Raw genomic sequence first — 56,452 nt, 5'->3', positions numbered from 1 at the left:
GCTTCAGAGCCTCGAGAGCGGGAGCTGCCTGCAGCAGGGCGACGCCACCACCGGCGACGATGCCCTCTTCGACAGCAGCCTTGGCGTTGCGCACGGCATCCTCGATGCGGTGCTTGCGCTCCTTGAGCTCCACCTCGGTGGCAGCTCCGGCCTTGATGACTGCGACGCCGCCGGCCAACTTGGCCAGGCGCTCCTGCAGCTTCTCACGGTCGTAGTCGGAGTCGCTGTTCTCGATCTCGGCGCGGATCTGGCTGACACGACCGGCGATGGCGTCGGAATCGCCCGAGCCCTCGACGATGGTGGTCTCGTCCTTGGTGATGACGATCTTGCGAGCCTGACCGAGCAGCTCGAGTCCGGCGGTCTCCAGGGAGAGGCCGACCTCTTCGCTGATGACCTCGCCACCGGTGAGGATGGCGATGTCGGCGAGCTGAGCCTTACGGCGGTCACCGAAGCCGGGAGCCTTGACGGCAACCGACTTGAAGGTGCCCTTGAGCTTGTTGACGACCAGGGTCGACAGAGCCTCACCCTCGACGTCCTCGGCGATGATGGCCAGCGGCTTGCCGGACTGGATGACCTTCTCCAGCAGCGGCAGCAGATCCTTGACCGTCGAGATCTTGGAGCTCACGAGGAGGATGTACGGATCCTCGAGAACTGTTTCCTGACGCTCGGCATCGGTGGCGAAGTACGCCGAGATGTAGCCCTTGTCGAAGCGCATGCCCTCGGTGAGCTCGAGGCTGAGTCCGAAGGTCTGTGCCTCCTCGACCGTGATGACGCCTTCCTTGCCGACCTTGTCCATGGCCTCGGCGATGAGCTCACCGATGGACGGGTCGCCGGCCGAGATACCAGCGGTAGCAGCGATCTGCTCCTTGGTGTCGATCTCCTTGGCGGTGTCGAGCAGGCTTGCGGTGACGGCCTCGACGGCCTTCTCGATGCCACGCTTGAGGCCGAGCGGGTTTGCGCCGGCCGCGACGTTGCGCAGACCTTCACGAACCAGAGCCTGAGCGAGGACGGTAGCGGTGGTGGTGCCGTCGCCAGCGACGTCGTCCGTCTTCTTGGCGACCTCCTTGACGAGCTCGGCACCGATCTTCTCGTAGGGGTCCTCGAGTTCGATCTCCTTGGCGATGGAAACACCATCGTTGGTGATCGTGGGGGCGCCCCACTTCTTCTCGAGCACGACGTTGCGACCCTTGGGGCCCAACGTCACCTTGACTGCGTCGGCGAGGCTGTTGAGGCCACGCTCGAGGCCACGGCGGGCCTCTTCGTCGAACGCGATGATCTTGGCCATTGCGAAGTGATCCTCCGGATTGGGGGTGACACACAAGGCGACCGCGTACCGGGTCGCCTCATTTACGCCTGTGGCCGAGCTCGGTGCCCGCGACGGACGACCAGGGGTGTCGATGAATCCCAGTCTCACCGTCCCGACCTGGCACTCACGGTTCGCGAGTGCCAACTGCATTTTTAGCACTCGCAGGTGCCGAGTGCAAGGTCGAGACACCCCCTCTGTGAGTGGTTGACGAGTCCCTGGACTCGTCAACCACTCACGGGCGCGTCAGCGCATGAAGCAGGCCTGTCCCGTGTTCACGTTGATCGCGAAGGAGAGAGCACCCATGCAGTCGACACCGTTGGCGTCGGCGGTCGCGCCGGAGCCGTAACCGGCGATCGCGACGTTGGTGCTGCCCTCACCGGCACCGGCACGCGCGATCCCGCCGCCGATGGTCACGGCGTACGCCTGTCCGTTGCCTTCGGTGGCGCCGAGGGAGGTGCCGAACCCGGTCGCGTAAGTGGTGGTCGACCCGGCACCGTTGGCCGTGCTGACGGCAGTTCCGCTGTCCATCGCCCCCGCGCGCGCGAGACCGGCCTCGGTGGCCTTCGCGCCGCAGCTGGCGGTGTCCGACACCTGGATGTCGTTGGCCGACGGTGGCGAGACGCACTGCACCGGCGCGGCGGACGCGACGCCGGACCCCGCGACCGAAAGACCTGCTGCGACACCGACACCCACAGCCACGGCCGCACCTGCACGAACCAATCGACGGCCGAATCCGGACATCGATCGCGAACGGGACGACAGGGACGAAGTCGCGGCGGAGGGGAAAACAGAGGGCATGGATGCTCCTTCTGGAACAGAGAAACTGACGGATTCCGCCGCGACAGTACCCGTAGTCGACGTGACCTGCCGCACTATCCCTGGGTGAGTCCGTCGAGCAGCACAGGTAGGTCGGCAATCGAGTCCAGAACGTGATCCGGACGGACCGGGGACAACTCGAGAACCTGCTGCCGGAACTTTCCGGTCCGCACCAGTACCCCGGTCAGCCCGACCCGCTGTGCTGCGATCACGTCACCGGCGAGGTCGTCGCCGACCATGACGGTTCGTTCGGGGTCGGTTCGCGTCAGTTCGGCTGCGGTGAGGAAGGCAGTCAGGGCCGGTTTACCGACCGACGCCACTCTCACACCGGTCACTTCCTCGATACCTGGGAGGTAACTGCCCACGTCTATTCGGAGTCCGTCCTCCGTCGCCCAGGTGGTACCCCGATGCATTGCGACAACCGGAACCCCGCCGAACATCAACTCGACGACACGACTGAGCGCGCGGTGCGTGAACTCCGGACCCGCTCCGCCCAGCACCACCACCTCGGGGTCGGCCTCGTCGAGTTCGATTCCGGCAAGGTCGGCGGCCATGTCACCGCTGTTGAGCAACCAGACTCGTCGGCCTGGGTACGTGGTGCGAACGTACTCGGCCGTGAGACGGCCGGCAGTGACGACCTCGTCCGAAGCAACCTCGATACCGACTGCCCGCAACGCTTCGGCAATTCCTTCGCACGTCCGGGACGTGGTGTTGGTCAAGAAGGCGCACGGCAGACCGCGCCGCCGGATGTCGGCGACCGCTTCTGCCGCGCCGGGTATCGGGTGCCACGACGTGACGAGCACCCCGTCGATGTCGAACAACACTCCGTCGACCGGGGTCCGAGATTGCTGCCCCATCGATCGATCCTATCGACCGGCCCCCAGCAAGTGCAGTTCCTCGGCGACCTACTCGGGCGATTTGATTCCGTCGAACATCAGACTGCGGATCGCGGCGGCGACGGAATCGACGTCTTCCTTGTCGTGTCCGCGCAAGCTGCGGACGACCGCCGCGAGGATCATTCCGTTGATCGCCTGGGCTGTTCCCTCGATATCGAGGTTCTCGCGCAGGTAGCCGCGATCCACCCCGTGCTTCAGGTATCCGCCGGTGAGCTCGGCAGCGGTGTCGAGGAGACCGAACAGGCGCTGGGTGAGGTCGGCATCGATGCCTGTCGCCTCGAACAGCAGCAGACGGGGGATGCGCGGATCGTCCAGCAATATCGCGGTCAGGGCGTCGGATATCCGTTCGACCTGCCGGCGGTATTCGTCGAGCGAGTCTGCGGCGTCCGGTGCGTTGTCGGTGACGAGGGATCCCACGATTCGGGCGACGAGATCGTCGAGCACATGGTCGATGATGTCGCGCTTGTTCTCGAAGTAGCGGTAGAAGGTGCCGTGCCCGATACCCAGTCGCGTCGCGATGTCCGCGATACCGGTGCCGTGATACCCCTGCTCGGCGAAACAGGAGAAGGAGGCATCGATGATGTCGCGCCGTAGCTCGGCGCGTTTGCGTTCGGCACGAGAGAGGGTATCCGTCACGGACATGATGATACGGTTCTCAGAAACGGAATGATGTGTCATTCTCTGATAAGTCATTCCGAAGTCGGACCGAGGAGGTCTTCACGTGTCACCGCAGTACGACGCCGTGATAGTCGGCGCAGGATTCGGTGGCATGGGTGCCGCCATCGCCCTCGACCGCCTGGGGCTGAGCAACCTCGTGATCCTCGAGCGTGAGGACGACCTGGGCGGGACGTGGCACGTCAACCGCTACCCCGGTCTGGCGGTGGACATCGCATCGGTGACGTACTCGTACTCTTTCGAGCCGAATCCGCACTGGTCGCGTCTCTTCGCGCCCGGCGAAGAACTGTTCCGATACGCCCATCACGTCGCCGACAAATACGACCTGAAGCGCCGGATGCGTTTCGACACCGTCGTGGAAGGCGCGCGCTGGGACGAGAACGCGCACCATTGGGTGGTCGCGATCGAGAACTCCGACCCGATCACCGCTCGCTGTCTACTGACGGCAACGGGGTTTCTCTCGCAACCGCACCGCCCGGACATTCCCGGAATCGACTCCTTCGCAGGAGACGTCGTCCACACCACCGCGTGGGATGCGGAATTCGAACCGGAAGGGCGCCGAGTCGGCATCATCGGCACCGGAGCCACCGCGGTGCAGTTGGTACCGGAACTTGCCAAGCGCGCTGAAGAACTCACCGTCTACCAGCGGACACCGATCTGGGTGGTACCCAAACTGGACGTCCCCATTCCGGCCGCTGTCCAGCGCCTGTTCGCCCGACTTCCGTTCACCCAATGGATTGCGCGTGCCGTCAGCACCAGCATTCTCGAGGCGATCATGGTCAGCGCCGTGTTGCATTACCGGCAGGCGAAGTTCCTCAACAGAGCCGCTGCCCTCGCGGCCAGAGCCCATCTGCGGGCACAGGTTCGCTCACGCGCCGTACGCAGCAAACTGACGCCCGATTACGATTTCGGGTGCAAACGGCCCACGTTCTCCAACCACTACTTTCGGGTGTTCAACCGCCCGAACGTGCACCTCGAAACCAACTCGATCGATCACATCGAACCGGACGGCATCGTCACCACCGACGGCCACAAGACCCAGATCGACTCCCTCGTCCTCGCCACCGGATTCAATCTGTGGGACGTGAACTTTCCGGCGATCGAGATCGTGGGACGCGAAGGGCGAAACCTGGGAAAGTGGTGGCGTGACAACCGCTTCCAGGCCTACGAGGGTGTTGCCGTCCCACACTTCCCCAATTTCCTGACGCTCTCGAGTCCGTACTCGTACAGCGGCCTTTCGTACTTCACGACCATCGAGTCGCAGATGAAGCACATGACGAGACTCCTACGGGAGGCACGACGCCGCGGCAGCGACACCTTCGAGGTCACCGAACGAGCGAACGCCGAGTTCCTCGATCGGATGACCGACAACCTGGACGACTCGGTGTTCTACCGCGGCAGCTGTCAGACCTCGCGCAGCTACTACTTCAACCAGCACGGCGAAGCAGCGATCCTGCGCCCGACCTCCACGATCAACGCGTTCCGCGAAGCGGGCAGATTCGCCCTCGACGATTACGAGTTCACCCCCGCTGATACCGGGCCCGGCGATTCCTGGACGCGTAGCTAGAAGCTGGCAGATGATGGACGGATGGGTACGCGAAAGCCGCCCGAACGAGTAGTTGTCATCGGCGCCGGAATGGTCGGGCTGTCCACTGCCTGGTTCCTGCAATCGCGGGCAGTCCAGGTCACTGTCGTGGACCGCACCGGTGTCGCGGCGGACGCTTCGTGGGGAAATGCGGGGTGGGTCGCTCCCGCGCTGACCCTGCCGCTGCCCGAGCCGGCCGTGTTGAAGTACGGCATCAAGGCCATGCTCGATCCGGCTTCGCCCGTGTACGTCCCGTTCACGACCGATCACACGCTGATCCGATTCCTCCTCGGGTTCGCTCGCCACTGCACCTCCTCGGCATGGCGCGCCGCGATGTCGGTCTTCGCCGAGGTCAACCGTGAGTCCATCGGCGCCTATGACGAACTGGCGGACGGCGGCGTACGCGAACCGACCCGCACCGCCGATCGGTTCATCGCAGCCTTCACCTCGGATCGCGATCGCGAAGCCCTGATCGACGAATTCCGGAACTCGGCGGCAGCGGGGTCGAAGGTCGAATTCGACCGACTGGACGATGACGCCGTTCGCTCGCTCGAACCCGCTCTGGGCGATGGCGTGCACTCGGGTCTGCGACTGCACGGCCAGCGTTTCATCGACCCGCCTCTTTTCGTGGAATCGCTGGCACAGTCGGTACGCGATCGCGGGGGCGACATCATTGCGGGCTTCGACGTCACTGCCATCGACGACCGTGATCCGGGCGCCGTTCGCGTCGACTCGGCCGATGGTCGAGCCGTCACAGCGGACGCAGTCGTGGTCGCCAGTGGCGCGCACCTGAACCGGCTCGCGCGGCCGTTCGGGGTCAAAGTGCTGGTCCAGGCCGGTCGCGGGTACAGCTTCAGTGTCGTCCCGCAGTACCTGCCCGAAAGCCCCGTGTACCTACCCGCGCAGCGCGTGGCGTGCACGCCTCTGCACAACCGGCTGCGGGTGGCAGGGATGATGGAGTTCCGCAGCCCGGATGCTCCGCTCGACCCGCGTCGCATCGATGCGATCGTCGCCGCCACCGCGCCGATGCTGCGGGGTGTGGACTGGGAAGCGCGTGAGGAGGAGTGGGTCGGGTCGCGACCGTGCACCACGGACGGGCTGCCGATCGTCGGTGGCACGAAATCGCCTCGCATCCATGTGGCAGGTGGTCACGGTATGTGGGGCATCGCTCTCGGACCACTGACCGGTCGACTGCTCGCCGAAGCGATGACCGGCGAGGTCTCGGCTGTGATGCGGCACTTCGATCCACTGCGCTGATCTCCGACATCTTTACTGTGACACCCGGTCACATATACAGTCCCCTAGACTTCGTCCGACTCGCCGCCAAACCCAACCGGAGGAACACCGTGGCCCGCACTCTCGAAGCAACAATCGACATCGACGCCACGCCCAACGACGTGTGGGCGATCGTCTCCGACCTGAAGCGCATGGGCGAGTGGAGCCCGCAATGCCGGAAGATGAAGGTTCTCGGGGACACCGTGAGCGAGGGAACGAAGACGGTGAACCTCAACCGCAAGGGCATGCTCGTCTGGCCGACCACCTCCAAGGTCGTGCGTTACGTCCCGGAGAAGACCATCGCGTTCCGCATCGTGGAGAACCGCACGATCTGGTCGTACGAGATCGAGCCAACCGCTACGGGCAGCCGCGTCGTCGAACGCCGCGAAGCCCCCACCGGCATCTCCAAGGTTTCACAAGTCCTCGTCAAGGCAGTCCTCGGCGGAAACGAAGACTTCGAGAAGGACCTCGTGGAAGGCATGAACGCAACACTTCGCCGCATCAAGTCCGAGGCCGAGAAGGCCGGGTGACACTCGGCGGGGTTCCAGGGATGGGTGTCTGACACCGGGTAACGGGCGTCGCTCACGTAATCTGTGAAAGCCCGAAACGGGCACGTACGCCCCAACCGTGACAGTTAGAGGAGCCCGTGGCACGCAAGCCCACACCCCCAGGAACCCCGCAGACCACCGGTGTCGGGCACGTTGTCGACCTCGTTCGTGCTGCGATCCCGCCCCTGCATCCTGCCGGTATCCCCTTCGTTCTCGCGCCGCTGGGCGTCGCTGCCATCGGACGAAAGAGCAAGCTGATCCGGCGGACAGCTCTCGTCTCCGCCGCGGCCTGCGCCACGTTCTTCCGCCATCCGCACCGCGTTCCGCCGAACCGGCTGGGTGTGGCAGTCGCTCCGGCCGACGGTGAGGTCGCACTCGTCGACTCGGCCGTACCTCCCGCCGAGTTGAACATGGGCGACGCGCCCGTACCGCGGGTGAGCATCTTCCTGTCGGTGCTGGACGTGCACGTCCAGCGCAGCCCTGTCGGTGGCACAGTGCGGCAGGTCGAACACCGCGCCGGCCAGTTCCTGTCCGCCGACCTTCCCGACGCGAGCGAGAAGAACGAGCGCAACAGCATGTTGCTCGAGACCACCGACGGCCACGAGGTCGCGGTCGTCCAGATCGCCGGTCTGCTCGCCCGCCGCATCGTGTGCGACGCCAAAGCCGGCGACATGCTCCCCATCGGCGACACCTACGGTCTGATTCGATTCGGCTCGCGCGTGGACACCTACTTCCCCGCAGGCACGAAACTTCTGGTCGAGCGTGGTCAGCGCACCATCGGCGCCGAAACCGTGATCGCCCAGCTGCCGTGAGTCCGACAGTGAAACCGCGCAAGCAACGCCCACAAGCCGTGCGACTGCTGCCGAGCGTCATCACCATTCTGGCGCTGTGCAGTGGGCTGTCGGCGGTGAAGTTCGCGCTCGACGATGAGTACGGCCTGGCCCTCGGCATGATCGGGGCCGCTGCCGTCCTGGACTCGCTCGACGGCCGAATCGCCCGCATGTTGGACGCGACGAGCAAGATCGGCGCCGAACTCGACTCCCTCGCCGACGCCATCTCGTTCGGTGTCGCGCCGGCACTGGTGCTGTACGTTGCCCTCCTCGACGGCCAGAGCATCGGGTGGATCGTAGCCCTCGTCTATGCCGTCAGCATCGTTCTGCGACTTGCTCGCTTCAACACCCTGTTGGACGACGACGATGTGCCCGGTTACGCGCGTGAATACTTCGTCGGAGTTCCCGCGCCCGCAGGCGCACTGATCGCTCTCGTGCCGCTCGCAGCCACTGCGCAGTGGGGCGACGGATGGTGGCAGAATTACGTCCTCGTCGTCGCGTGGATGATCTTCTCCGCCGTTCTCATCGTCAGCCGAATCCCCACGTTGGCGATGAAATCCGTGTCGGTTCCGCCGCGAATGGCGGCTGGGCTGCTGGTATTGGTTGCGCTGGTCGCCGCCGCCCTGGTGACGTACCCGTACATCCTGTTGATCGTGCTCGTGGCCGTGTACCTTGTCCACATCCCGTTCGCGGTCCGCTCGCAGCGCTGGGTGGCCGCTCGCCCCGAAACATGGGACATCAAGCCGGCCGAGCGCCGAGCTATTCGTCGGCGACCGAACGCCGGCGGACAGGCGGGACGCCGTTCCGCCGCGCGCCTGGGTCTGAGGAGGCCGAGGCCCTGATCCGGCCCTCACTACTGACCGGTAACCACGGGAGCTGGCTTTTTGGGGGTTCCGTCGCGATGTGTACTAACGTCTCCGCACATTCGCCAAGGCCAGCACGCATCCCCGGTGTGCGGCCGGGAAGGTCCGATGTCGGTGCGCGAAGAGCAGGTTGCGACGACCCGTCGCGCCGGGCAGGCTCGCCCCTCGAGTGAGTCGGTCGGCGAACCCACGGCATCCGGCAAACGGAAGCGCAACTACGGCATCGACTTCATGCGGGTTTCGCTGTTCACCTGTGTCGTCATGGTGCACACGGTCGGCACGATCAATCTCGAGGACGTCGCCCGCCGGATGTCGCTGCTCTCGATGCTCATCCACTTCACGCGCTACGGGTTCGTGTTCGTCACCCTGTTCGTGCTGTGCCTGGCGTATTCGAAGCGCAGCCTGAGGCCGCTGACCTTCTGGCGTACCCGGTTCAGCACCATCGTGTTGCCGTATGTCGTGTGGTCGGCCGTGTACGTGGTGACGGACGCATGGATGCTCTCGCCCGACGACCTTCCCGGTATCGGTGAACTGGCCCGAAACGCGGGCTTGGGCATCCTGCGTGGCGATGCCAAGTATCAGATGTACTTCCTGCTCATCTCGATGCAGATCTACCTTTTCTTCCCACTGATCAGGATGTTGATTCGCAAGACCGCGGGGCATCACGGACTGTTGCTCGCCGGGGCATTCGTGATGCAGATGGGGGTGTGGTGCGCGATCACGTTCACGCATCCGCAAGGTGGCGTTCTGGCGGTCGTCCACGAACATGCCTGGAAGACCCTCCCCACCTACGCGTTCTTCGCTGCCGTCGGTGCCCTGTCGGCATACCACTTCGATCGCGTCGACAGCTGGTTCCGGTCGCACATCCCGCAGGTGCTCGCACTTTCGGTCATCGGCGCCTCTTTCAGCATCGGCGCTTACATGTATCTCACCGAACCGGGGAACGTACCGAAGGTCGCCGCCTCCGCGGTCAACCCGGCTTCGTTGCCGTGGTTCCTGGCAGCAGTCGCGGTTCTCTACCTGATCGCGGCGGCCTGGAACGATCATCGCGGCGACGGAACCGGCGTGATCGGCCGGATCGTCGACTTCGGCTCACACCGCGCCTTCGGCGTTTTCGCGGTGCACCCGCTCGTGATCGACCTTCTGCACAAGGCAGGCTTCGCCCGCTGGTTGTTCTCCGCTTTCCCCGAGTCCAGCACGACCCGGAGCCTCATCCTCGCACTGGCGGTGCTCGCCGTCTCCCTCGTGTTCGTCGAGGTGCTGTTGCGCAGCCCGATCGCGAAGGTGACCGTCGCCCGCTCACGGATGAGCCTCGGGTGGGCTCGCGGCAACCGCTCTGCGACCGCCGAGGTCTCGACGGATAAGTAGTCTCGGCGGCGTGACCACACCGGAACTGGCGCTCACCGTCCGTCTCAACACGTCGGCCTCCGACACCCGACGCGGTGTCACCCGCTTGCATCCAGAAGCTCTCGCGGCACTCGGACTGCGTGAATGGGACGCGATAGCCCTCGTCGGGGCCCGGCGCACCGCGGCGGTCGCGGGACTCGCACCTTCGGGGACACCGACCGGGACGATCCTGCTCGACGACGTCACCCTGTCCAATGCCGGTCTCACCGAGAACGCCACGATCGTCGCCACGCCCGTCACGGTGTACGGGGCACGATCGGTCACCCTCAGTGGTTCCACGATGGCCGTGCAGTCGATTTCCGAGACCACCCTTCGGCAGGCACTGCTGGGGAAGGTCGTGTCCGTCGGTGACACGGTGTCGCTGCTGCCGCGCGACCTCGGCCCCGGGACGAGTACGGCACCCGCATCGCAAGCTCTGTCGCGCACGTTCGGTGTCGCCTGGACCACCGAACTGCTCACCGTCACCGCGGTCGATCCCGGCGACGGCCCGGTGAGCATTCAGCCCAACTCAGCCGTCGGCTGGCGGGACGGACACGCGCACTCCGAACGGATCACCGGCACGGCGTCCGCTACCGAGGTCCGCCCGCAGGCCCACGTGACCGAAGAGGAGGCTGCCCCGGTCGTTCCGGTGGACGATCTGCTGGGGGCTCGCAGCCAGGCCGCGAAACTCACCGAGTGGCTCGGACTCGCACTCGACGAACCCGAACTGTTGTCCAAACTGGGGGCGTCCGCGCACCTGGGCGTCTTGGTGACCGGACCGGCAGGCGTCGGTAAAGCCACGTTCGCCCGATCCGTCCTCGCCGGACGCAACGTCGTCGAGATCGACGGACCCGGCGCCGGCGCGATAGAAGCCGACTCCCGGTTGAAACGCGTGACCGAAGCTGTCGAACGGGTTCGCAGTGGTGGGGTCCTCCTGATCACCGACGTCGATGCGTTGTTACCCGAGACCACCGAACCCGTGTCCGCGCTGATCGTCGAGCAGCTCCGCAAGGCCGTCGACACCACCGGGGTCGCGTTCGTCGCCACCAGCGCCCACCCAGAAGCCCTGGACACACGAGTACGGGGGCAGGATCTCTGCGATCGTGAGCTCGCCCTGCCCCTTCCGGACGGCGCCACCCGCAAGGCGCTCCTCGAACTGCTCCTGAAGAAGGTTCCGACCACCGACCTCACGCTCGAGGACATCGCCTCCAGAACCCCCGGGTTCGTCGTCGCCGACCTCGCTGCGCTGTGCCGCGAAGCTGCCCTCAGGGCTGCGTCGCGGGCAAGCAAGTCCAGCGCGGAGCCGAGCCTCGAACAAGCCGATCTCGTCGGCGCACTCGAAGTGATCCGGCCGCTCTCGCGCTCCGGCACCGAGGAACTCGCGATCGGCACCGTCACCCTCGACGATGTGGGTGACATGGCCGAAGTGAAGCAAGCGCTCACCGAGGCCGTGCTGTGGCCGTTGCAGCACCCCGATTCGTTCGCCCGGCTCGGGGTCGACCCTCCGCGGGGCGTCCTGCTGTACGGGCCTCCGGGGTGCGGCAAGACGTACCTCGTGCGGGCCCTGGCCAGCTCGGGTCACCTCAGCGTCCACGCCGTGAAGGGCGCGGAACTGATGGACAAGTGGGTGGGGGCGTCCGAGAAGGCGGTCCGTGAACTGTTTCAACGGGCCCGAGACTCCGCACCCTCGCTGATCTTCCTGGACGAGGTGGACGCGCTGGCGCCACGCCGCGGCCAGAGCTCCGATTCGGGGGTCGGCGACCGGGTCGTGGCGGCGTTGCTGACCGAACTCGACGGTGTGGAGCCCCTGCGCGACGTGGTCGTCCTCGGAGCCACCAACCGTCCCGACCTCATCGACCCTGCGCTGCTGCGTCCCGGACGACTCGAACGCCTCGTGTTCGTACCGCCACCGGACGCCGAGGCGCGCACCGAGGTGCTGCGCACGTCCGGAAAATCGGTACCTCTGGCCGACGACGTCGACCTGGTCGACCTCGGGGCAGAACTCGACGGATACTCGGCGGCCGACTGCTCGGCGCTGCTGCGCGAGGCCGCCCTCGCCGCCATGCGCCGCAGCATCGACGCCGCGGACGTGACCGCCGAGGACGTGGCCGCCGCACGCGAGAAGGTGCGCCCCTCCCTCGATCCCGAGCAGGTTGCGCACCTTCAGGCGTACGCGGACGGGCGTTGACGCCAGCGGCCGAGCAGTTCCTGTGCCTGCGCGGACAGGGCTGCCTGGAAGAACGGGCCGAAGCTGATGCGACCGACACCGAGCGGGCCGAACGCCGACAGATCGTCCTGGTCCGGTAACGCGATGGCGTTGACGGGGAGCGGCAGCTCGGATGTCAGACGTTTCATCGTGTCGTCGTCGTGGCGACCGACCGGGTACAGCACGTCCGCTCCGGCGTCGGCAGCCAGCTTCAGCCGGGCTATGGCACGGTCCACTCGGTCCGAGTCCTCCCCCACCTGCTTGACGAACAGATCGGTGCGAGCGTTGACGACCACGTGCACGCCGGCGGCGTCCGCAGCACTGCGCAGGCCGCCGACGAAGTCGGCGTGCTCCTGGGCTTCACGCAGGCGCCCGCTCTCGCTGTGCACGGTGTCCTCGATGTTCAGTCCCACGGCTCCCGCACCCACCAGCCCTTCGACGAGGCGAGCCGGCTCGAGTCCGTAGCCACTCTCGATGTCCACCGACACAGGCAGGTCGACGGCAGCGGTGATCTGCGAAACCCGATGCAGCAGCTCGTCGAACGTGATGCCCTCGTTGTCCGGCTTACCGATCGAATCGGACACCGGGTGACTGCCCACGGTGAGCCCCTCGAATCCGACACCGGCCGCGAGAGTTGCCGACCATCCGTCCCACACGGTCGGCAACACCACCGGATTTCCCGGCTGGTGCAATGCGAGTAGTGCGGTTGCCTTCTGCTCGATCTCGGTCATTCGCAATCTCCTGGCGTCGGTGAGGTCAACTAGCCTCGGTGGTGTGAACGCATTCGGCACCGACCATTCCTTCGGCACCGACCATTGTCGACCCCTTCGGATCCGGCGCACAGCCCATCTCGATTCCGAGGCTGTCGCCTGATGCGCTCCGACGTGCGAACTGCACTGCCCACGGCGCGTGAGGCGTTGGCGGCGGGCGCAGCCCTCACCGCGGGGGCGCTGGCCGCCTTCGTGTTGACCAATCCCCGTAGCAGATCGTGGGCGGTCTACGCATCCGACCGTGAACTCGACCGGTGGTTGTCGAGCCAACCGACCGGCGTCGTCGTCGGCGTCGTGTTGGCCGTGATTGCGGTTGCAGGCCTGCAGCGTTCGGGTTCACGGCGAACGGCTTGGGTGCTGTCCGCCCTGTGCGTGATCGTGCTCGCCGCAGCTCACTGGACGGTCCCCGACGTCGGTGACATCGACACCCTCATCGCGTTGCACTTCGGGAAGACCGCGGCCGCGGGCGTACTGCTCGGCTCGAGTGTGGCCGGTTCCTGGGGCGCGCGAATCCCCCAGGTCGCGGTGGTCCTCGGGGTGTCCGCCACCTATGTCCTCGCCGGCGTCCAACCCCCAGCCCGCGGCGACTCGGAGTATCTGGAACCGGCGTCACTCAGCACATCCGCGATCGGCGAGCCCTCGTGGATCCTGCTGGGAGCAGCATTCGCCCTCACCCTCGCCGCTGCAGTGGTCGCGAGTAAGCAATTCCGGGTGCAACGACTCGACCACCCCACCCTGCTGGTGGCTCTCGGCGGCGCGTTGACACTCGCTGTCGCGAACCGGCTCCTCGGCGCCTGGATCGAAGACCAGGAGTTCGGCAGTCAGTTCCGGGTCTGGACGGTGGTCGTGGTGTCGCTGGCCGTCGTGCTCGCACTCACCGTGACCGTCGCGCGGATGCTGCCCGGCCTCGACGGCAGGTTCGTCCTCGCCACCACGGCGGTCGCCGCCGGCGCTATCACCGTGATCAACGACCTCCGGGCACCGTCCGTCTCGGTGCACCCGTGGCTCGCATTGGTGGTCGGAGTGGTCGCCGTCGCGTGCGGAATGGGCCTGCCCGCCCGGTCCGAGCGTTTGCGAATCCGACAGAGCGTTCTGGGCATCACCGTGGTGGCGGTCGTGCCACTCGTCTCCGTCGTCGCTCCGGAATTCGGCAGCAACGGTGCACTGTTGGTCGTTCGGCTCGCCGTACTGGGTATCGGCGTGGGCCTTGCAGTCGGCGGTTCGATCCCGGGCGCGGTTTCTGTCGCCGCACTGGCGCTGGCTCTGCCCTTCGGATCGCTCGTGTTCGCGGCCGCCACCACCATTCCACTCAGCCGGGTCGTATCGCTCGAAGACCTCGGCTCGGCAGGATCGAATCTGCCCCACCGCCTCGCGGGTGCCGCAATGTTCGCCACCGTGCTCGCGTGCGGGGCCGCGCTCGCACGACATCGATCGGCGGTCAGAGCAACTTCAGAAGTGCCACGCCACGAGGACTCAGGCGATAACCCACCTCCAGAGACTCCGTGAGTCCCAGTTCCTTGAGCTTGCGAACTCGCTGCTTGAACGGCGCACGATTCGCGCCGAGCGTCCGTGCGAGTTCGGTGGAAACCACACCCGGGTTGTCGCCGATGAGCCTGAGCGTCGGCTCCGTCCAGGCACCGCGCGCATCCATCCTGGCAAATCTGCGTCGCAGGTCGTCCACGTCGTCGGGTGTCAGATCGTCGGCCTCGCGCAGGGCCACCCGCGGATCGGCTCCCTCGTAGCGCAGCGCTATCCGGTACAGCGACGGACCGTGGGCGGTGCGATCGACGACGCCGTACAGTTCCTCGGCCGAGGAGAACCCCGCATCCTTGGCGTCGGCCTCGGTGATGGCGGTGACTTCCTCGACGGAATCGAACGCGATGACCCCGACGCGAGTTCTTTGCGTCGACCCCGCCTTCACTCGCGGAGTACTCCACCGCCGGAACGCTAGGGTGACGGCACCGGATTTGATCCCGTCGAGAGTGCCGGCGGAGAAGATCACGATCAGTCCACCAGTCCGAGCGAGTGAAGCCTCCGGAAGACCATCATCGATCCGGGTGCGACGTCCGGCATTCGGGAGTATTCCCCGACCGTGAAATACCGAAGTTCCGCGATTTCGCTCGTCGGCCGTGGCTCCGTGACGAGATCGGCCGTGAAGCAAGTCATGTGCAATCCGGTGCCTGTGGGATGTCCGTAGGCCGGCGCCTCGAAGACGCCGAGCTCCGCGACGCTGTCCGGAACGATCCGAGAGTCCAGCTCCTCGCGAATCTCCCGGTGCAAGGCCTCCTCCGGAGTTTCGCCGGGATCGATCTTGCCGCCCGCCATGTAGAAGGCCGACTTTCCGGCCGACCGCGCCTGGAGCAGTCGTCTGTCGCGGATGTACGCCAACGCGGCCGTGCGGATCTCGGTGCTCACGCACTTCAACATAAAGCGTCACGCAGGGTGATGACGAGGTATCGCCGTGCACACGCGGGAAACAACAGCCCATCTATCACAGTCCGGTCTCGTTCGCCCGAATTGCCGCGATTCACGGTAGCGAATAGTTACCCAGTACTATGGGTTCGTAGCCCAGGTCGCTAGCTGCGCGAACGGTCTACGTACGTTTCGGCTCGTACCGTGCCGACACCCCGCCCACCGACGGAGTGCCTTTTGCTCGCGATCTTGATTGCCCATGCCGTTGCAGCAGTTTCGGCTCCGCTGTTCGTGCGCAATTTCGGTCGCAACGCGTTCTACCCGTTGGCACTCGTTCCACTCGTGAGCCTCGGCTGGGTCATCGCACACTGGGGTCAGGAAGTCCGGCTCCACATCACCTGGGCGCCCGGCATGTCGATGGACATCGATCTGTGGTTCGACTCACTGGCCGCCATCATGTCGGTACTCGTACTCGGCATCGGTTCGCTCATCCTGATCTACTGCGGCCGGTACTTCACCGACGAAGAACCCCGCCTCGGCATCTTCGCCGCCGAGATGGTCGCGTTCGCCGGAGCCATGTTCGGACTGGTCGTCAGCGACAACCTCCTGATTCTCTACACGTTCTGGGAACTGACCACCGTGCTGTCGTTCCTGCTCGTGGGCCATTACGCCGAGCGCGCATCGAGTCGACGTGCCGCCACCCAGGCGCTCCTCGTCACGACGGCGGGCGGGCTCGCCATGCTCGTCGGCATCATCATTCTGGGCCAGGTCGGCGGTAGCTACCAGCTGTCCGAGTTGATCGACGCACCGCCGAGCGGCTGGCTGGTCGGTGTCGCGATCGTCCTGATTCTCGTCGGCGCACTGTCGAAGTCGGCGATCGTGCCCCTGCACTTCTGGCTGCCCGGCGCGATGGCCGCTCCCACCCCGGTGAGCGCGTACCTGCATGCCGCGGCGATGGTGAAGGCCGGTGTGTATCTGGTGGCCCGCCTCGCCCCCGGCTACGCGGATCAGACCACGTGGCGATTCACGATCATCGTGCTCGGACTCGTCACGATGGTCCTGTCGGGTTGGCGTGCGATGCGCGCATTCGACCTCAAGCTCGTCCTCGCCTTCGGCACCGTGAGCCAGCTCGGTTTCATCATGGTGCTCGTCGGAATCGGCACCCGTGACGCTGCACTCGCCGGCATGGCGATGGTCGTCGCCCACGCCATGTTCAAGGCGACGTTGTTCATGGTGGTCGGCGTAATCGACAAGACCACGGGCACACGTGATATCCGTAAACTCGCCCACCTGCGTCACAAGGCTCCGCTACTGGCAATCGTCGCGGCGATGGCCGCAGCCAGCATGGCGGGTATTCCGCCCTTCCTCGGCTTCGTCGGCAAAGAAGCCGCACTCGAATCGATCCTGCACGCACAGCCACTCGACACCTGGGCTTCTGTCACCACCGTCGCTGTCGTCGTGATCGGCTCGATCCTCACGCTCGCGTACAGCGTCCGATTCATGTGGGGCGCTTTCGGACGCAAGCAGCTCCAGCGGCCCAGTCCCGCAGTGGAGAAGATGAAGACTCCGAGTTCGCTGTTCCTCGCCGCACCCACCTTCCTGGCAGCGCTCGGGCTCCTCGCGGGCCTCGCTGCACCCCAGTTCGAGAAGCTCCTCACCCCGTACTCGACAACCCTGCCTGCCGGCGAGGGCACGGACTACCACCTCGGACTCTGGCACGGCATCAACACTCCGCTGATCCTCACGCTCGTCGTGTTCGCGGCCGGTACCGGACTCTTCGTGGCGCAACGCACCGTTGCCCGCCTGAAGTTCGAGCACCCTCCCCTCGGCAACGCCGATCGCATGTACGACGCCACGCTACGAACGATGGACACCGTGTCCATGCGCCTGACCGGTGCCACCCAGCGTGGTTCGCTGCCGCTGACGTTGACCACGATTCTCGTGACGCTCGTGGTCGTTCCGCTCACGTTGCTCGTGGTCGGCACGAACACCCATGCCGACCTACGCATCTGGGACTCCTCACTGCAGATGACCATCGGCGGGATCATGGTGTGCACGGCTGTGGCCGCCACGGTGATGCGCAACAGACTGGCCGCTGTGCTTCTCGTCGGACTCACCGGCTACGGGTGCGGCGTCCTGTTCGCACTGCACGGCGCACCCGACCTCGCACTCACGCAATTCCTGGTCGAGACACTGACCCTCGTCGTGTTCGTTCTGGTGCTGCGGAAGCTCCCTGCGGAGGTCGACGAGTCGAAGGCCATCGGATTCAAGTTCCCGCGCGCACTCCTCGCCATCGCCGTCGGCGTGACCATCACGACGATCGCCGCCTACGCGATCAACGCCCGCAACTCGGTTCCCATCCATCTACGGCTTCCCGACGCGGCGTACTACCTGGGCAACGGCAAGAACGTCGTCAACGTTCTGCTCGTCGACATCCGCGCCTGGGACACCATGGGCGAGATCTCGGTGCTGCTCGTCGCCGCGACCGGCGTTGCCAGCCTGGTTTTCCGGAACCGACGGTTCGGCACGGCGCCCCGCGTCTCGGATGCCCCGTCGACGACCTCCGAGGGATCGAGTTCGGACACCACCACCTGGTTGCTCGGCGGTGACCTGATCGATCCTCAGCATCGCTCGCTGGTTCTCGAGGTGACCACCCGGTTCCTGTTCCCGGTGATCATGGTGCTGTCCGTGTACTTCTTCTTCTCCGGTCACAATGCACCCGGCGGCGGCTTCGCAGGCGGTCTCACCGCCGGACTGGCGCTGGTGCTGCGCTACCTGGCAGGCGGACGGTACGAACTCGGCGAGACGGTTCCGATCGATGCAGGCAAGATCCTCGGCCTCGGCCTCACCCTCGCGGCGGGTACCGCCCTGTTCTCGCTGTTCCTCGGTGCACCCGCACTGTCCTCGGCGGTGTTCGAGGTGACGTTGCCGCTGCTCGGTGACATCAAACTGGTCACCTCGCTGTTCTTCGATCTCGGTGTCTATCTGATCGTCGTCGGCCTGGTACTCGACGTACTCCGCAGTCTGGGCGCCAGACTCGACGCACAAATCGAGGTGGAGCAGCGATGAGCGCGAACATCGGAATTCTGATCGTGGTCGGCGTGCTGATCTCGGCCGGCGTCTACCTGCTCATCGAGCGCAGCATCACCCGAATGTTGCTCGGACTGCTGCTGTTCGGCAACGGCGTCAACATCCTGATCCTGACGTCGGGCGGACAGGACGGTAATCCCCCGATCGTCGGCAGAGAATCGGTCCACGAATCGATGGCGGACCCGCTGGCCCAGGCGATGATCCTGACCGCCATCGTCATCACGATGGGTATCGCCAGCTTCGTACTGGCCCTCGCCTACCGCTCCTTCAAGATCACCACCGCGGACGTCGTCCAGAACGACCCCGAGGACGTGAAGGTCCTGCGTCGCCGTTCGGCGGCGGAGGCGCCCGACCGTGACCGCTCCGACGACCCCGTCACCGGTGAGCCGAGCTTCAGCGGCGACGCCTTCGACAAGGACGGAAACCCGATCCCCATCGACGAGCTCGAGAACCTCGAAGACCTCGAAAGCTACGAAGACCTTCACGAAGGCGACTTCGACGACGATGACGACGACTCCACCGACCGGAAGGGGGACAAGTGACACTGACCAGTGGACTCATCACAGCACTGGCTCCCCTACCGGTCCTGGTGCCGATGCTCGCCGCTGCCGCAACGCTGATTCTCGGCCGTCAGCCCCGGATTCAGCGTTTCATCACCCTGACCGCATTGATCGTCGTGGTGGCGGTGTCGGGCATGCTCCTCCTGCTCGCCGACCGCTACGGCGCCACGGCCATCCAGGTGGGCGGCTGGGACTCACCGATCGGCATCACCCTGGTCGTCGACCGACTGTCCGCGATCATGCTGGTGGTCTCGTCGATCGTGCTGCTGGCGGTCATGGCGTACGCCGTCGGTCAGGGTATTCACGACGGGAGCGAGGCTCAGCCCGTCTCGATCTTCCTGCCCACGTACCTGGCACTGACCGCCGGCATCTCCAACGCCTTCCTGGCAGGTGACCTCTTCAACCTGTACGTCGGGTTCGAGGTCCTCCTCGCAGCGAGCTTCGTGCTTCTCACCCTGGGCGCCAGCGCCGACCGCGTGCGCGCCGGCGTGTCGTACGTGATGGTGTCGATGGTCTCCTCGCTCATCTTCCTGGCCGGAATCGCGTTCGCGTACGCCTCGACGGGAACACTGAATCTCGCCGACATGGCACTGCGACTCGACTCGATTCCGTCGGGTACCCGCACCGCGATCTTCGGGGTGCTTCTCGTCGCCTTCGGAATCAAGGCCGCGGTGTTCCCGCTCTCGACGTGGCTGCCCGACTCGTATCCCACCGCGCCTGCACCGGTCACGGCCGTGTTCGCCGGTTTGCTCACCAAGGTGGGTATCTACGCGATCATCCGTGCCCACACCCTCCTCTTCCCGGAGGGCGAGCTCGACACCGTCCTCATGGTGTGCGGTCTGCTGACGATGGTGATGGGTATCTTCGGTGCGATCGCACAGACCGACATAAAACGACTGCTGTCGTTCACCCTGGTGAGCCACATCGGGTACATGGTGTTCGGTGTCGCACTGTCGACGCAGGCAGGCCTGGCGGGAGCGATCTACTACGTCGCCCACCACATCCTCGTGCAGACCACACTGTTCCTCGTCGTGGGCCTCATCGAGCGGCAGGCAGGATCCGCCTCGCTGCGACGCCTGGGTGGTCTCGCAGCTGCCAGCCCCGTGCTGGCGATCGTGTTCCTCGTGCCCGCCCTCAACCTCGGCGGTATCCCACCCTTCTCCGGATTCATCGGCAAGGTCGCACTCGTGCAGGCCGGTGTCTCGGAAGCCAGCGTCCTCGCCTGGGTTCTCGTGGCGGGTGGAATCGTCACCAGCCTGCTGACGCTGTACGCCGTCGCCCGCGTCTGGACCAAGGCCTTCTGGCGAGCACGCGCGGACGCCCCCGAAGGCGACCTCGCGGACGTCGGCCCCTCCGCCCTGCTCGACGAATCGGAGGAGGACATCGCCTTCGTCGACCGCGAGGACGTGGGCAAGGTACCGACGCTCATGTTGGTGCCCACGGTCGCCCTGGTGCTCGTGGGATTGGCTCTGACCGTGTTCGCCGGGCCGTTCATCGACATCAGCGATCGCGCGTCCCAGGATCTACGTGATCGGTCGAACTACATCGAAGCGGTTCTCGGTGAGAACGCCGTGCCCGGTGGACAGGCGGAGGCCCCACGATGAATCGCGGACTACTTCGCAAGCTCGGCATCCTGCTGTGGCTGACCACCGTGTGGGTTCTCCTGTGGGGGAACGTGAGCATCGCCAACATCCTCGGCGGCATGGCCGTGGCCACGCTGATAATGGTGCTGTTGCCCCTTCCCCGGGTTCCCGTCGAGGGGCGAATCCATCTGTGGTCGCTACTGAAACTGATCTGTCTGGCTGTCTGGTACGCGGCCCAGTCCAGCATTCAGGTGGCCTGGTTGGCGATTCGCCCGAGCGCTCCCCCGGTCACCGGGGTTCTGCGCTATCACTTGAACTTCAAGTCGGATCTGGTTCTCACGCTGTGTGTCGACGTCATCAATCTGATCCCGGGCACGATGGTTCTCGAGATCGACCAGCCACGCCGCATCGCCTACATACACGTCCTCGATGTCGGTTCGGAGAAGGCCGTCAACCAGTTCTACAGCACGATCTCGCAGCTCGAACGCCTCTTCGTCGCCTCGTTCGAGCGTGACAGCGACTGGCAGCCGAGTCCCTGGCACGCGCAGGACGAACCCGACGAGGGTGCCCCACTGCCGGAGGAGGAAAAGTGATCTCGATCGTCGCGGTGGTGGCCGGGGTGGCCCTAGCCATCGCCTCCCTTCTGACCACGTTCCGCCTTCTCGACGGCCCAGGGTCGTTGGATCGCCTGGTCGCGCTGGACACTCTGATCGCGGTCGCGATGTGTGGTCTGGCCGTATGGGCCGCCTACAGCGGCGACACCACGATCGTTCCGTCCATCGTGGCGCTGTCGCTGGTGAGCTTCATCGGCTCGATTGCCGTCGCACGATTCCGGGTGCGTGACTGATGAAAACCGCACTCGACACCGTCGGCGCAGTTCTCATGCTGGCCGGATCGTTCTTCGCTCTCACCGCCGCAGTGGGCATCGTCCGGTTCCCGGACACCTTGCGACGTATGCACGCGGCCACCAAACCACAGGTGATCGGACTGTTGCTCGTCCTGATCGGCGCCGTGGTGATTCTGCGGGGCAACGTCGACATCTGGATGTTGATTCTCGCCTGCATCTTCACCCTGTTCACCGCGTCGGTCATCGCGCACCGGGTCGGTCGCGTGGTCTACCGGGAGCAGCGCAGCCAGGACGGCCTCGACATGATCAACGACTGGGAGAACCCAGAGCGTCGTCCATGACAGGTGCGGCCGGCAGGGCGCTGCGACCGCCCCACGAGCCCAGGAGCGTGCCCTGCCTGGCGAAGAACGTCGCGTAGAACGCCAGGCTCATCGCTAGGAGCGCGCCGAGAACCAACGGTCCGGCCACACCCGGGGCGGTCGCCATCGGGACCGCCAGGTAGCGGTAGCTCAGCAGCAGTGCCACGACGGTGAGCGCACCGCCTGCCACCAGTCGGATCCGGAACCATCCCCACCCGCGTTCGGGATCACGCAACGCCGATTCGAGGGTGAGGGTGAGGACCGCTCCCACTACGAGGTCGACCCCGTAGTGGTAGCCGAATCCCAACGTGGCGATGAGCGTGCAGACCAGCCAGAACGTGCCGCCTGCTCGCACCGCCCAGTGACCGTGCCGGGAGTGGATGAACAGGGCCAGCGCCCAGGCAGTGTGCAGGCTCGGCATGCAGTTGCGCGGCGTCACCTGGTCGAACGGGATCGGGTGCGGGGACAGGTCCGGAGTGGGCACGAGGTTCGGCCAGTAGTCGCTGACCTGGAATCCCTGACCGTCCGGGCCGAACGCGAAGATCGGGCCGACCACGGGGAACAACACGTAGAACAGCGGCCCCACCAGGCCGATCAGCAGGAAGGTCCGCACCAGGTGATGTGATGGCCAGCCGTTGCGCAGCTGATAGAACGCAACGGCGATGGCTGCGACCGGAAGTTCGATGTACACCCAGTGCAGGACCCCGTACCCGATCGGGCCGATCGCATCCACGAACTGGCCGAGGTACCACGACGGACTGCCGAGTGCGTGATCCGCCAGCTGTACGTACTCGTCGAGCACCATCGGGCCGACCATGATCGTGACGCTGAGCCAGGCGTCACCGAACTTGGTGGCGATGATCAGCAGGGCACCGAGCCCGACACCCTTCAGTGCATTCCGTCGGCTCTCGCCCGTCAGTTTCCACAGCGCGTACACACCGACCGCGGTGAGGACCCAGGTGGCGCCGTTGCCGACGGTCAGTGGTCCGCCGGCCAGGTACCGGACCGCCGCGACCGCGACGTCGATTCCGGCGGCGGCAGAGAGTGCAATCGCCCGGTGGCGAACGGTGAGGCCAACCATCGCGAGCGCGAGGCCAGCCCACGACACCGATGCCGACTTGGGCGTGCCGATGTAGTCGCGGGCCAGGCTTTCGATCGGACCCTGGAATCCGCGCATCGCCGCAAGCGCTTGCACCGCAATCAACACGAGCAGCACGCCGCCGAGGCCTGCGAGCAGGACCGTCCGTCCCGTGCGTCCCCCACTCGGCCGCGACTCGGCCGCCCTGTCCATCAGCACCGATGAATAGTAAACGCCAGGTGAACGAGTTATGGACCAGGCCCGGCCGATCGGTGTCGCACCTCACCCGCACTCGTCGGGTGCGAGGACGCCGCGCAGGCGCTGGTCGATCCAGTCCCACGTCTCCGGCAGCCCGCTCAGTGCGGCGATCAGGTGCTCCCCGGCCGGCAGCCGCAAGACCGCAGGCGTGCCGAGCGAACACTGTTCCGCGTAGAGATCGGTCGCCATTTCCGAGGGGACCCAAAATTCTTGGGCCCCGTTGTAGACGTACATCGGGGTTCCGTATGCAATTCCTTTCATCCCGGTCTTCGAATACATTTCGTGAGCGAACTCCGAATTGAACGGGTCACCCATGTTGGACAGCAATTCGATGGGAACGGGTAGGCCACCGAGCATTGCCATCGGAATCACACAGAGATCCCGGAATGCCGGTGCAATGCGGAGCGCGGGATTGTTCACCTTCGTGAATATGTCCGGGTTCTCGCGCGCCACACCCAGTCCCGCGGCAACGAACAATCCCTTGCCCAGATTCAGCAGGCCGCCCGTCATACTCCGAACCAGAACCTCGTAATCGATGGGTGTGCCACCGAGTGCAGCTCCCCTGATCGCCCCCTTCAAATCGGGAGCATAGGAATCGATGAGTTTCGCCGCGCCGTTGGTCGCGATGGCACCGCCGGAGTATCCGGTCATCACGATGGGACTGTCGTCGAATCCTTCGTCCATGGAACGGATGGCCCGCAGCGAATCGAGAACGACGTGCCCTGCCGTCGTGGGTTCGGCATACGCCATCCGTGGCCCCTCGTGGTCGGGTACGAGAACGGCGTATCCGCGCTGGGCGGCGAGCAGGGTGATCGGCGGTATGTAGTCGGTCGGATTCGTGGTGATCGAGACCCCGTGCGCCATCGTGTAACCGGGCGTGCACACCCGCCCCAACGAGTCGATGGGGACGTTGTTGACGACGACCGGGCGGTCGCCTTCACCAGTCCATTCGGTGGCCGGGACGATGAGGGAGGCAGTCCCGAAAGATGGATTTCCGGCGGCGTCCTCGGAGCGGAATTTGACCTGTTCCACCCGCTCGACCGGAGCCCCGACGAACGGGGCTGACGTTGCCGTGACGTCGCGTCGATCGAGGACCGCACCGGGCGCCTGCTCCGCGAGGCCCGGCGGATAGAGATCGAAGAACGGATCACCGACGTCCGAGGGGACGACCGAGGCGTACAGGTCGCCCAGTCCGGCGTCGCGGGCGCGCCCTGGTGGCAGTTGGGCTACAGGCGCTCTGACCACCCCTGCCGGCGAGGATTCCGGCGGCGGCACCATACCGTCGATCACGGCTTGTGGAGAATCCGGAAACGGAGGAAAACCTGGCAATGCGGGTTGTGCCGTCGCCACGGCGGATGTGAACAGACCGCAGGCGACGAACAATGCGAAAGGAACACACAATCTTTTCATTGGCTCGGCTCCGTCCGAAGTTTCACGGTGCTCGGCATACTTATGTGATTGTCTCTACCCTCGGCGTTCTGTGGCACCCGTTGTTTTCACGTGGATTTCGGCGCCACAAGCACGATAATGACACCGTTCGGTACGGTTACGGCGCATTTGTTCGAGCGCCGACGGTCACATTTGTGCGGCAATGGACGATTCGTTGTCTCGATCGGATAACCGATCGGCACTCAGTTTCCGAGTTCTCCGACCAGTGAATCCACGACCGCAACGAGGTCGCCGTCGAATTTCCGAGCCGCTTCCCGCTGCCGTTGATAGGAGGCCCCACGGCGCGGAATGTCCGCAACGGACGCGAGTTCTTCGGCACATCCGAGTCGCACGGCCACGGGGTGAAGTTTCTCGAGGAGGTCGTTCAGGTCATCGGTCACGAGACGCTCGTTGGCGTCCTCGTCCAGAATGATCTCTGCATCGAGCCCGTACCGGGCGGCCCGCCACTTGTTTTCCTTGACGTGCCAGGGCTGCATGTTGGGAAGGTTCTCCCCGGCCTCGAACCGCCGGTCGAGGTCTACGACGAGGCAGTGCACGAGGGCTACCAGCGCGCTCAGTTCGCTCCGTGAGGAGATGCCGTCGAAGACACGGACCTCGATCGTTCCCCACTGTGGCGCCGGTCGAATGTCCCAGTGCATGCCGCCGATCTTGGTGATCACCCCGGTCTTCAGCTGATCTGCGATGAAACGCTCGTACTCCGTCCAGTTGGGAAATTGGTACGGCAGACCGGCAGTGGGCAGCTGCTGGAACATCAGCGCCCTGTTGCTCGCGTATCCGGTGTCGACTCCAGCCCACATGGGCGAGGACGCCGAAAGCGCGAGTAGATGCGGGTAGCGCTGCAACAGCGCATTGAGGATTGGAAACACCTTCTGCGGGGAGGAAACCCCCACATGAACGTGTACACCCCAGATGAGCATCTGTCGGCCCCACCATTGGGTGCGCTCGATCAGCTCGTCGTAGTCCGGTGTGCGGGTGACGAGCTGGCTCGACCACTGGGCGAACGGATGAGTGCCTGCGGAGATCAGATCGACTCCGAGCGGCTCGGCGGCCCGCCGCAGCAAACCGAGGGATTCGTCCAGGTCCCCCATCGCCTCACCGACAGTGGTGTGGATGCCGGTGACCAGTTCGACGGTGTTTCGGAGGAGTTCCTTGGTGATGCGCGGGGTACGGTCACCCGCGAGCTCGGCCACCGAGTCGAACACCTCGGCAGCCGTATTCGACAGATCGCGGGTGACTCGGTCCACCAGGGCGATCTCCCACTCCACACCCAGAGTTGGACGCGGAGATCCGGGAAAATGAACTACCACTCGCCGATCAAACCACACCCGATCCGCGGACGCGGAACAGAACGCGCGAGCGCTCGGTCACGTCGGTGGACCGGGTGTGATCGGGTATGAAGTGCTTGTCCGTCAGCTGCCGGCGATGACGCCGCAGGCGACACGGCCGCCGGCATCACCGGTGCTCAGGGTGTCCTGATCGGGGGCAGGCGCGTAACGAGTGGGGATGTTGCCGAAGTTGTCCGCGTTCGCGTGGATCATCACGGACGTGCCTTCGCCGTCGTTGCGCAGGTCGTCGATCGTGAACGTGTCCGTGACGGTGGTCAGGTGTGCGCTGCCGTCCTGCAGGGCCTCGATCGAGGTGAGATCGCCACTCGCGGGATGCCCCTCGTGCCCCTCTGCCTGGAAGTGACCGCCCGCGGACAGGAAGTTGCCGGGCGCGCCACCCGACGGCGCGACCGAGTTGGCCTCGCACTTGGCAACGGAGTGGATGTGGAACCCGTGGAATCCGGGGGTGAGTCCCTCGGCGGTCGCCTCGACCTTCACGCCGCCGTCTGCGTCGGAGAAGGTGACGGTTCCGACCTCGGCGCCACTGGGGTCCTTCAAGGTCGCAGTCAGAGCGCCGCTGCCGGATTCGCTCGCGGACGAGCCCTCGCTACCGTGCTCTGCGCCGTGGCCCTCGCCGCCGTGCGCTTCGGGATCTGCGGCACCCGTCCACACCGGCGGTGTGGTGCCCGGGATATCGCTGGGCTCCTCGTTGTTGCTGCACGCGGTCATACCCAGGGCTGCCAGCGCAACTATGGGGGTGACGACGCGCCAGGACATGCGACGGGTGGAACTCGACATCGAACCGCTCCTTTGAGGTGGCGAGGAAGTGCACATGATCATAACCGCGCACTGTTGGAACCGACCGGTCCGGTCTAGCCGTCCTCGGTGACGATCACGATGACACCGGGTGTCGAGTCGGCGATTCCCGGAAAACGTGGTTCCGCGGTGACGCCGAGTTCCGATGCGATCTCCGTTGCAGCCTGCTTCTCTGCAGCACCGGTGCCGTAGTACACGGTGGTCTTGGAAATCGTGCCTTCGCTGTAGTTTCCGGTCTCTGCCACGGTCCATCCCGAACCGGTGAGTTCGTTTGCCGTGTTGCCGGCAAGACCCTGAACGTTGCTGTTGTTGAGCACCCGAACCGAGATTGCGTCCTTGTCGGCCTGCGTGATCGACGTGGACGCACCCGATGTGGTCGTGGTGGTGGCGTCGAGGCCACCGGCCGCCGCGCGATCCGAACCGGACGCTCGCGGTGTGGTGGTGGCGCGCGCAGAATTGGCACCTGCACCTGCCGCAGCCGACGTGGTGGTCGTGGCCGGCAGAGACGGCGAAGCTTCCTGCGTATCCGAGCTGCCGAGCGACGCGAAACCGATGCCGGCGAACAGAATCGCAAGCGCAATCAGCACCATGGCGAGTGCGCGCAGAGGCGGACCGGAGGAGTCGGGTTTCTGAGTGCTCACCTGGTCGACCTTAACCGTCGTGTGTGAGCGAGCCGGTCATCCGGGCGGAACACCTACGTGACTTCGAATCCGAGACGCCGGGCAGCGCGCGCCTTCTGACGGCTCGCACGCAACCTGCGCAGTCGTTTGACCAGCATCGGGTCGGCAGCCAACGACTCGGGGCGGTCGACCAGGGCGTTGAGAACCTGGTAGTAGCGCGTTGCCGACATGTCGAAGAGTTCTTTGATCGCCTCTTCCTTGGCGCCCGCGTACTTCCACCACTGACGTTCGAAGGAGAGAATGTCGTGTTCACGACGGGTGAGGCCGTCCTCGCCTACCTCGTGCACTCCTGCAGCGTCACCGCTGCCACCGGCGATGTCGTTGTTGTCCGACTGGTTCTGAGTCCGCGCTGTTGCGCCGTCCATGTCACTCCTCGCCTGCTAGCTATCGCTCGAATTCAGCGAAACCACGTTTCCCCCGACTTCTCGGTCTCGTGGCCGACCGAGAAACGAATTACACCGATGTGCTTCGCGGACCATTCAACCACGACGAACGGCCGGTGTGGCGGCAACTCGGTGGGCGCGCCGCTGTCAGCAGCAAAAATGGATGCTCGTCACATCGCGCCCACACCGGGACGATTGCGCCCTCGACCGGCCGCCCGATTATCCTCGACGGTCATGGCCATTCTTCCCATTCGGATCGTCGGCGACCCGGTCCTGCACGAGCCGACCCAACCGGTAACCGAGTCGCCCGCAGAGCTCGCCGAACTGATCGGTGACATGTACGAAACCATGGACGCGGCCAACGGGGTGGGTCTTGCCGCCAACCAGGTGGGACTGGCGAAACGCCTGTTCGTGTACGACTGCCCCGACGCGGACGAGAACGGTGAGCCGTACCGGCGGCGTGGCGCCGTCGTCAATCCGGTCCTCGAGACCTCGGCGCGCCCGGAGACCATGCCGGACCCGGACGACGACGTCGAGGGGTGCCTTTCCGTTCCCGGCGAGCAGTTTCCCACCGGCCGTGCCGACTGGGCCAAGGTCACCGGCACGGATGCGGACGGCAACGACATCACGATCGAGGGCCACGGGTTCTTCGCCCGAATGCTTCAGCACGAGGTGGGCCACCTCGACGGATTCCTCTACGTGGACATGTTGATCGGCCGGAATGCCCGCGCCGCGAAGAAGACGATCAAGCGCGCCGGATGGGGAGTGCCCGGTCTCAGCTGGGTTCCGGGCACCGTGGAAGACCCGTTCGGCCACGACGATGCCGACGAGGAAGACTGACGCGAACATGAACTCCGAGGTTCCGCTCGGTAGCCGGGTGGTGGTCCGATATTCCCTGCCCGCGGGTTCGAGCCACCCGATGACCGACGTCATCGGGATTCTGGACAGCCTCGAGCCGTCCGTCGTCGTACTCGGCGCCGATGGCTCTCCGACCGAGATCGAACCGGATCGGGTGATCACGCTGAAGCCGCTCGCGCCGCGCCCGATCCGCACAAGTGAGATCCGAAATCTGGAACTCGCCGCGGCCGACGCGTGGCCGGGAGTCGAGTTCGAGTGGGTCGACGGCTGGCTGTGCCGTTACGGCCACGGATTCACCGGCAGGGCCAATTCGGCTGCACCGCTGGGTGATCCCGGCACGGTGGCACCGTTGGATGCGACCACGGTGGAACGACTCCGAACCTGGTACGCCGACCGGGATCGCCCGCTCAGACTGTTGATTCCCGATCGACTCGCCCCGATCCCCGAGGGGTGGAACATCAGCGACGAGGTGGTCGTGATGGCTGCCGACATCGACAATCTGGTGCTTCCATCCGGCGACCCGGTTGCCTCCATCGACCCGTGGCCGGATTCCGACTGGCTCGCGCTCTACCGCTATCGAGGTAGTCCGCTACCCGATTTCGCGGTGGACGTACTCACCTCGGTGCGCGGCGGCAAGCTGGCTTTCGCGCGTATCGGGACCGAGGACTCCGTGTTGATGGCAGTCGCTCGCGGTTCCGTCACGCCCGCCTACGACGGGCGCATCTGGGTCGGCCTCACAGCCGTCGAGGTGGCGCAAGAGCACCGCCGAAACGGCCTCGGCACGCTCATCTGCGGCGACGTGGTGAAGTGGGGTCGGGAGCGCGGCGCGACACACGCGTGCCTACAGGTGGCCGCGGAGAACGAGGGTGCACGCGAGATGTACCGGTCCATCGGATTCGTCGATCACCACCGGTACCGCTACGCGACCGAGCGTGACTGACACCCCACAGGCGATGCGCTTCGCCGATCGTGTCGGGGTCGGCGGCTAGTCTGGCGGCGTGCGTATAGCTACCTGGAACGTCAACTCCGTCCGCGCCCGTACCGATCGAATCGTCGACTGGTTGCAGCGAACGGATACCGACGTGCTCGCGATGCAGGAAACCAAGTGCAAGGACGAGCAGTTTCCGTTCGAACGCTTCAGCGAGTTGGGCTACGAGGTCGCGCACGTCGGCCACAGCCAGTGGAACGGCGTCGCGATCGCGTCCCGCGTAGGACTCGAGGACGTGCAGATCGGATTCGAGGATCAGCCCGGTTTCCACAAGGACCCCGATGCGGACCAGGTCCGCGAAGCTCGGGCGATCGGCGCCACCTGCAACGGGGTGCGCATCTGGAGCCTCTACGTCCCTAACGGTCGTGAGCTCTCCGACCCGCACTACACCTACAAGTTGGACTGGCTGGCCAAGTTGCGGGCCGACGCCGAAGGCTGGTTGGCGGCAGACCCGAACAGCCAGATCGCACTCGTCGGTGACTGGAACGTGGCACCCACCGACGAGGACGTCTGGGATCCTGCCTTCTTCGAGGGCAAGACCCACACGTCGCAGCCGGAGCGCGATGCGTTCGAGGCGTTTCTGCAGACCGGGTTCACCGACGTCGTGCGGCCACACACTCCCGGCCCCGGCGTCTACACGTACTGGGATTACACACAGCTCCGCTTCCCCAAGCGGCAAGGTATGCGCATCGATTACGCCTTGGCGTCGCCGGCACTGGCCACCCGAGTCGACAAGGCCGCAATCGACCGCGAAGAGCGCAAGGGCAAGGGCGCGAGCGACCACGCTCCCGTGATAGTCGACCTCGGAGAGTGACGTCGCGGGTCCGTCCCCGACCCGAACGTCAATCCGAGACCAGAAGGTCCGCTTCCTCGGGATGCCGGTCGAGATATCGCTGCACGTAGGTACAGATGGGGCGCACTCGCCAGCCGTTGATTCGGGCGGCTGCGAAGGCCTTGCGAACGAGGATCGTTGCCATACCCTGGCCGCCGTATTCCTCTTTGACCACGGTGTGCATGAAGGCCACGACCTCCCCCGGCTTCGCCGTGAAACCGGGAATGTCGTCTTCGTCGCGGTAACCGAGGATCCCGACGAGATCGTCTCCGAGCCACATGTCGAAGCGCTCGTGCGCGGGGTTGTCGAGAACCAACAGCTCTGATGCTGCCGGGCCTCCCGACAGTCCTACGATCTCCGAAATGTGATCCATGCCACCATGAAACCAGTGCGCGGGAGGCTTCGCCACCACAATCTGCCGGCTCGACGCCGAATCGTCACTTTCCCTTTGCCGGACGAGCCGGACGAGCCGGACTCGCCAGCGGCACCACCACGTCGCGGTACTCCCGATGATCCGCCAGGAAACGCTGAACGTACGTGCACACCGGCTTGACGCCCCATCCGTACTCACGCGCAAGATCGAGCGACCGTCCGACGAGTACCGCAGCCAGGCCGCGGTGACCGAAGTCCTCGACGATCACCGTGTGCATGAACGAGATCACCGGCCTCCCCTGTGCGGGCGAGTCACCCATGTCGAAGTAGCCGAGGATGCCGACCAGATCCCCACTGAGCCGAAGTTCGAATCGATTCTGGTCACGATTGTTCGTGACGTCGGCATACGCCGAGTCGAGCATCAGACCTCCTCGGGACGCCGTCGTGACCGAATTGTGATACACGCCACTCTTTATACAGAGGTGCACCAACGATGTCAGCGGTTCCGCAATAACCCCCTGTGAGTGGTTGACGAGTCTCTGCACTCGCTAACCACTCACAGGGGGTGGGTAGGGTTCTGACTGTGAATGAGCTGCCGCTGACACCGGACGGCCGGACCCCGGTCCGTGCCCTCACCATTGCCGGCACGGATTCCGGCGGTGGCGCCGGTATTCAAGCGGACTCTCGCACCATGGCGATGTGCGGAGTACACGCCTGCGTAGCGGTCGCCGCGGTGACGGTGCAGAACTCCGTCGGCGTGAGCGACTTCCACGAGATCCCACCGGGCGTGGTTGCGGCCCAGATTCACAGTGTCGTGGGCGATATCGGGGTGAGCGCGGCCAAGACCGGCATGCTGGCCTCGACGGCGATCATCGAGGCTGTGGCGGCCGCGTGCACCGAGGTCGGCATCGGCAAGGGTCGAGCGGTCCCCCTCGTGGTCGACCCGGTGTGCGCATCGATGCACGGCGATCCCCTCCTTCACCAGGAAGCCTTGGACGCCGTTCGCAACACCCTGATCCCCATCGCAACAGTGGTCACGCCCAATCTCGACGAGGTGCGCCTCATCACCGGCATCGAGGTCGTCGACGACACGACCGCCCGAAAGGCCGCCGAAGCTCTCCACGTCCTTGGCGCGCAGTGGTCGATCGTGAAGGGCGGACACCTACGGACTTCCTCGACGAGCACCGATCTGCTCTTCGACGGCAACGAGTTTCTCGAATTCAGCAGCCCCCGCATCGACACCGGAAACGATCACGGCGGCGGCGACACCCTGGCCGCCGCGATCACATGTGCGCTGGCCAACGGGCGATCCGTCCCGGACGCTGTGGCCTTCGGCAAGGAGTGGGTGACGAAGTGCCTGGAGGCCTCGTACGATCTCGGCGCCGGACACGGCCCGGTGTCGCCCCTCTGGAGACTCCACCAGTAGAAGCGGTGGCGGATTTCAGTCCCGCATCCGCCAGACTCCGAGGTCCTCGGGCACCCCGTTGGGCTGCGCCGCGAAGAACGCCCGCCGCCACGGTTTCGTCGTGACACCCAGTCGCTCGAGGGTTCCCGGCTGAAGTGCGCTCAGTGCGGTGGACGAGGCCATCACCTTGCCGTCGCCGCCGAGTTCCATGATGCGGGCAGCCACGTTCACGTCGACGCCCAACCAGTCGGCACCGACCTTGCGGGGCGTACCGGTGTGAATGCCCACGCGCATCCGCGGGCGATAGCCGTCGACCTCGACGTCGGCGAGGGCGGTACGTGCCACGAAGACCGACTCCACTGCCCGGTCCGCGCTGGGAAAGACCGCCATGATGCCGTCGCCCATACGCTTCACGATCTGGCCGCCGCGGTCGAGCATCGGCGTCTCCACCACTCGGGCGACCTCACGCAGAAGCTCCAGTGTGGCTGAATCACCTGCGGGCAGCGACCAACTCGAGAATCCGACGAGATCGGTGAAGACGATGGTGACGTCCGCGGTACCACGCCCGCGTCCCGTCCGTTCGAGCAGCGCCTGCCACAACTGCAGCGCGCCCAGACCGACTTCCCGTGACGCTCCCGGCTGGTCGTCGAGCACTCGATCGGCGATCCGGGCGATCGCCCGCGCGCTCCCGGGGCCGGAGGTCGACAACGGGTCACCGAAAGCCGGGTCGCCGGGCAACGCCCTGCGTACTCGACGGAGACCGTCCACCAACGGTCGATGGCCGTTCACTGCGGACGCCCACGCGGAGATCGACCGCCGCTGGGGCGCAGGAGAACCACCGCCGTCGGGGTCGACCGGATCCTCGCTCACGAGCGTGAGCGTAACGCAAGGAGGTGCCGTTTCACTCCCCGGCGCGAGCCTTCTCACGTTCGCCGCCGACCGGAACCCCGTTCGGCCCGCCCAGGTCCTGGGCGTACACACCGACTGCGTACGCAACGGCCGCCGAGTTCTGAGCCAAGGCATCACGGTCGACGTTCGCCAGGGTGTCGTCCGGGCTGTGGTAGTTCTTGTCGTACGCCGCGTCCGCTGCGCCGCCCCATTTCTCGGCCTGTTCCGGGGTCTTGCGGTCGTCGGCGCCGCTGAACACGCCACCCGCCGGGATCTTCGCCTCGATGAACGGGCCGTAGTCGGATCGACCGTCGAAGTCCGTGCCGTCGACTGCTACGCCCTTGGTCTGGAGGTAGTCGACGAACGTCCGCTCGATACCGGCCGAGCCCTCGGGTCCCGGTCCCTCGCCCATGACATCGGAGTCGTCACCGTCGTACGCGAGGTAGCCGGCGTTCTCCGACCCCAGCATGTCGAAATTCAGGTAGAGGGCGATGTCCGACTTCTGCTCGGGGCTCAGGCTTTCGACGTATGCCTCGGATCCGAGCAGGCCCAGTTCTTCGGCACCCCAGAAGGCGAAGCGCACTGCGTTCTGCACGTTGGGGCTGCCACCGAGTTGCACTGCTGTTTCCAAGGTGGCTGCGACGCCGGTGCCGTTGTCGTTGATTCCAGGACCCTCGGGAACGCTGTCGAGATGCGCCCCGACCATGACGACGTCGTCGGTGGCGCCCGTGGTGGTCTGCGCGATCACGTTCCGGGCCTTCGCCGACTCGGTCTCGGTTTCGAGAGTGAGGGTGATCTCGCCGGCGCCGGCGAGTGTCGCGCCGTCTGCCATGCTCACCCCACCGGTGGGCACCTTGCCGGCATCGGGGTCACCGAGGGTGCCGCCTGTCATGGGGCCTTCTTCGTTGTTGACGACCACGACGGCGGCTGCCCCTCGCTCGGAGGCGACCTGTTGCTTGTCCGCGAACGGGCACACGCCGCGATCGACGAGCACCACTGCACCGGCGATATCGAGTCCGTCGTAGTCCGTTGCCTCGCAACCCGGTGTGTCGTCCTTGGGTGCCGGCACGACGCGAGCGGTGAGCCCGTCCGGTCCGGTGGACGGGGAGTACGCGAGTGCCTTCACCTCGATGTCGCGGTCGGCTGCTCGCAGCGCCTCGTTCTTCACATCGAATCGGTGGAAATCGAACTCGGGGGTCTCGACGTCGAAACCCTTGTCTCGCAGCGTCTGAGCAACGAAGTCCACGCTTGCGTCGTAGCCGGACGTGCCCGCAGCGCGATTGTCGTCGTTGTCCGCTGCGATCTCTTCCAGCTGCTCGAGGTGACTCACCACGGGGTCGATCCTGACCGAATCCGCAAGTGCCGTGGCGTTCACCGGCTCCGCCGGCTCGTCCTCCCCCGACGAGCATCCCGCGAGCACGAGTGCTCCGGCCATACCAACAGTCAAGACTCCCCGTAGTCGCATCGGCCGATGCTAACGCACAGAGACCGGTGGGCCGGTGCGAATGGTTTTCGCACCGGCCCACCGGCTCTCGTCTTCCCGAACTGCCTGTGCAGGCCTCCCGACGAAACGACCAGCACAGGCAGGGATGACGAAGAACTGTAACTCAGGCGTCGCGCTTGTTCACCGAGACGACGGCTGCGCCGAACACGATGACCACGAATGCCGCGAAGTACACGAGGCCACCCCACGGACCCCAATGGAAGTCGATTCCCTGCGGCACACCCAGGAAGTGGTTGATGTTGGTGAAGGGCAGGAACGGCTGGATCTCGGAACCGAACTTGCCGAAGAGCCCGAACAGACTCTCGATCAGCAGCGGCCACAACAGGAGCAGCGCGATGGCGCCGGCGGACTGCCGCACGAGGGCTCCGACACCGACCGCGAGGATCACTGCGAGCAGCGCGTAGATCGGCACACCGTAGATCGCGCGCCACGCATCGCTACCGGACAGCGTGAGTGCGGCCCCGGCTTCCTCGCCTGCGGTCGCCTTGGCGATCACGTAGGCACCGAACGTGAGCACAAGCGTCAGCAGGGCACCGAATACGCCGATCAGACCCGCCTTCGCCGCGAGGACGGAACCGCGGTTCGGGATCGCCTGGAACGTGGTCCGGATGACGCCGAACCTGTACTCGCTGGTGACGGCGAGCGCCGCGAGGATCATAAGAACCAGTACGCCGAAGCCCGACACACCGCCCACCGCATCGGCGAGCGTCGGGAGGAACGGATCGAAGTCCGGCTTGTCTCCCGCAGCCACCTGATCGTTGAACGAGTTGAGGCTGGCCTTCGCACTCAGTCCGATGACCGCGGCGAGGCCGAGGCCCAGCACGATGATGATGCCGGTGCACCACCATGGCGAACGAGTGGTCGTGAGTTTGATTCTTTCCGCTTCGAGAACAGCCATCAGAGCGCACCCCTCATCACGTCTTCGACGCCTTCAGCGTGGTACTGCACGTCGTCTCCTGTCAGCTTCATGAACGCGTCCTCGAGCGAGCCGCGCTGCGATGCGAGCTCGTGCAGGACGACGCCCTGCGATCCGGCGATGTCGCCGATCGCGTCGGTGCTCGAATTGAGCACGAGGAGGGCGGGAACGTCTCCCGATCCCTCGTCGCGGACGGTGAGGCCCTGCGACGTCAGAGCGCTGCGCAGCACGTCGAGCTGCGGGCTGCGCACGCGGACCGTCGATTCGGAGGCCATGTCGACGAACTCTTGCACCGAGGTGTCCGCCTTCAGCCGACCGCGGCCGATGACGACGAGATGTTCCGCAGTCAACGCCATCTCGGACAGCAGGTGGCTCGACACCAGGACGGTGCGACCCTCGGCGGCGAGACGCTGCATGAACTTGCGGATCCAGACGATGCCCTCGGGGTCCAGACCGTTGACCGGCTCGTCGAACAGCAGGACCTTGGGGTCGCCGAGCAGCGCACCGGCCAGGCCGAGTCGCTGCGACATGCCGAGCGAGAATCCACCGGCCTTCTTACCGGCGACCTCGGTGAGTCCGACGAGGTGAAGCACCTCGTCGACTCGGCTCTTGGGAATGGAGTTGGCGGCGGCCATCCACTGCAGATGAGCGCGCGCGGAGCGGTTGGGGTGAACCCACTTGGCGTCCAGAAGGGCACCGACGGTGCGAAGGGGCTGTGTCAGCTCGCCGTAGGGTTTGCCGTCGATCAGCGCGGTTCCCGAAGTCGGCTTGTCCAACCCCAGGATCATGCGCATCGTCGTCGACTTACCTGCACCGTTGGGACCGAGGAAGCCGGTGACGATGCCCGGCTTCACGGTGAACGTCAGGTCTTCCACGGCCTTCGTCTGCCCGAAGGTCTTGGTCAATCCGTTGACTTCGATCATGCGGACAAGAATGCCGGACCCGGGCAATCCGCACATCGGCCGTCGGGATGTTTCGCAGTAGTACTCCGGTACCACGCGCACCCCGAGCCGTACCCCGGAACGCGTCCCCGAGTACCCCCTAGGACGACGCCTGCGCCCAGAACCTCTTGGGGATCCGACCCGCATGACGTGCCTGATGACCTGCAACGACGGCATTACGCATTGCCGAAGCCATCAACGACGGATCGTTCGCACGGGTTACGGCGGTGGCGAGGAGAACCGCGTCGCAGCCGAGTTCCATCGCCACGGTGGCATCGCTGGCCGTTCCGATGCCGGCGTCGAGGATCACGGGTACCTCTGCGGCCTCGACGATCATCTCGATGTTGTGCGGATTGGCGATTCCGAGGCCGGTGCCGATGGGCGAACCGAGCGGCATGACGGCGGCGCACCCGACGTCCTCGAGCCGCTTGGCGAGGACCGGATCATCGGTGGTGTACGGCAGCACGACGAAGCCGTCGTCGACGAGTTGCTCGGCGGCCCGCACGAGTTCGATGGCATCGGGCAGGAGAGTGCGTTCGTCGGCGATGACCTCGAGTTTCACCCAGTCGGTTTCGAGAGCCTCGCGAGCCAGCTGCGCGGTGAGGACCGCCTCTGCGGCGCCCCGGCATCCCGCGGTGTTGGGCAGAAGAGCGATGTCGAGTCGACGAAGCAGGTCGAGCACACCGGTGCGGCCCGTGGCGTCGACGCGTCGCATCGCAACGGTGGTCAGCTCCGTCCCCGAGGCGATCAGTGCCTCCTCGAGCACGGCGAGGTTGGCCGCCCCGCCGGTTCCCATGACGAGGCGGGAGTCGAAAACCCGATCCGAGATGGTGAATTTGCCGGTGTCACCCGCAGGGGAACGTCCCGCGGTGGAATGGTCAGCCACCCTGCACCGCCGTCAGAACCTCGATCTCCCAACCACGGCCGACCCTTTCCGACCAGCGGGCTCGCGAGAAGACCTCACCGTTGACCGCGACGGCGACGCCCTTGGTAGGCAGGTCCAGTCGCTCCAGCAGTTCCTGGAGGGTGGTCGGCTCGGCCAGCTCGTGGTCCGTGCCATTGACGCTGATCCCGATCGGAATCGTCATCTCACCGACGCGCCCCACACCCTGCTGTTCACTCATCGCCACACCTCACTACGTTCGCCGAATCGTTCGGGATTCGCACTCTGCGCCTCCACGAGCGCGTCCCCGTTCAACAGTGCCACCACGGCATCTGCGGTGACCGGTGTCAGCAGGATGCCGTTTCGTCCGTGTCCTGCCGCCACCACAACACGATCGGACACACGACCGATCAGTGGCAAGTTGTCCGGCGTCATCGGTCGTAGACCTGCCGCCGCTTCCTTCAACTCGTACTCGCCTATCGCAGGCATCAGCGCCTCCGCATCGGCGATCAAGTTGCGAACCCCACTCACCGTGACCTGTGTGTCCTCACCGCTCTCGTACTGAGTCGCCCCCAGTACGATGCCGTCCGCCCGTGGGACCAGGTAAGCCGGGCGCCCGTGGACGGTGCCACGAATGGTACGTCCGGGAGCCGGGGTGACGCCGGGACGCGTTCCCAATCGGAGAATCTCGCCCTTCACCGCCCGCACCGGCAGCGAGGGCCAGAGTGAAGGCGCCGCCCGTCCGGACGCGAGAACGATCTGATCGGCCTCGACGCTGTCCAGGTCGCGCACGTTCTCGGTCACGAATTCGACGCCGGCCGCCAGCGCGTTCTCGCGAAGAGCACGCAGCAGGAGGCGATTGTCGACGGCGAGCTCCGAGTGGGCGAGAAGGCCGAGCCGCACTTTGGGGCCGAGCGCGGGTTCGAGCTCACGGACCTGCTGTCGATCGAGAATCTCCATGTCGTATCCCTGCGCACCGACCCAATCGGCGATGGTGCGGAGGTCACCGACGTCGGCGCCGTCGAGCGCCACCGTCAGCGAACTGGTCGAGGTGAACAGCGAGAGGTCGGCGCCCACCTCGAGTTCCTTGCCGAAGTCGGGCCACCGCTCGAGCGACGCCGCACCGAGCGCGAGAACCGCATCCTCACCGGGCCAGCCTTCGGACAGCGGCGCAAGCATCCCGCCTGCCACCCGGGAGGCACCGGAGCCGCTCGCGCTGTCATGGACTCGCACCGACCAACCACACTGCGCGGCCCGCCATGCGACGGAGAGGCCGATGACACCGCCACCCACCACGGCCAACGATCGGGCCATCGATTCACCTCACTTCCTGCGCCGGCATGATCCGGTTCAGGTCTGACGGTCGGGCCGGCGTGGCCCCTCTCAGCCCCGCGATCCAGGGACTCCCGTGGTTACTGTTCCTACTGGAAAGGTTACCGTCATGGCTGTGACGCGCCCACACCGCAGCAACGACACGAATCGCCGCTCCCGACTCGCCGCCTCCCGGTTGTACCTGTGCACCGACGCGCGACGCGAGAAGGGCGACCTGGCCCAGTTCGCCGAGGCCGCTCTCGCAGGTGGTGTCGACATCATCCAGCTTCGCGACAAGGGTTCGGCCGGCGAACGCGAATTCGGTCCGCTGGACGCGAAGGACGAGCTCATCGCCCTGTCCGTGATCGCGAGCGCGGCCCGTAGACACGGCGCACTCGTCGCGGTGAACGATCGAGCAGACCTGGCGCGCGCCGCCGACGCCGACATCCTTCATCTCGGTCAGGGCGACCTGCCGGTCCCGTACGCGCGCGACGTCGTCGGATCGGACGTTCTGATCGGCCGTTCCACGCACAACAGGGCCCAGGCCGGCCTCGCTGCCATCGAAGAAGGTGTCGACTACTTCTGCACCGGGCCACTGTGGGCGACCCCCACCAAGCCGGGGCGCACCGCTGCGGGCCTCGATCTGGTTCGCTCGACCGCGGACGCGCAGCCGAACCGTCCCTGGTTCGCGATCGGCGGCATCGACGAGGAGCGCCTGCCCGAGGTTCTGGCCGCGGGCGCCGACCGGATCGTCGTGGTCCGCGCCATCACGGCAGCCGACGACCCGCAGGAAGCGGCTCGGTCGTTGAGCGAAAGACTGCGGAGCAACGCCGGGGCCTGAGCACCCCGCCCGGACGAACGGGTCGCCCGGACCGACCGGTCGGTCAGCGATCGACGCCGGACGCTGGCGGAATGCGCAGCATCATCTCGCGCAGTTGCGGCCAAGCGGCCTCGAACCCGGGGTGAAGCGGCAGCATGCCGACCTCGTCTTCACGAACCCAGCGCAACTCCGTGCTCTCCCGGTTGGGGACGGTCTCGAGCTGGTGCTCCACATCGGCGATGACGGTGGTGTAGCTCCACCCGCTGTCGACACGCATGGTGACGATCTCTTCGCGCACCGTGATGACGGCTACTTCTATGCCGGTTTCTTCTTCTGCCTCACGGACTGCAGCGTGCGTGGTGGTCTCGTGACTGTCGCGGGCACCGCCGGGCAGTGCCCACGTTCCACCCTGATGACTCCATTCGGCGCGGTGCTGCAGGAGTACCGTCGGAGAACCGTCGGCGGCGGGTGCGCGCAGTAGAAGTCCCGCAGCACCGTGCTTTCCCCAGTGACGACTTCCGTCCGGGCCCGTCGCCCAACCGTCACCGTCACCACGCATCGACTACCCCTGTCCGACTTCGCGCATCTCTCAGCTGTGACCACACCCTAGCCGACCTCGCCGATCGTGCCCGGGACACGACGATCACGGTGCGCGGTCGCCTGCTGCTTATATGCTCCCTGTGAGGCGGACGAACGAGAGGGGGTGCGCCGTGATTCTGCGTGAGGCACCGTCGATCGAACCGCACGGCAACGAAGCCGTGTCCACGGGAGAGGAGGTCGACGACCCCACTGCGCTCCGACGACGCGAACTCCGCGCCTTCCTGTTCTCCACGCCCGCACGGTTGACTGCTCTCGGAGCGGTGCTCGCGATGCTGACCCTCTCCGCCGGCGTGGTCACGGCGAACTCGGTCGAGAGTAGGCAGTCCACCCTCGAAACCTCGCTCGCCGAGACGGAACCGTTGGCCAATTCGGCGCAGGATCTCTACGGCGCACTTTCCGTCGCCGATGCCGCCGCAACGACAGGTTTCATCTCGGGCGGGATCGAGCCTGAAGACGTTCGGAACAGGTATACCCAGACGGTGGGCGTCGCCTCGGCCGAACTCGTGTATGCAGCCGCAGGTCTGGCAGACGACGATGCGGACAGCCGGCGTCTGCTCGCCTCGATTTCGAGCGATTTCACCGTTTACACCGGTCTTGTCGAGACAGCGCGTGCGAACAACCGCGCCGGGCATCCTGTCGGGGCCGCCTATCTGACAGAGGCATCGACACTGATGCAGACCGGTCTCCTACCGATGGCCCAGGATCTGCATGCCAGGCAGGAAACGAACGTCTCGGACACGCAGCGGGACTTCTCGCTACCGCCGTGGCCCGCCATCGTCCTTCTCGTGGTGGCCCTGATCGGTCTCGTGATCGGTCAGGTTCTCGTGGCACGTCGGACCCGCCGAACCTTCAACCTCGGACTGATCTCGGCTTCGGCGGCGCTCGGACTGCTGCTCCTGTGGTTGCTCGTTGCCGGTCTGCTGTCCTCCATGGATGTTCGTCGTGCACTCTCCGACGGCGCCGAGCCGCTGCACGAACTGACGACTGCCCGCATTCTCGCCCAGCAGGCCCGGGCGGAGGAGACCTTGAAACTCGTCCGGCGTGACTCTGCCGGCAATTACGACGACGTGTACGGAGACAAAGCGGAGCGCCTCACCGCCACACTCGAGGCATATGTCCGCAACGACATCGGCGTCAGTACGGAATCGGCGGAGCGGGCAGTGTCGGCCAGGCAATTGTGGGCGCAGTCCCACGAACGCATGAACGCCGCCTTCACCGAAGGCGATTTCGAGACCGCCGCAGACATCACTGTGGGCGTGGGCCCGAACAAGTCGGCCGCACAGTTCGCCGAGGTGGACGACGCGATCACCGACGGAATCGTCGAGGCTCGGCACGAGCTCCGATCACGGCTGTCCACCGGGTCGAACGTGCTCACCGCCCTCGCGCCCGGCGCGTTGGTCCTGGCCGTCATCGCCTTCGGCGGGATCATCATCGGTTTGTGGCCTCGTCTGCGGGAGTACCAATGACGACCACGAACAGGAGGCAGTCGAGGCGACTGGCGTTGACCGCGATCACGGCCGTCGCCCTCCTCACCGGAGCATGCGGACATCCCGATGCAGTGCACATCGAGACACCCGACCTTTCCTACACCGAGCCACCGCTCCCGAACGGTGCCAGCACAGCGGCACGCCCGGAGTCCCCGCTCCCGACCGACAAGGACTGCGAAGAACCGACGGCAAGTCTGCGTCCGGTTTCCGTGGACGCCGCGAACCTGCCGAACGTCGAGGAGATCCGGGCACGCGGGAAGCTCGTCGTCGGGTTGGACACGGGCAGCAACCTGATGAGCTTCCGCGACCCGGCAACGGGAACGGTCGCCGGGTTCGACGTCGACATAGCACACGAAATCGCCCGCGATCTCTTCGGCGACCCCGACCGACTCGATATTCGAATCCTCACGTCCGCCAATCGCGAACAGGCACTTCAGGATTCGAAGGTGGACGTGGTGGTGAAGACCATGACCATCACGTGCGAGCGGCGCGAACGTGTCGCATTCTCGACGGAGTATCTCGAAGCCCACCAACGCATTCTGGTCGTGAAAGGCTCGGGCATCACAGACATCGACGACCTGGCGGACAAGCGTGTCTGCGTGGCCCGCGGCACGACGTCCCTGGCCCGGCTCCAGAACCTGGTGCCGGAGGCCACGATCGTCACGGTGCCCATGTGGGCCGACTGCCTCGTCGTCCTCCAACAACGCCAGGTGGACGCGGTGAGCACGGACGACACGATCCTCGCCGGCCTCGCATCACAGGACCCCTACCTCGAAATCGTGGGTGAAAGCATCGGACAGGAACCGTACGGCGTGGGCATCAACAAGGAACGAGAAGACCTGGTGCGCTTCGTCAACGGGACCCTCGAACGTATTCGACGCGACGGCACTTGGACGCGCCTCTACGACCGCTGGCTCTCCGTTCTCGGTCGACCTGCGGGCCCACCGACCGCGGTCTACGAGGACTGATCATGACCGAAGACGACGATCGGACGACGCAGGCCGCGCAGCGACCGGAACCAGCGGACGCCACCCAGGCAACTCAGCGACCGGGCCCCGAATCCGGGGCGTCCCTGCCCACTTCGCCGCCGGGCACCAACAGCACCGGCCGGTCGGTTCGCACGTCGATGTCGCGGTCCGGTCAACGACTCCGTATAGGCGGGGGGCTCGTCGAGGTTCCCCTCGTGACGACGGTCGATCCGATCGCCGCGGTCATGAAGGACCCCACTGTCGCCGAGGGCAAAAGGTACTGCTGGAAATGCAGCCGGCCCGTCGGACGCACCAGCGCCACCGCTCCCGCCGTGGACAACGGTGTGTGCGAGAAGTGCGGTGCGGTCTTCGATTTTCGGCCCGCCCTCACCACTGGCGACCTGGTCGCGGGTCAGTACGAGGTTCAGGGCTGCCTGGCACACGGCGGCCTCGGGTGGATATATCTCGCCATCGACCGGAACGTCAGCGACCGATGGGTGGTGTTGAAAGGCCTCCTGCATTCCGGTGACGCCGAAGCACAGGCGGTGGCGGTGGCGGAGCGCCAGTTCCTCGCCGAGGTCGCACATCCGAGCATCGTGAAGATCTTCAACTTCGTCGAACATCCCCGGTCCGATGGCACACCCACGGGTTACATCGTCATGGAGTATGTCGGCGGAAGTTCGTTGAAGGACGTCCTCGCGCAGCACCCGAAGCCGGAACGCCTCCCGGTGGAACAGGCAATCGCCTACATTCTGGAAATCCTTCCGGCTCTGAGCTACCTCCACTCCACCGGCCTGGTCTACAACGACCTCAAGCCCGACAACATCATGTTCACCGAGGACTCGCTGAAGCTGATCGATCTCGGGGCCGTGGCAGGCATCGGGGGCTACGGGTATCTGTACGGCACGCCCGGTTATCAAGCCCCGGAGATCCTGGCGACGGGCCCGACCGTGGCCTCGGACATCTTCACGGTCGGACGCACTCTGGCAGTGCTCGCGATGGACATGCCGGCCGAGAAGGGCCGTCTCCGAGACGGTTTGCCCGCACCCGAAGACGAACCGGTCCTCGCTCGTCACGAGTTCTTCCATCGCCTCCTGCTGCGCGCGACCAACGAGGACCCGAACAATCGCTTCGATTCTGCGGAGGAACTCGGCGGTCAGCTACTCGGCGTTCTCCGTGAGATCCTTGCCGAACAGACCGGCTCCGAGTATCCCGGGTTGTCCTCGGTGTTCAGTCGGCAGAGGACCTCGTTCGGAACGGACGAGGCGGTCGAACAAACCGACGTGTACGTCGACGGGGTCGACCGCGACAAGAACCTGACGGCCCGGTCTGTGGCGCAAGCTCTTCCGGTCCCGCTGATCGACACCTCCGACCCCAACGCCCAACTCCTCACCGCGGCCGTGCACAGCGAGCCGCACCAGACTCTCGATGCGATCCGTCATGCCCGCGAGAACGGCATCGAGCGGGTGGTCGGCAATGCCAGAACGTCGTTCACCCGCGAACTTGGACTGGCCGAAGTGAAAGCGTATCTGGACCTTGGTGATTCGTCCCGAGCTGCAATACTTCTGACGGAGCTCGAATCCGAGCTGGGTGGGAACTGGCGGATCGACTGGTATGCCGGATCGGCAAAGCTTCTCGCCGAGGAGTACGAATCCGCGTTCACGCATTTCGAAGCCGTCCTCACCGCCATGCCGGGCGAGACCGCACCCAAGCTGGCGATGGCTGCCACCGCAGAATTGATTCTGCAACACTGGGAAAGCTCCGACCCGCAGCAATGGCACGATTTCGCCGAACGGTACTACCGAACGGTGTGGCACACCGACCACAACAACGTCAGCGCGGCATTCGGACTGGCCCGCCTCCTGACCGAACGCGGCAACACCTCCGAAGCCCTTGCCGCCCTCGATCAGGTCCCCGCATCGTCGCGTCACTACACCGTCGCAGGCATGACGGGTGTGCTCACTCTCCTGTCGGGACGTGCGATCGAAGACATCGACGAGTCCACGCTACGCAAGGCCGCCGAACGCGTGGAATCGCTTCCACCCGAGGAGAGCCGGGCACTACAGATGCGAACCCTGGTCCTCGGCACCGCCCTCGACTGGGTCCGTTCCGGTCACGCATCCTCGCAGTGGCGTGAACCGATCCTGGGCGTCCCGTTCACCGAACGCGGCCTGCGCAAGGGCACGGAGTTCGGTCTGCGCGCACTTGCGCGTAGCGCACCCGAACGCACTCACCGCTACACGCTGGTCGATCTCGCGAACGCCATCCGCCCCAAGAGCCTGCTCTGATCCGACTCATACGAACTTCGCTGCCGCCCTGGCTATCGCCAGTTCCTCGTTGGTGGGGATGACCAGAACCTCCACGGACGAGCCGTCGGACGAGATCCGCCGCTCACCGCGGGCGCCGTTCTCGTTGCGTGCAGCGTCGACCTCGATGCCCAACCGTTCGAGTCCCGCGAGGCTGTCCCGGCGAACGTCGACGTTGTTCTCCCCCACTCCGCCCGTGAAGGTGACGACGTCCACCCCGCCGAGTTCGACGAGGTATGCCCCGATGTATCGGCGCAACCGGTGCACATACACGTCGTATGCCAACTTCGCGTCGTCGTCACCCTTCTCGACGAGCTCACGCAGCGCACGGAAATCGTTCACACCGGAAAGGCCTAGGAGGCCGGACTTCCGGTTGAGCAGATTGTCGATCTCGTCGACGTGTAGGCCCGCGCTGCGGCGAAGATGAAACACGATGCCGGGATCGATGTCACCGGACCGGGTACCCATGACCAGCCCCTCGAGGGGGGTCAGCCCCATCGAGGTGTCGATTGCCGTGCCCCCGTCGATCGCCGAGGCCGAGGCCCCGTTGCCGAGGTGGAGGACGATCTGCTTCAACTCGGCCGGATCTCGGTCGAGGAACGCCGCCGCCCGCCCCGACACGTACTCGTGCGAAGTGCCGTGGAATCCGTACCGCCGAATATCGTGCTCTCTGGTCACGTCACGATCGATGGCGTAGGTGGCTGCGGCGGCGGGGAGCGTGTGGAAGAACGCAGTGTCGAATACACCTACGTGCGGTACGTCGGGCAACTCTTCCCGGGCGACCTCCAGCCCGAGCACGTTGGGCGGGTTGTGAAGTGGCGCAAGCGAGGACAGTCGATCGATCTCGCGAACCACCTCGTCGTCGATCAACGTCGGCTCGTAGAAGACCTTGCCGCCGTGCACGATACGGTGCCCGACGGCGATGATGCCGGACTCGTCCAGTGGGCTCCCCACCTCGGCCACGATGTCGGACAACATCTTCAGCCCCGCTCGGTGGTCGGGTATCTCGAGCGTCCGCTCGATGTCGCCGCCACTGTGGTGGAAGACGATGCGTCCTTCGGGTTCACCGATCCGTTCGATCAATCCGGAAGCGGGAGTGCTCCCGTCGGCGGGATGGACGAACTGGAACTTGATCGAGGACGAGCCCGAGTTGATGACGAGGACCGAGCCTTGCGTTGCATCGGTTGCCCTGCTCGCTTCGCTCACTTCTCCACTCCCTGAGCCTGAATCGCCGTGATGGCGACGGTGTTCACGATGTCCTGAACCAGCGCTCCGCGCGACAGGTCGTTGACGGGTTTGTCGAGTCCCTGCAGAACCGGTCCGACCGCTATCGCTCCCGCACTACGCTGGACGGCCTTGTACGTGTTGTTACCGGTGTTCAGGTCCGGAAACACGAACACGGTGGCTTTACCGGCGACCCGCGAACCCGGCATCTTCTGATCGGCGACGCTCTGTTCGACTGCGGCGTCGTACTGAATCGGGCCCTCCACCAGTAGGTCGGAGCGGCGCTCACGCACCAACTCGGTTGCCTTGCGCACCTTGTCGACGTCGGCGCCGGTACCGGAGTCGCCCGTCGAATAGGACAGCATCGCGATGCGCGGATCGACACCGAACTGCGAAGACGTCTCGGCCGAAGAAATTGCGATGTCCGCAAGCTGCTCTGCGGTCGGATCGGGAACCACAGCGCAGTCACCATAGGCCAGAACCCGGTCCGCGAGACACATCAGGAAGATGCTCGACACCGTCGACACTTCCGGTTTCGTCTTGATGATCTCGAAGGACGGCCGGATGGTGTGAGCTGTCGTGTGGGCCGCGCCGGACACCATTCCGTCGGCAATTCCCAAGTGCACCATCATGGTTCCGAAGTAGGAGATGTCGAGCATCGTCTCCCGCGCGCGCTCGACTGTCATACCCTTGTGCTTGCGGAGGCGGGCGTACTCCTCGGCGAACCGATCGCCGTAGTCGGATTCTCGCGGATCGAGGACCTGGGCGTCCGCCAGATCCACACCGAGTTCTGCCGCACGGCGGCGGACGCTCGCTTCCTCACCGAGCAGAGTCAGGTCCGCCACACGCCGCTGCAGGAGCCGTCCCGCTGCCCGCAGAATCCGATCGTCTCCACCTTCGGGAAGGACGATGTGCTTGCGTTCGTCGCGTGCGCGGTCGATCAGCTGGTATTCGAACATCTGTGGGGTGACGACCGACGGAATCTGCACCTTCAGCCGGTCGAGCAGCACAGCCGAGTCGACGCGCTGTTCCATCAGGCTGAGGGCCGTGTCGACCTTGCGCTGCGAGCCGACCGCAACGCGACCGCGAGTCTGAGCCGCAGCGTTGGCGGTGTCGAAGGTGCCGAGTTGGGTTGTGAGAATCGGCAACCGAGGTTTGAGACCCTCCATCAGGGCAGCTATCGACGGGTGCGGTTCGAGTCCGCCGTTCATGATGATTCCCGCAAGCGAGGGGAAACCTTCGGCCTCGTGCGCGTTCACCAGTGCCAACAGCACGTCCGAGCGGTCACCGGGGGCGATGACGACCTCACCGTCGACGAGACGTTCGAGGATATGTTCGGACGTCATGCCGCCGACCATCACGTGCAGCGCCTCGCGGTGCAGCAGTTCGGGGTCGCCGCTGTAGAGCGACCCGTCGATCGCTTCGAGGAGCTCCGCCATCGTCGGCGCGACGAGGAGGGGAATCTCGGGCAGACTCCACGCCGGAACGTCGAGCGCCCCCAGGGCGGACTTCACCGTCTCGAGGTCGCCGGGATCGCACCGGTTGGCGACAACGGCGAGCAGGTGCGCGTGGTGCGTTGCCAGTTCGCCCGCACACATTTGTGCGAGCTGTGCGACCTCGTCGGGGGTGCGCCGCGCCCCGCGAAGTGCGAGCAGCACTGGGGATCCCAGATTCACGGCGATGCGCGCATTGAATCCAAGCTCACTGGGGCTGCCGACATCGGTGTAGTCGCTACCGACGATCACGACGGCATCGCAGTGATCGGCCACTTCGTGGTACTTGGAGACGATCTCGCTGAGCGCACCCTCCGGGTCCGCGTGCACCTGCTCGTAGCTGACGCCGACGGTCTGTTCGTAGCTCAGATCGGCTGTCGTCTGTTCGAGCAGGAGCTCGAGGATGTAGTCGGGTTCATCGGTCGATCGCGCGATCGGCCGAAAAACACCGACCCGCGCTGCCGACGCGCACAGCATCTGGAGGACACCCAGTGCAATCGTCGACTTTCCGGTATCGCCTTCCGGGGAGGCGATGTACACACTCGACACGGTTCCGTTCACGGATGCGGCAGGCATGTGCACCACCATAACGGGGCTCCGCCCCGTGAGTGGTTGGCGAGTGCAGAGACTCGCTAACCACTCACAGGCGGCGGAGCCGCGGGGCCAGGTCGCGCTCGAAGAGATCGAGGAATCGCCGCTGATCATTGCCGGGCGCGTGGAACACGAGGTGGTTGAGTCCCGCATCCAGGTACGGCTTGATCAGGTCGACGGCCTGATCCGGGTCGGACGCGACGATCCACCGCTTCGCGACCTGCTCGATCGGCAGTGCATCGGCGGCCTTCTCCATCTCGATCGGGTCGTCGATGCTGTGCTTCTGCTCGGGCGTCAGTGACAGCGGCGCCCAGAACCTGGTGTTCTCCAACGCCTTGTCCGGGTCGGTGTCGTAGGAGATCTTGATCTCGATCATCTTGTCGACCTCGGCGACATCGCGTTCTGCCTTCGCCGCCCCCTCGGCAACTGCCGGCAGCAACTTGTCGTTGTAGAGCTCCATGCCCTTGCCGGACGTGCAGATGAAACCGTCACCCGCGCGCCCCGCGTAGCGCGCGACAACGGGCCCGCCTGCGGCGATGTAGACGGGGATTCCACCTTCGGGAACGTCGTAGATCGAGGCGCCCCGGGTCGTGTAGTAGTCACCTTCGAAGTCGACGCGATCACCCAGCCAGAGTTCACGCATGAGTCGCACCGATTCCCGGAGCCGGGCGAATCGCTCCTTGAATTCCGGCCAAGGCCCGTCGAATCCCGTGGCGATCTCGTTGAGTGCTTCACCGGTGCCGACGCCGAGCATCACTCGGCCCGGGTACAGGCATCCCATCGTCGCGAACGCCTGTGCGATGACGGCGGGGTTGTAGCGGAAGGTCGGCGTCATCACCGAGGTCCCGAGCTGAAGCCGCTCGGTGCGCTCACCGACCGCGGTCATCCAGGCGATCGAGAAGGGCGCGTGCCCACCTTCGTGACGCCAGGGTTGGAAATGATCGGACACGGTGGCCGAATCCATGCCGTGTGCCTCCGCGAGGACACCCAGTTCCACCAGTTCTCGCGGACCGAACTGCTCCGCCGAGGCCTTGTATCCGAGCTTCAGTTCCTGCGCCACCGTGTGCTCCTGTCCGTCGGTCGTTCTCCTGCCTGCACACTAGAACGCAGCGACGACGCTGGCGATACCCGCACCTACCGCCACCGCGATCAAGCTCACCGAGAAGAGCCACATCTCGTGTGGGCGCGGCATCGGAGATCCGTCGCGAAGCGCCTTCTCGACCTGCCGCCAACGACGCATTCCGACGAGTGCGGCCAACCCGGCCAGCGCGATCAGCACGAGCCCGAGAAGGGTGCGCACCCAGCCGGTGCTGAACCCCGGGATGAGATGCATCATGGCGATGCCACCGGCAAGCAGTGCCAGGGAACTGCGCATCCAGGCGAGAAAGGTGCGTTCGCTCGCGAGTGTGAATCGTTCGTCGGGACGTTCCGGTTCCGTCACGTTTCCCATACTGACACCGAAATGTTCGTCGGGGCCGTGCTCGACCGGTCTAGCGTGAGATTCACACGAGGAACAGGGGGCGCCATGCGCACAAGGCCGTCGAGACTTCGGGTTCTGAGCATTCCCGCGCTCATGGTGCTGTCCCTCGTCTGGGCGTTGGTTGCCGCACCGTCCGCGTCGGCGCAATCGCAGATCATGCGCATCGACGTGTATTCGCCGTCGATGGGGCGCTGGATCCCCAACGACGTCATCACCCCGGCAGGCGGCGGCAGCGCACCCACGTTCTATCTCCTCACCGGAATCGGCGGGGGCACCGACGGAATCTCCTGGTTCAACAATACGAACGTCCGTGACTTCTTCGACGACAAGCACGTCAACGTCGTGATGCCGGTGGGCGGCGAGTACAGCATGTACACCGACTGGCTCGCGGACGATCCAGTCCTCGGCCGCAACCAGTGGCAGACCTACCTGACCAGGGAACTACCCGCTGCGATCGAGAGCAGGCTCGGAGCCAACGGAGTCAATGCGATCGGCGGGGTGTCCATGGCCGGCAGTTCGGTCCTCGATCTCGCAACCCAGGCGCCGGGCATGTACCGGGCGGTCGGCTCGTACAGCGGCTGCGCCAATACCAGTGGCGTGATCGGGCAAGCGATGGTTCGGTCCATGGTCGAACTCCGTGGCGGCGGCAACGCCACGAACATGTGGGGTTCGATGATCGATCCGTTGTGGCGCGTACACGATCCGATGGTGAACGCGGAACGCCTACGCGGAACAGCACTGTTCGTCTCGAGCGGAAACGGTGTTCCGGGCCCGATCGACAACCACAACCCAGCTCTCGTCGTCCCGCAGACCATCGGCGGCAGCGTCGTCGAGCTGGTGTCCGGCGTGTGCACCGGCGCTTTCCAGGCCAGACTCGCTTCGCTCGGTATTCCGGCGACGTTCCACTACGTGTCGCAGGGTTCGCACTCCTGGGGGCTGTTCGAGTCCGAGCTCCGTGAATCCTGGTCGGTCATAGGCGGTGCAATCGGGGCCTGACTCCCCCGTTAGTGTCCAGGCTGTGACTCCACTCGAAGTTGTCGGCATCCTCGTCGCCGGGTTGGGCGCGGGTGCGATCAACGCCGTCGTCGGCAGTGGCACATTGATCACGTTCCCCACGCTCGTGGCTTTCGGATTCCCTCCGGTCACCGCAACGATGTCGAATGCCGTCGGACTCGTCGCGGGCGGTGTCTCCGCAACCTGGGGGTATCGACGCGAACTGTCCGGACAGCTCGACCGGCTCCGTTGGCAGATTCCGGCATCTCTGCTGGGCGCTGTTCTCGGGTCGTGGCTGCTCCTTCACCTGCCGGAGACGGTGTTCGCGACGGTCGTGCCGGTTCTGCTTGTTCTGGCGCTGGTGCTGGTCGTCCTCCAACCCCGAATTCAGAAATGGGCGAAGAAGCGCGCCGACGTCGAGGCGGGGCTCGGTCCGCTGCGGCTGACGCTCCTGACGATGGGAACCTTCCTCGTCGGCGTCTACGGCGGCTACTTCACGGCCGCGCAGGGAATCCTGTTGATGGGTGTGATGGGTGCGATCCTGCCCGAGAGTCTCCAGCGCATGAACGCCGCCAAGAATCTTCTCGCACTCGTCGTCAACGTCGTTGCGGCACTGGCGTTCACCTTCGTCGCGTTCGACCGGATCAACTGGGCTGCGGCAGGCTTGATCGCGATCGGTTCCCTGGTGGGTGGCGTGATCGGCGCCAGGTACGGACGCCGAATGTCGCCTCCCGTCCTGCGTGGGACCATCGTCGTCGTCGGCCTCATCGGCCTGTGGCGACTTCTCGGCTGACTCGTCAGCCTGGCTTGGAGCCGTCACGCAACCTCGGGTGCTGTCGCATAATGGCGTGCATGGGCGGAAGCGAAGAGAACCCCGGCTGGACATACCTCATGGACATGGACGGTGTCCTCGTCCACGAGGAGCATCTCGTCCCGGGAGCCGACGAACTCATCATCGAACTCCGGGAGACCGAAACGCCGTTCGTCGTCCTCACCAACAACTCGATCCGCACCCCGCGAGACCTGCGGGCCCGACTGCTGCAGTCGGGCCTGGACATCCCGGAGAAGTCGATCTGGACCTCGGCCCTGGCCACCGCCACCTTCCTGGCGAGTCAACGGCCCAACGGCAGTGCGTATGTCGTCGGCGAATCGGGCCTGACCACCGCCCTGCACGACATCGGCTACGTCCTGACCGAGAACGACCCCGACTACGTGGTCCTCGGCGAAACCCGTACCTATTCCTTCGAGGCGATCACCACCGCGATTCGTCTGGTCGAACGGGGCGCGCGGTTCATCGCCACCAACCCCGATCCGACCGGGCCGTCCCGCGACGGGTCACTACCCGCCACCGGCTCCGTCGCCGCGCTCATCAGCCGGGCGACGGGACGCGATCCGTACTACGTGGGCAAGCCGAATGCACTCATGATGAGGTCCGCGCTGCGCGAGATCGGTGCGCATTCGGAGCACACCCTGATGATCGGCGATCGCATGGACACAGACATCGTGTGCGGTCTCGAGGCGGGATTACAGACCATCCTCGTCCTCACGGGCATCTCCACCCGCGAGTCCGTCGAACGCTACCCATACCGGCCCACCGCGGTGCTGACCTCCGTGGCCGATCTGGTCGGCCGTACTGCCCACCCCTTCACCCCTGTGAGTGGTTAGCGAGTCCAGGGACTCGTCAACCACTCACAGGCGCGGAGCGCCTGTGAGTGCGCGGTCGAAGTCGTTCAGCAGGTCGACAGGCTCTTCGAGGCCGACCGAAACACGCACCACACCGTCCGTGATCCCCACTGCCGCACGCCCTTCCGGGCCCATCGCGCGGTGCGTCGTGGTGGCCGGGTGGGTGATCAGAGACTTCGAATCGCCCAGGTTGTTCGAGATGTTGACCAGACTCAATCCATCCAGAACGTCGAACGCCCGCTTCTTCGCGACGTCGCCGTCACCCTTCACCGAGAACGTGACGACAGTTCCACCACCGCTCATCTGTCTCTTGGCGAGTTCGTACTGCGGATGCGACTCCAGGTACGGGTAACGCACCCACTCGATAGCGTCGTGGCCCTCGAGGAACTTCGCGATCTGCAGCGCCGAGTCGACCGAGTGGCGAATCCTGATCGGCATCGTCTCGAGACCCTTGAGAAGGGTCCATGCATTGAACGGACTCAAAGCCGGCCCGGTATGCCGCATCAAGTTCTGCACCGGGCCGTCGATGTACTCCTGGCTTCCGAGGATCGCACCGCCGAGCACGCGGCCCTGGCCGTCGATGTGCTTGGTCCCCGAGTACACGACGACGTCCGCGCCCAGCTCGAAACTGCGCTGCAACAGGGGCGTGGCAAACACGTTGTCCAGCACCACCTTCGCGTCGGCAGCATGCGCCATTTCGACGACGCGCGGAACGTCGACGAGTGACTGCATCGGATTCGACGGGGTCTCGAAGAACACGGCCGTGGTCGGAACCGAAAGCGCTTCCTCCCACTGCTCGAGGTCGTCGCCGTCGACGAAGACCGTCTCGACTCCCCAGCGCGGGAGGATCTCGTTGCACACCACGAAGCACGACCCGAAGAGGCTTCGGGCTGCGACCAGACGGTCACCGGCGCCGAGTAGCGCGCCCAGTGCGGTGAACACCGCGGACATGCCGCTCGAGGTACCGAAGGCGGCTTCCGCGCCGTCGATGAGCCGCAGCCGTTCCTCGAACATCTTGACCGTGGGGTTGCCGTAGCGGGAGTAGACGAAGTGGTCGAGGTCGCCGGTGAACGAAGCCTCGGCGGCACGCGCACTCTCGAAGACGAACCCCGAGTTGAGGAACAGCGCCTCGGACGTCTCCTCGAATCCCGATCGCAGCGTCCCACCGCGCACACTGATCGTGCCCAGTCCTACGTCCTCGGGAAGCTCGCTCTCGAACGCGCCGCCCTGGGGAATGTTCTTGCTCACGACTGCCTCCACGGCAGGCCGACTGCCCGCCAACCCACAGCTCCCCGGTGTCCGTCGGCGTCGAGTGCGCCTTCGAAACCGTCGAGCACGTTGTACGACGGACCGATTCCTGCCGCCGTTGCTGATACTGCCGCACCGATCGATCGCTGACCCGAGCGACACAGAAAGACCACCGGCGCGGATTCGCCGCCCGTGATTCCTGCCTCTTTCAGCTGATCGACGAAGTTGTCGTTGCGCGCGCCAGTCGGGTATCCCACCCACTCGACCAGGACGGTTCTGCGGCCCAAAGACTCGAGGTCCGGGACTCCCACGTACCGCCATTCGGCGTCCGTGCGCACATCTACGAGAACGGCGTCAGGGTTGTCGCGGAGCAGCTCCCAAGCGTGCTCCGGCGTTATGTCGCCTGCGTAACTCACACGACCAGCTTTCCACAGGCGCCGAAAGCTCGCCTGCGCGGGCGGTCGGCACGGTCTTCCCGCCGTCAGTTGCAGATGACCCACTTGTCGCCGTCGCGGGTCAGTTCCCACGTGTCGGTGGTCTCGCCCTTGTCGTCGGAAGCGTTGATCCGCACCTGTGCCCGAGCACGGTCGCCGTTGACCTCGGCTTCGTCGACGCCAGCTACCTCGATCTCACCGTCGCGACCGGCGACGGGCGCACGATCTTCCGAATAGTTCTCACACACGAGCGTGTCCAACAGGTCCGAATCGTTGTGATTGTGCGCCTGCACGTAGTCGGCGACGGCGCGGTTGATGCGGTCGGACTCGGTGACGTTCTCGTCGGCCGGCGAGATCCAGCCGGCGACGAAGATGCCGACGATCACCAGCGTGACGATCGCCACCGCGGCGAGAAACGGGGTGGCGGTGACGCGCCTGGGATCTTCTCCCGGATCATGTTCGGATGATCCACTCGAGTCGGACATGACTTCCCTTCGGGTCGTGACGACAGCGATTGTATCGACGGGTGCACCACCTCCCACGGTGCACATCACAAGCCCGATTTGTGGGGGCTCAATCGAAACCCACCTACCGCAGAATCGGCCAATCCTATTAGGCTGGGCTTTGTTTACTGTGCACAACTTGTCGCCCATCAGAAGGTAGTTCGCTCCAGATGACTGATCAGACTCGTTCGGAAGCTGCGTCCGCGCAGGCCCGCGCCTTGCGCGTTGCAATCGTCGGTGCCGGCCCCGCCGGCATCTACGCCGCCGACGCCCTCATGAAATCCGACGCAGACGTCAGCATCGATCTGTTCGAACGGATGCCCGCACCCTTCGGTCTGATCCGCTACGGCGTCGCCCCCGATCACCCGCGGATCAAGGGCATCGTGACGGCCCTGCACAAGGTGCTCGACAAGCCGAACGTGCGTCTGCTCGGCAACATCGACTACGGATCCGACATCACGCTCGAGGATCTGCACAGCTTCTACGATGCGGTGATCTTCTCGACCGGAGCCAACGCCGACCGCGCACTCAACATCCCGGGCATCGACCTCGACGGCAGCTACGGCGCCGCCGACTTCGTGTCCTGGTACGACGGCCACCCAGACGTCCCACGCACCTGGCCGCTCGAAGCCGAGAAGGTCGCAGTGCTCGGCGTCGGCAACGTCGCACTCGACATCGCCCGTGTCCTCGCGAAGACCGGCGACGAACTCCTCCCCACCGAAATCCCCGCGAACGTATACGAGGGCCTAAAGGCCAACAAGGCTCTCGAGGTCCACGTGTTCGGCCGCCGCGGACCGGCGCAGGCGAAGTTCACCCCGCTCGAACTGCGCGAACTCGATCATTCGCCCACCATCGAGGTCATCGTCGACCCCGAGGACATCGATTACGACGAGGGTTCCGAGACCGCCCGCCGCAACTCCAAGCAGGTGGACATGGTCGCCAACACCCTCCAGGACTGGGCCATCCGCGACGTGGGAAGCCGCCCGCACAAGCTGTTCCTGCACTTCTTCGAGTCGCCCACCGAGGTTCTCGGTGAGGACGGCAGGGTCGTCGGCCTGCGCACCGAGCGCACCCAGCTCGACGGCACCGGCAACGTCAAGGGCACCGGCAAGTTCAACGACTGGGACGTCCAGGCCGTGTACCGCGCCGTCGGCTACCTGTCGCAGAACATCGCGAAGCTGCCGTTCGACGAGCAGGCGGGCACCGTCCCGAACGAAGCCGGTCGCGTCATCGCCGACGACACCGCCGAGGGCGCCGCCCGGTTCATGAAGGCCACCTACGTCACCGGTTGGATCAAGCGTGGCCCCGTCGGCCTCATCGGCCACACCAAGGGCGATGCCAACGAGACGGTCGCCAATCTCCTCGAAGACGCAGCGGACTTCGCCGAGCCGACCAACCCCGCCGAGGACGCGATCATCGAGTTCCTCGAGAACAAGCAGGTTCCGTACACCACCTGGCAGGGCTGGTACCGCCTCGACGCCCACGAGCGCAGCCTCGGCGAGCCCGAGGGCCGCGAGCGGATCAAGGTCGTCGAGCGTCACGACATGCTCAAGGCGTCCGAGCCCGACAAGGCTTGAGTGTCCGGGCCCGACACGGCCTGACCTGATCCGACCAATGTCACACCGGTTCGATTCAGGCGGTTTCAAGTGGCGGATGCAACGAGCTCGTTGAACGCTTGCGTTGGTGTGCGCCAGCCTAGCGTTTGACGGGGTCGCCCGTTGAGTGAGT

At 65.4% G+C, this 56,452-nt stretch carries 55 protein-coding genes, 1 pseudogene and 1 riboswitch (1 of these 57 cut by a window edge); of the genes and pseudogenes, 26 read left to right on the top strand and 30 right to left on the bottom strand.

Features of this window, described 5'->3' with window-relative positions:
- From groL to ACFWO3_RS14290, 4 genes are all read right to left on the bottom strand, one after another.
- A protein-coding gene (gene groL / locus ACFWO3_RS14305; RefSeq protein WP_378578506.1) for a chaperonin GroEL crosses the window boundary here: on the bottom strand, window positions 1-1,285 show its 5' portion. 341 nt of this gene lie to the left of the window's left edge; 1,285 of the gene's 1,626 nt are visible here — the first part of the coding sequence; its start codon is at window positions 1,283-1,285; its stop codon lies beyond the left edge, outside the window.
- Window positions 1,286-1,549: 264 nt separating this feature from the next.
- Window positions 1,550-2,104 carry a DUF6764 family protein gene (locus ACFWO3_RS14300; protein WP_378578502.1) on the bottom strand — a complete coding sequence of 185 codons (555 nt, stop codon included), beginning with the start codon at window positions 2,102-2,104 and terminating at the stop codon, window positions 1,550-1,552.
- Between the two features lie 74 nt (window positions 2,105-2,178).
- Complete coding sequence (locus ACFWO3_RS14295) at window positions 2,179-2,979, bottom strand: HAD-IIA family hydrolase (protein ID WP_378578498.1); 801 nt, start codon at window positions 2,977-2,979, stop codon at window positions 2,179-2,181.
- A gap of 48 nt (window positions 2,980-3,027) precedes the next feature.
- The gene (locus tag ACFWO3_RS14290) at window positions 3,028-3,663 is read right to left on the bottom strand and encodes a TetR/AcrR family transcriptional regulator (protein ID WP_378578818.1); all 636 of its coding nucleotides are present in this window, start codon (window positions 3,661-3,663) and stop codon (window positions 3,028-3,030) included.
- A 76-nt stretch (window positions 3,664-3,739) separates the two neighbouring features.
- Between ACFWO3_RS14290 and ACFWO3_RS14285 the strand changes: the two genes are divergently transcribed.
- From ACFWO3_RS14285 to ACFWO3_RS14255, 7 genes are all read left to right on the top strand, one after another.
- On the top strand, window positions 3,740-5,260 hold the full coding sequence (locus tag ACFWO3_RS14285) for a flavin-containing monooxygenase (RefSeq protein ID WP_378578494.1): 1,521 nt from the start codon (window positions 3,740-3,742) through the stop codon (window positions 5,258-5,260).
- A gap of 21 nt (window positions 5,261-5,281) precedes the next feature.
- Window positions 5,282-6,535, top strand: coding sequence for an NAD(P)/FAD-dependent oxidoreductase (locus ACFWO3_RS14280; protein ID WP_378578490.1), 1,254 nt, complete (start codon window positions 5,282-5,284; stop codon window positions 6,533-6,535).
- 89 nt (window positions 6,536-6,624) lie between these two features.
- On the top strand, window positions 6,625-7,083 hold the full coding sequence (locus tag ACFWO3_RS14275) for an SRPBCC family protein (protein ID WP_378578487.1): 459 nt from the start codon (window positions 6,625-6,627) through the stop codon (window positions 7,081-7,083).
- Between the two features lie 116 nt (window positions 7,084-7,199).
- Window positions 7,200-7,913, top strand: a complete 714-nt coding sequence (locus ACFWO3_RS14270; RefSeq protein WP_378578484.1) for a phosphatidylserine decarboxylase — start codon at window positions 7,200-7,202, stop codon at window positions 7,911-7,913.
- A complete protein-coding gene (gene pssA, locus ACFWO3_RS14265) occupies window positions 7,910-8,773 on the top strand; it encodes a CDP-diacylglycerol--serine O-phosphatidyltransferase (RefSeq protein WP_378578481.1) in 864 nt (287 codons plus the stop codon). The genes ACFWO3_RS14270 and pssA overlap by 4 nt, the downstream gene beginning before the upstream one ends.
- Before the next feature lie 129 nt (window positions 8,774-8,902).
- Entirely contained in the window at window positions 8,903-10,162 is a 1,260-nt protein-coding gene (locus ACFWO3_RS14260) for an acyltransferase (protein WP_378578477.1), read from the top strand.
- A gap of 10 nt (window positions 10,163-10,172) precedes the next feature.
- The gene (locus ACFWO3_RS14255; RefSeq protein WP_378578474.1) at window positions 10,173-12,368 is read left to right on the top strand and encodes an AAA family ATPase; all 2,196 of its coding nucleotides are present in this window, start codon (window positions 10,173-10,175) and stop codon (window positions 12,366-12,368) included.
- Here ACFWO3_RS14255 and ACFWO3_RS14250 read toward each other — a convergent pair.
- Entirely contained in the window at window positions 12,344-13,117 is a 774-nt protein-coding gene (locus ACFWO3_RS14250) for an isocitrate lyase/phosphoenolpyruvate mutase family protein (protein WP_378578470.1), read from the bottom strand. The two genes, ACFWO3_RS14255 and ACFWO3_RS14250, sit on opposite strands and share 25 nt — an antisense overlap.
- Window positions 13,118-13,258: 141 nt before the next feature.
- Between ACFWO3_RS14250 and ACFWO3_RS14245 the strand changes: the two genes are divergently transcribed.
- Window positions 13,259-14,662, top strand: a complete 1,404-nt coding sequence (locus tag ACFWO3_RS14245; protein WP_378578467.1) for a hypothetical protein — start codon at window positions 13,259-13,261, stop codon at window positions 14,660-14,662.
- Here ACFWO3_RS14245 and ACFWO3_RS14240 read toward each other — a convergent pair.
- Both ACFWO3_RS14240 and ACFWO3_RS14235 read right to left on the bottom strand, forming a co-directional pair.
- The gene (locus tag ACFWO3_RS14240; RefSeq protein WP_378578463.1) at window positions 14,595-15,158 is read right to left on the bottom strand and encodes a winged helix-turn-helix transcriptional regulator; all 564 of its coding nucleotides are present in this window, start codon (window positions 15,156-15,158) and stop codon (window positions 14,595-14,597) included. The two genes, ACFWO3_RS14245 and ACFWO3_RS14240, sit on opposite strands and share 68 nt — an antisense overlap.
- A gap of 2 nt (window positions 15,159-15,160) precedes the next feature.
- On the bottom strand, window positions 15,161-15,583 hold the full coding sequence (locus ACFWO3_RS14235) for an NUDIX domain-containing protein (RefSeq protein WP_378578460.1): 423 nt from the start codon (window positions 15,581-15,583) through the stop codon (window positions 15,161-15,163).
- A 222-nt stretch (window positions 15,584-15,805) separates the two neighbouring features.
- On the opposite strand from ACFWO3_RS14235, the gene ACFWO3_RS14230 reads away from it, so the two are divergent.
- The 6 genes from ACFWO3_RS14230 to mnhG are packed head-to-tail and all read left to right on the top strand — an operon-like array spanning window position 15,806 to window position 21,989.
- Window positions 15,806-18,637, top strand: a complete 2,832-nt coding sequence (locus tag ACFWO3_RS14230; RefSeq protein WP_378578457.1) for a Na+/H+ antiporter subunit A — start codon at window positions 15,806-15,808, stop codon at window positions 18,635-18,637.
- Window positions 18,634-19,200 carry a Na(+)/H(+) antiporter subunit C gene (locus ACFWO3_RS14225; RefSeq protein WP_378578453.1) on the top strand — a complete coding sequence of 189 codons (567 nt, stop codon included), beginning with the start codon at window positions 18,634-18,636 and terminating at the stop codon, window positions 19,198-19,200. Before ACFWO3_RS14230 ends, ACFWO3_RS14225 begins: the two co-directional genes overlap by 4 nt.
- Complete coding sequence (locus ACFWO3_RS14220) at window positions 19,197-20,822, top strand: Na+/H+ antiporter subunit D (RefSeq protein WP_378578451.1); 1,626 nt, start codon at window positions 19,197-19,199, stop codon at window positions 20,820-20,822. Before ACFWO3_RS14225 ends, ACFWO3_RS14220 begins: the two co-directional genes overlap by 4 nt.
- Window positions 20,819-21,394: a Na+/H+ antiporter subunit E gene (locus tag ACFWO3_RS14215; RefSeq protein ID WP_378578448.1), complete on the top strand. Its 576-nt coding sequence runs from the start codon at window positions 20,819-20,821 to the stop codon at window positions 21,392-21,394. The genes ACFWO3_RS14220 and ACFWO3_RS14215 overlap by 4 nt, the downstream gene beginning before the upstream one ends.
- A complete protein-coding gene (locus ACFWO3_RS14210; protein ID WP_378578814.1) occupies window positions 21,394-21,648 on the top strand; it encodes a monovalent cation/H+ antiporter complex subunit F in 255 nt (84 codons plus the stop codon). The genes ACFWO3_RS14215 and ACFWO3_RS14210 overlap by 1 nt, the downstream gene beginning before the upstream one ends.
- Complete coding sequence (gene mnhG / locus ACFWO3_RS14205) at window positions 21,648-21,989, top strand: monovalent cation/H(+) antiporter subunit G (protein WP_378578444.1); 342 nt, start codon at window positions 21,648-21,650, stop codon at window positions 21,987-21,989. Before ACFWO3_RS14210 ends, mnhG begins: the two co-directional genes overlap by 1 nt.
- Here the strand turns inward: mnhG and ACFWO3_RS14200 are convergent.
- From ACFWO3_RS14200 to ACFWO3_RS14175, 6 genes are all read right to left on the bottom strand, one after another.
- Window positions 21,955-23,304 carry a DUF5933 domain-containing protein gene (locus ACFWO3_RS14200; protein WP_378578440.1) on the bottom strand — a complete coding sequence of 450 codons (1,350 nt, stop codon included), beginning with the start codon at window positions 23,302-23,304 and terminating at the stop codon, window positions 21,955-21,957. The two genes, mnhG and ACFWO3_RS14200, sit on opposite strands and share 35 nt — an antisense overlap.
- Before the next feature lie 63 nt (window positions 23,305-23,367).
- Window positions 23,368-24,633 (bottom strand): lipase family protein, encoded by a 1,266-nt coding sequence (locus ACFWO3_RS14195; RefSeq protein ID WP_378578437.1) that lies wholly within the window; start codon window positions 24,631-24,633, stop codon window positions 23,368-23,370.
- A gap of 341 nt (window positions 24,634-24,974) precedes the next feature.
- Window positions 24,975-26,099 carry a glutamate--cysteine ligase gene (locus ACFWO3_RS14190; RefSeq protein ID WP_378578435.1) on the bottom strand — a complete coding sequence of 375 codons (1,125 nt, stop codon included), beginning with the start codon at window positions 26,097-26,099 and terminating at the stop codon, window positions 24,975-24,977.
- A gap of 102 nt (window positions 26,100-26,201) precedes the next feature.
- Entirely contained in the window at window positions 26,202-26,915 is a 714-nt protein-coding gene (locus tag ACFWO3_RS14185) for a superoxide dismutase family protein (RefSeq protein WP_378578432.1), read from the bottom strand.
- 74 nt (window positions 26,916-26,989) lie between these two features.
- A complete protein-coding gene (locus tag ACFWO3_RS14180; RefSeq protein WP_378578429.1) occupies window positions 26,990-27,574 on the bottom strand; it encodes a LytR C-terminal domain-containing protein in 585 nt (194 codons plus the stop codon).
- Window positions 27,575-27,627: 53 nt separating this feature from the next.
- Entirely contained in the window at window positions 27,628-27,978 is a 351-nt protein-coding gene (locus tag ACFWO3_RS14175) for a DUF3263 domain-containing protein (RefSeq protein ID WP_378578428.1), read from the bottom strand.
- A gap of 252 nt (window positions 27,979-28,230) precedes the next feature.
- Between ACFWO3_RS14175 and ACFWO3_RS14170 the strand changes: the two genes are divergently transcribed.
- Genes ACFWO3_RS14170 through ACFWO3_RS14160 form a run of 3 tightly spaced genes read left to right on the top strand, consistent with a single transcriptional unit; the run spans window position 28,231 to window position 30,656 of the window.
- Window positions 28,231-28,836 (top strand): peptide deformylase, encoded by a 606-nt coding sequence (locus ACFWO3_RS14170; RefSeq protein WP_378578426.1) that lies wholly within the window; start codon window positions 28,231-28,233, stop codon window positions 28,834-28,836.
- A 7-nt stretch (window positions 28,837-28,843) separates the two neighbouring features.
- Entirely contained in the window at window positions 28,844-29,794 is a 951-nt protein-coding gene (locus ACFWO3_RS14165; RefSeq protein WP_378578424.1) for a GNAT family N-acetyltransferase, read from the top strand.
- Window positions 29,795-29,852: 58 nt separating this feature from the next.
- Complete coding sequence (locus ACFWO3_RS14160; protein ID WP_378578421.1) at window positions 29,853-30,656, top strand: exodeoxyribonuclease III; 804 nt, start codon at window positions 29,853-29,855, stop codon at window positions 30,654-30,656.
- A 28-nt stretch (window positions 30,657-30,684) separates the two neighbouring features.
- On the opposite strand, the gene ACFWO3_RS14155 is transcribed toward ACFWO3_RS14160, so the two are convergent.
- Together ACFWO3_RS14155 and ACFWO3_RS14150 are read right to left on the bottom strand one after the other, a co-directional pair.
- A complete protein-coding gene (locus tag ACFWO3_RS14155) occupies window positions 30,685-31,047 on the bottom strand; it encodes a GNAT family N-acetyltransferase (protein WP_378578419.1) in 363 nt (120 codons plus the stop codon).
- 64 nt (window positions 31,048-31,111) lie between these two features.
- On the bottom strand, window positions 31,112-31,471 hold the full coding sequence (locus ACFWO3_RS14150; RefSeq protein WP_378578811.1) for a GNAT family N-acetyltransferase: 360 nt from the start codon (window positions 31,469-31,471) through the stop codon (window positions 31,112-31,114).
- 158 nt (window positions 31,472-31,629) lie between these two features.
- Between ACFWO3_RS14150 and thiD the strand changes: the two genes are divergently transcribed.
- On the top strand, window positions 31,630-32,472 hold the full coding sequence (gene thiD, locus ACFWO3_RS14145; RefSeq protein ID WP_378578417.1) for a bifunctional hydroxymethylpyrimidine kinase/phosphomethylpyrimidine kinase: 843 nt from the start codon (window positions 31,630-31,632) through the stop codon (window positions 32,470-32,472).
- Window positions 32,473-32,487: 15 nt separating this feature from the next.
- On the opposite strand, the gene ACFWO3_RS14140 is transcribed toward thiD, so the two are convergent.
- From ACFWO3_RS14140 to thiO, 7 genes are all read right to left on the bottom strand, one after another.
- A complete protein-coding gene (locus ACFWO3_RS14140) occupies window positions 32,488-33,261 on the bottom strand; it encodes an adenylate/guanylate cyclase domain-containing protein (RefSeq protein WP_378578808.1) in 774 nt (257 codons plus the stop codon).
- A 91-nt stretch (window positions 33,262-33,352) separates the two neighbouring features.
- Entirely contained in the window at window positions 33,353-34,804 is a 1,452-nt protein-coding gene (locus tag ACFWO3_RS14135; protein WP_378578415.1) for a M20/M25/M40 family metallo-hydrolase, read from the bottom strand.
- 142 nt (window positions 34,805-34,946) lie between these two features.
- Window positions 34,947-35,741, bottom strand: coding sequence for an ABC transporter permease (locus ACFWO3_RS14130; protein ID WP_378578412.1), 795 nt, complete (start codon window positions 35,739-35,741; stop codon window positions 34,947-34,949).
- Complete coding sequence (locus ACFWO3_RS14125) at window positions 35,741-36,682, bottom strand: ATP-binding cassette domain-containing protein (protein WP_378578410.1); 942 nt, start codon at window positions 36,680-36,682, stop codon at window positions 35,741-35,743. The genes ACFWO3_RS14130 and ACFWO3_RS14125 overlap by 1 nt, the downstream gene beginning before the upstream one ends.
- A gap of 118 nt (window positions 36,683-36,800) precedes the next feature.
- Window positions 36,801-37,586: a thiazole synthase gene (locus tag ACFWO3_RS14120; RefSeq protein ID WP_378578408.1), complete on the bottom strand. Its 786-nt coding sequence runs from the start codon at window positions 37,584-37,586 to the stop codon at window positions 36,801-36,803.
- Window positions 37,579-37,824: a sulfur carrier protein ThiS gene (gene thiS / locus ACFWO3_RS14115; RefSeq protein WP_378578406.1), complete on the bottom strand. Its 246-nt coding sequence runs from the start codon at window positions 37,822-37,824 to the stop codon at window positions 37,579-37,581. The genes ACFWO3_RS14120 and thiS overlap by 8 nt, the downstream gene beginning before the upstream one ends.
- Window positions 37,821-38,897, bottom strand: a complete 1,077-nt coding sequence (thiO, locus tag ACFWO3_RS14110) for a glycine oxidase ThiO (protein ID WP_378578403.1) — start codon at window positions 38,895-38,897, stop codon at window positions 37,821-37,823. Before thiO ends, thiS begins: the two co-directional genes overlap by 4 nt.
- A riboswitch (TPP riboswitch) is annotated at window positions 38,895-39,003 on the bottom strand. It overlaps the preceding gene by 3 nt.
- A gap of 21 nt (window positions 39,004-39,024) precedes the next feature.
- Here thiO and thiE point away from each other — a divergent pair.
- On the top strand, window positions 39,025-39,735 hold the full coding sequence (gene thiE, locus ACFWO3_RS14105) for a thiamine phosphate synthase (RefSeq protein ID WP_378578401.1): 711 nt from the start codon (window positions 39,025-39,027) through the stop codon (window positions 39,733-39,735).
- Between the two features lie 70 nt (window positions 39,736-39,805).
- Here thiE and ACFWO3_RS14100 read toward each other — a convergent pair.
- Window positions 39,806-40,273, bottom strand: a pseudogene (locus tag ACFWO3_RS14100) (NUDIX domain-containing protein); the annotation flags it as partial.
- A 151-nt stretch (window positions 40,274-40,424) separates the two neighbouring features.
- Here ACFWO3_RS14100 and ACFWO3_RS14095 point away from each other — a divergent pair.
- Genes ACFWO3_RS14095 through ACFWO3_RS14085 form a run of 3 tightly spaced genes read left to right on the top strand, consistent with a single transcriptional unit; the run spans window position 40,425 to window position 45,057 of the window.
- Window positions 40,425-41,780, top strand: a complete 1,356-nt coding sequence (locus ACFWO3_RS14095) for a hypothetical protein (RefSeq protein ID WP_378578399.1) — start codon at window positions 40,425-40,427, stop codon at window positions 41,778-41,780.
- On the top strand, window positions 41,777-42,769 hold the full coding sequence (locus tag ACFWO3_RS14090; RefSeq protein WP_378578397.1) for a glutamate ABC transporter substrate-binding protein: 993 nt from the start codon (window positions 41,777-41,779) through the stop codon (window positions 42,767-42,769). The genes ACFWO3_RS14095 and ACFWO3_RS14090 overlap by 4 nt, the downstream gene beginning before the upstream one ends.
- 2 nt (window positions 42,770-42,771) lie before the next feature.
- Window positions 42,772-45,057, top strand: coding sequence for a tetratricopeptide repeat protein (locus tag ACFWO3_RS14085; RefSeq protein ID WP_378578395.1), 2,286 nt, complete (start codon window positions 42,772-42,774; stop codon window positions 45,055-45,057).
- A gap of 6 nt (window positions 45,058-45,063) precedes the next feature.
- On the opposite strand, the gene ACFWO3_RS14080 is transcribed toward ACFWO3_RS14085, so the two are convergent.
- The 4 genes from ACFWO3_RS14080 to ACFWO3_RS14065 all read right to left on the bottom strand — a co-directional run bounded on the left by ACFWO3_RS14080 (window position 45,064) and on the right by ACFWO3_RS14065 (window position 49,824).
- Complete coding sequence (locus ACFWO3_RS14080) at window positions 45,064-46,281, bottom strand: acetate kinase (RefSeq protein WP_378578393.1); 1,218 nt, start codon at window positions 46,279-46,281, stop codon at window positions 45,064-45,066.
- Window positions 46,278-48,368 (bottom strand): phosphate acetyltransferase, encoded by a 2,091-nt coding sequence (gene pta, locus ACFWO3_RS14075; RefSeq protein WP_378578390.1) that lies wholly within the window; start codon window positions 48,366-48,368, stop codon window positions 46,278-46,280. The genes ACFWO3_RS14080 and pta overlap by 4 nt, the downstream gene beginning before the upstream one ends.
- Before the next feature lie 64 nt (window positions 48,369-48,432).
- Complete coding sequence (gene fgd, locus ACFWO3_RS14070; RefSeq protein ID WP_378578388.1) at window positions 48,433-49,443, bottom strand: glucose-6-phosphate dehydrogenase (coenzyme-F420); 1,011 nt, start codon at window positions 49,441-49,443, stop codon at window positions 48,433-48,435.
- Between the two features lie 39 nt (window positions 49,444-49,482).
- The gene (locus ACFWO3_RS14065) at window positions 49,483-49,824 is read right to left on the bottom strand and encodes a YidH family protein (protein ID WP_378578385.1); all 342 of its coding nucleotides are present in this window, start codon (window positions 49,822-49,824) and stop codon (window positions 49,483-49,485) included.
- Window positions 49,825-49,908: 84 nt separating this feature from the next.
- Here ACFWO3_RS14065 and ACFWO3_RS14060 point away from each other — a divergent pair, with 84 nt between their 5' ends.
- The 3 genes from ACFWO3_RS14060 to ACFWO3_RS14050 all read left to right on the top strand — a co-directional run bounded on the left by ACFWO3_RS14060 (window position 49,909) and on the right by ACFWO3_RS14050 (window position 52,521).
- Window positions 49,909-50,859, top strand: coding sequence for an alpha/beta hydrolase (locus tag ACFWO3_RS14060; RefSeq protein WP_378578382.1), 951 nt, complete (start codon window positions 49,909-49,911; stop codon window positions 50,857-50,859).
- Between the two features lie 22 nt (window positions 50,860-50,881).
- Window positions 50,882-51,649, top strand: a complete 768-nt coding sequence (locus tag ACFWO3_RS14055) for a sulfite exporter TauE/SafE family protein (RefSeq protein WP_378578379.1) — start codon at window positions 50,882-50,884, stop codon at window positions 51,647-51,649.
- A gap of 98 nt (window positions 51,650-51,747) precedes the next feature.
- Window positions 51,748-52,521 carry an HAD-IIA family hydrolase gene (locus ACFWO3_RS14050; RefSeq protein WP_378578805.1) on the top strand — a complete coding sequence of 258 codons (774 nt, stop codon included), beginning with the start codon at window positions 51,748-51,750 and terminating at the stop codon, window positions 52,519-52,521.
- A 24-nt stretch (window positions 52,522-52,545) separates the two neighbouring features.
- Here the strand turns inward: ACFWO3_RS14050 and ACFWO3_RS14045 are convergent, their stop codons facing one another.
- The 3 genes from ACFWO3_RS14045 to ACFWO3_RS14035 all read right to left on the bottom strand — a co-directional run bounded on the left by ACFWO3_RS14045 (window position 52,546) and on the right by ACFWO3_RS14035 (window position 54,706).
- Window positions 52,546-53,799 (bottom strand): O-succinylhomoserine sulfhydrylase, encoded by a 1,254-nt coding sequence (locus ACFWO3_RS14045; RefSeq protein ID WP_378578801.1) that lies wholly within the window; start codon window positions 53,797-53,799, stop codon window positions 52,546-52,548.
- Window positions 53,784-54,203 carry a rhodanese-like domain-containing protein gene (locus ACFWO3_RS14040; RefSeq protein WP_378578377.1) on the bottom strand — a complete coding sequence of 140 codons (420 nt, stop codon included), beginning with the start codon at window positions 54,201-54,203 and terminating at the stop codon, window positions 53,784-53,786. The genes ACFWO3_RS14045 and ACFWO3_RS14040 overlap by 16 nt, the downstream gene beginning before the upstream one ends.
- Before the next feature lie 65 nt (window positions 54,204-54,268).
- Complete coding sequence (locus ACFWO3_RS14035) at window positions 54,269-54,706, bottom strand: hypothetical protein (RefSeq protein ID WP_378578375.1); 438 nt, start codon at window positions 54,704-54,706, stop codon at window positions 54,269-54,271.
- 188 nt (window positions 54,707-54,894) lie between these two features.
- On the opposite strand from ACFWO3_RS14035, the gene ACFWO3_RS14030 reads away from it, so the two are divergent.
- Window positions 54,895-56,301: an FAD-dependent oxidoreductase gene (locus ACFWO3_RS14030; RefSeq protein WP_378578373.1), complete on the top strand. Its 1,407-nt coding sequence runs from the start codon at window positions 54,895-54,897 to the stop codon at window positions 56,299-56,301.
- Window positions 56,302-56,452 lie beyond the last annotated feature (151 nt).

Origin of the sequence: Rhodococcus sp. NPDC058521 (assembly GCF_042719695.1) — a bacterium.
Classification (GTDB): Bacteria; Actinomycetota; Actinomycetes; order Mycobacteriales; family Mycobacteriaceae; genus Rhodococcus_F.
Note: the sequence above shows the minus strand (reverse complement) of the source record. Positions and strands in the feature narration are given on the sequence as shown.

What these genes read in the sequence shown, in the direction of transcription:
- ACFWO3_RS14300 (WP_378578502.1), bottom strand. Translation starts at nt 2,104, where the DNA reads ATGCCCTCTGTTTTCCCCTCCGCCGCGACTTCGTCCCTGTCGTCCCGT.
- ACFWO3_RS14295 (WP_378578498.1), bottom strand. Translation starts at nt 2,979, where the DNA reads ATGGGGCAGCAATCTCGGACCCCGGTCGACGGAGTGTTGTTCGACATC.
- ACFWO3_RS14280 (WP_378578490.1), top strand. Translation starts at nt 5,282, where the DNA reads ATGGGTACGCGAAAGCCGCCCGAACGAGTAGTTGTCATCGGCGCCGGA.
- ACFWO3_RS14260 (WP_378578477.1), top strand. Translation starts at nt 8,903, where the DNA reads ATGTCGGTGCGCGAAGAGCAGGTTGCGACGACCCGTCGCGCCGGGCAG.
- ACFWO3_RS14250 (WP_378578470.1), bottom strand. Translation starts at nt 13,117, where the DNA reads ATGACCGAGATCGAGCAGAAGGCAACCGCACTACTCGCATTGCACCAG.
- ACFWO3_RS14245 (WP_378578467.1), top strand. Translation starts at nt 13,259, where the DNA reads ATGCGCTCCGACGTGCGAACTGCACTGCCCACGGCGCGTGAGGCGTTG.
- ACFWO3_RS14235 (WP_378578460.1), bottom strand. Translation starts at nt 15,583, where the DNA reads ATGTTGAAGTGCGTGAGCACCGAGATCCGCACGGCCGCGTTGGCGTAC.
- ACFWO3_RS14225 (WP_378578453.1), top strand. Translation starts at nt 18,634, where the DNA reads ATGAGCGCGAACATCGGAATTCTGATCGTGGTCGGCGTGCTGATCTCG.
- ACFWO3_RS14215 (WP_378578448.1), top strand. Translation starts at nt 20,819, where the DNA reads ATGAATCGCGGACTACTTCGCAAGCTCGGCATCCTGCTGTGGCTGACC.
- mnhG (WP_378578444.1), top strand. Translation starts at nt 21,648, where the DNA reads ATGAAAACCGCACTCGACACCGTCGGCGCAGTTCTCATGCTGGCCGGA.
- ACFWO3_RS14185 (WP_378578432.1), bottom strand. Translation starts at nt 26,915, where the DNA reads ATGTCGAGTTCCACCCGTCGCATGTCCTGGCGCGTCGTCACCCCCATA.
- ACFWO3_RS14175 (WP_378578428.1), bottom strand. Translation starts at nt 27,978, where the DNA reads ATGGACGGCGCAACAGCGCGGACTCAGAACCAGTCGGACAACAACGAC.
- ACFWO3_RS14170 (WP_378578426.1), top strand. Translation starts at nt 28,231, where the DNA reads ATGGCCATTCTTCCCATTCGGATCGTCGGCGACCCGGTCCTGCACGAG.
- ACFWO3_RS14165 (WP_378578424.1), top strand. Translation starts at nt 28,844, where the DNA reads ATGAACTCCGAGGTTCCGCTCGGTAGCCGGGTGGTGGTCCGATATTCC.
- ACFWO3_RS14155 (WP_378578419.1), bottom strand. Translation starts at nt 31,047, where the DNA reads ATGGATCACATTTCGGAGATCGTAGGACTGTCGGGAGGCCCGGCAGCA.
- ACFWO3_RS14135 (WP_378578415.1), bottom strand. Translation starts at nt 34,804, where the DNA reads ATGCGACTACGGGGAGTCTTGACTGTTGGTATGGCCGGAGCACTCGTG.
- ACFWO3_RS14130 (WP_378578412.1), bottom strand. Translation starts at nt 35,741, where the DNA reads ATGGCTGTTCTCGAAGCGGAAAGAATCAAACTCACGACCACTCGTTCG.
- ACFWO3_RS14125 (WP_378578410.1), bottom strand. Translation starts at nt 36,682, where the DNA reads ATGATCGAAGTCAACGGATTGACCAAGACCTTCGGGCAGACGAAGGCC.
- thiS (WP_378578406.1), bottom strand. Translation starts at nt 37,824, where the DNA reads ATGAGTGAACAGCAGGGTGTGGGGCGCGTCGGTGAGATGACGATTCCG.
- thiO (WP_378578403.1), bottom strand. Translation starts at nt 38,897, where the DNA reads ATGGCCCGATCGTTGGCCGTGGTGGGTGGCGGTGTCATCGGCCTCTCC.
- thiE (WP_378578401.1), top strand. Translation starts at nt 39,025, where the DNA reads ATGGCTGTGACGCGCCCACACCGCAGCAACGACACGAATCGCCGCTCC.
- ACFWO3_RS14090 (WP_378578397.1), top strand. Translation starts at nt 41,777, where the DNA reads ATGACGACCACGAACAGGAGGCAGTCGAGGCGACTGGCGTTGACCGCG.
- ACFWO3_RS14085 (WP_378578395.1), top strand. Translation starts at nt 42,772, where the DNA reads ATGACCGAAGACGACGATCGGACGACGCAGGCCGCGCAGCGACCGGAA.
- pta (WP_378578390.1), bottom strand. Translation starts at nt 48,368, where the DNA reads ATGCCTGCCGCATCCGTGAACGGAACCGTGTCGAGTGTGTACATCGCC.
- ACFWO3_RS14060 (WP_378578382.1), top strand. Translation starts at nt 49,909, where the DNA reads ATGCGCACAAGGCCGTCGAGACTTCGGGTTCTGAGCATTCCCGCGCTC.
- ACFWO3_RS14050 (WP_378578805.1), top strand. Translation starts at nt 51,748, where the DNA reads ATGGACATGGACGGTGTCCTCGTCCACGAGGAGCATCTCGTCCCGGGA.
- ACFWO3_RS14035 (WP_378578375.1), bottom strand. Translation starts at nt 54,706, where the DNA reads ATGTCCGACTCGAGTGGATCATCCGAACATGATCCGGGAGAAGATCCC.
- ACFWO3_RS14030 (WP_378578373.1), top strand. Translation starts at nt 54,895, where the DNA reads ATGACTGATCAGACTCGTTCGGAAGCTGCGTCCGCGCAGGCCCGCGCC.